General features: G+C 60.7%; 48 protein-coding genes and 1 tRNA gene. 20 read left to right on the top strand and 29 right to left on the bottom strand.

From position 1 onward, the window contains the following. Window positions 1-390: 390 nt before the first annotated feature. The 9 genes from rplT to recJ all read right to left on the bottom strand — a co-directional run bounded on the left by rplT (window position 391) and on the right by recJ (window position 11,330). On the bottom strand, window positions 391-750 hold the full coding sequence (rplT, locus tag AB5750_RS06465; protein ID WP_006234421.1) for a 50S ribosomal protein L20: 360 nt from the start codon (window positions 748-750) through the stop codon (window positions 391-393). 46 nt (window positions 751-796) lie between these two features. Next, window positions 797-988: a 50S ribosomal protein L35 gene (gene rpmI, locus AB5750_RS06460; protein ID WP_006234422.1), complete on the bottom strand. Its 192-nt coding sequence runs from the start codon at window positions 986-988 to the stop codon at window positions 797-799. A gap of 32 nt (window positions 989-1,020) precedes the next feature. Next, complete coding sequence (gene infC, locus AB5750_RS06455; protein WP_006234423.1) at window positions 1,021-1,590, bottom strand: translation initiation factor IF-3; 570 nt, start codon at window positions 1,588-1,590, stop codon at window positions 1,021-1,023. A 431-nt stretch (window positions 1,591-2,021) separates the two neighbouring features. Next, window positions 2,022-2,108, bottom strand: a tRNA-Leu gene (locus AB5750_RS06450). A gap of 39 nt (window positions 2,109-2,147) precedes the next feature. After that, entirely contained in the window at window positions 2,148-3,581 is a 1,434-nt protein-coding gene (locus tag AB5750_RS06445; protein ID WP_368145826.1) for a transglutaminase-like domain-containing protein, read from the bottom strand. 256 nt (window positions 3,582-3,837) lie between these two features. After that, window positions 3,838-4,704: a class II fructose-1,6-bisphosphate aldolase gene (fba, locus tag AB5750_RS06440; RefSeq protein WP_006234429.1), complete on the bottom strand. Its 867-nt coding sequence runs from the start codon at window positions 4,702-4,704 to the stop codon at window positions 3,838-3,840. Between the two features lie 194 nt (window positions 4,705-4,898). Continuing rightward, window positions 4,899-5,582, bottom strand: a complete 684-nt coding sequence (locus AB5750_RS06435) for an MBL fold metallo-hydrolase (RefSeq protein ID WP_368145827.1) — start codon at window positions 5,580-5,582, stop codon at window positions 4,899-4,901. Window positions 5,583-5,666: 84 nt separating this feature from the next. Continuing rightward, a complete protein-coding gene (locus tag AB5750_RS06430; protein ID WP_368145828.1) occupies window positions 5,667-8,027 on the bottom strand; it encodes a RelA/SpoT family protein in 2,361 nt (786 codons plus the stop codon). 15 nt (window positions 8,028-8,042) lie between these two features. Beyond that, window positions 8,043-11,330, bottom strand: coding sequence for a single-stranded-DNA-specific exonuclease RecJ (gene recJ, locus AB5750_RS06425; RefSeq protein ID WP_368145829.1), 3,288 nt, complete (start codon window positions 11,328-11,330; stop codon window positions 8,043-8,045). A 275-nt stretch (window positions 11,331-11,605) separates the two neighbouring features. Between recJ and AB5750_RS06420 the strand changes: the two genes are divergently transcribed. Beyond that, on the top strand, window positions 11,606-12,604 hold the full coding sequence (locus AB5750_RS06420) for a bile acid:sodium symporter family protein (RefSeq protein WP_368145830.1): 999 nt from the start codon (window positions 11,606-11,608) through the stop codon (window positions 12,602-12,604). A 70-nt stretch (window positions 12,605-12,674) separates the two neighbouring features. Here the strand turns inward: AB5750_RS06420 and AB5750_RS06415 are convergent, their stop codons facing one another. Next, window positions 12,675-13,352 carry a copper homeostasis protein CutC gene (locus tag AB5750_RS06415; protein WP_368145831.1) on the bottom strand — a complete coding sequence of 226 codons (678 nt, stop codon included), beginning with the start codon at window positions 13,350-13,352 and terminating at the stop codon, window positions 12,675-12,677. A gap of 284 nt (window positions 13,353-13,636) precedes the next feature. On the opposite strand from AB5750_RS06415, the gene AB5750_RS06410 reads away from it, so the two are divergent. The 3 genes from AB5750_RS06410 to AB5750_RS06400 are packed head-to-tail and all read left to right on the top strand — an operon-like array spanning window position 13,637 to window position 14,854. Beyond that, entirely contained in the window at window positions 13,637-13,957 is a 321-nt protein-coding gene (locus AB5750_RS06410; protein WP_187362357.1) for a PadR family transcriptional regulator, read from the top strand. After that, window positions 13,944-14,576, top strand: coding sequence for a DUF1700 domain-containing protein (locus AB5750_RS06405; RefSeq protein WP_117655177.1), 633 nt, complete (start codon window positions 13,944-13,946; stop codon window positions 14,574-14,576). The genes AB5750_RS06410 and AB5750_RS06405 overlap by 14 nt, the downstream gene beginning before the upstream one ends. A 14-nt stretch (window positions 14,577-14,590) precedes the next feature. Next, the gene (locus tag AB5750_RS06400) at window positions 14,591-14,854 is read left to right on the top strand and encodes a hypothetical protein (protein ID WP_368145832.1); all 264 of its coding nucleotides are present in this window, start codon (window positions 14,591-14,593) and stop codon (window positions 14,852-14,854) included. 376 nt (window positions 14,855-15,230) lie between these two features. On the opposite strand, the gene AB5750_RS06395 is transcribed toward AB5750_RS06400, so the two are convergent. From AB5750_RS06395 to AB5750_RS06370, 6 genes are all read right to left on the bottom strand, one after another. Next, a complete protein-coding gene (locus AB5750_RS06395; protein WP_438266022.1) occupies window positions 15,231-15,944 on the bottom strand; it encodes an ABC transporter ATP-binding protein in 714 nt (237 codons plus the stop codon). After that, on the bottom strand, window positions 15,945-16,805 hold the full coding sequence (locus tag AB5750_RS06390) for an ABC transporter ATP-binding protein (protein ID WP_089573307.1): 861 nt from the start codon (window positions 16,803-16,805) through the stop codon (window positions 15,945-15,947). Continuing rightward, window positions 16,795-17,874 (bottom strand): branched-chain amino acid ABC transporter permease, encoded by a 1,080-nt coding sequence (locus AB5750_RS06385; protein WP_368145833.1) that lies wholly within the window; start codon window positions 17,872-17,874, stop codon window positions 16,795-16,797. Before AB5750_RS06385 ends, AB5750_RS06390 begins: the two co-directional genes overlap by 11 nt. A gap of 9 nt (window positions 17,875-17,883) precedes the next feature. Beyond that, window positions 17,884-18,765 (bottom strand): branched-chain amino acid ABC transporter permease, encoded by an 882-nt coding sequence (locus AB5750_RS06380; protein ID WP_099432746.1) that lies wholly within the window; start codon window positions 18,763-18,765, stop codon window positions 17,884-17,886. Between the two features lie 139 nt (window positions 18,766-18,904). Next, the gene (locus AB5750_RS06375) at window positions 18,905-20,092 is read right to left on the bottom strand and encodes an ABC transporter substrate-binding protein (RefSeq protein WP_368145834.1); all 1,188 of its coding nucleotides are present in this window, start codon (window positions 20,090-20,092) and stop codon (window positions 18,905-18,907) included. A 271-nt stretch (window positions 20,093-20,363) separates the two neighbouring features. Further along, window positions 20,364-21,530, bottom strand: coding sequence for an ABC transporter substrate-binding protein (locus AB5750_RS06370; protein ID WP_368145835.1), 1,167 nt, complete (start codon window positions 21,528-21,530; stop codon window positions 20,364-20,366). A 250-nt stretch (window positions 21,531-21,780) separates the two neighbouring features. Here AB5750_RS06370 and AB5750_RS06365 point away from each other — a divergent pair, with 250 nt between their 5' ends. Together AB5750_RS06365 and AB5750_RS06360 are read left to right on the top strand one after the other, a co-directional pair. Further along, entirely contained in the window at window positions 21,781-23,124 is a 1,344-nt protein-coding gene (locus AB5750_RS06365; protein ID WP_368145836.1) for a homoserine dehydrogenase, read from the top strand. A gap of 216 nt (window positions 23,125-23,340) precedes the next feature. After that, window positions 23,341-24,090, top strand: a complete 750-nt coding sequence (locus AB5750_RS06360; protein WP_368145837.1) for an SDR family NAD(P)-dependent oxidoreductase — start codon at window positions 23,341-23,343, stop codon at window positions 24,088-24,090. Window positions 24,091-24,561: 471 nt separating this feature from the next. Here AB5750_RS06360 and AB5750_RS06355 read toward each other — a convergent pair whose 3' ends face one another. Then, entirely contained in the window at window positions 24,562-26,124 is a 1,563-nt protein-coding gene (locus AB5750_RS06355; protein WP_368145838.1) for a cation:proton antiporter, read from the bottom strand. Window positions 26,125-26,308: 184 nt separating this feature from the next. Between AB5750_RS06355 and AB5750_RS06350 the strand changes: the two genes are divergently transcribed. Both AB5750_RS06350 and AB5750_RS06345 read left to right on the top strand, forming a co-directional pair. Continuing rightward, window positions 26,309-30,055: a phosphoribosylformylglycinamidine synthase gene (locus tag AB5750_RS06350; RefSeq protein WP_368145839.1), complete on the top strand. Its 3,747-nt coding sequence runs from the start codon at window positions 26,309-26,311 to the stop codon at window positions 30,053-30,055. Window positions 30,056-30,154: 99 nt separating this feature from the next. Beyond that, a complete protein-coding gene (locus AB5750_RS06345) occupies window positions 30,155-31,090 on the top strand; it encodes a DMT family transporter (protein ID WP_271747521.1) in 936 nt (311 codons plus the stop codon). Window positions 31,091-31,278: 188 nt separating this feature from the next. On the opposite strand, the gene AB5750_RS06340 is transcribed toward AB5750_RS06345, so the two are convergent. The 5 genes from AB5750_RS06340 to AB5750_RS06320 all read right to left on the bottom strand — a co-directional run bounded on the left by AB5750_RS06340 (window position 31,279) and on the right by AB5750_RS06320 (window position 34,743). Beyond that, window positions 31,279-31,755, bottom strand: coding sequence for a GGDEF domain-containing protein (locus AB5750_RS06340; protein ID WP_368154957.1), 477 nt, complete (start codon window positions 31,753-31,755; stop codon window positions 31,279-31,281). Between the two features lie 9 nt (window positions 31,756-31,764). After that, the gene (locus AB5750_RS06335) at window positions 31,765-32,421 is read right to left on the bottom strand and encodes a hypothetical protein (protein WP_368145840.1); all 657 of its coding nucleotides are present in this window, start codon (window positions 32,419-32,421) and stop codon (window positions 31,765-31,767) included. Window positions 32,422-32,609: 188 nt separating this feature from the next. Next, complete coding sequence (locus tag AB5750_RS06330; protein WP_368145841.1) at window positions 32,610-33,632, bottom strand: 2-keto-3-deoxygluconate permease; 1,023 nt, start codon at window positions 33,630-33,632, stop codon at window positions 32,610-32,612. Between the two features lie 141 nt (window positions 33,633-33,773). Continuing rightward, window positions 33,774-34,097, bottom strand: a complete 324-nt coding sequence (locus AB5750_RS06325) for an AzlD domain-containing protein (protein WP_368145842.1) — start codon at window positions 34,095-34,097, stop codon at window positions 33,774-33,776. Then, window positions 34,087-34,743 carry an AzlC family ABC transporter permease gene (locus tag AB5750_RS06320; RefSeq protein ID WP_368154955.1) on the bottom strand — a complete coding sequence of 219 codons (657 nt, stop codon included), beginning with the start codon at window positions 34,741-34,743 and terminating at the stop codon, window positions 34,087-34,089. The genes AB5750_RS06325 and AB5750_RS06320 overlap by 11 nt, the downstream gene beginning before the upstream one ends. Before the next feature lie 162 nt (window positions 34,744-34,905). Here AB5750_RS06320 and AB5750_RS06315 point away from each other — a divergent pair, with 162 nt between their 5' ends. Then, entirely contained in the window at window positions 34,906-35,718 is an 813-nt protein-coding gene (locus AB5750_RS06315; RefSeq protein WP_368145844.1) for an HD domain-containing protein, read from the top strand. Here AB5750_RS06315 and AB5750_RS06310 read toward each other — a convergent pair. From AB5750_RS06310 to AB5750_RS06300, 3 genes are read right to left on the bottom strand one after another with little or no spacing between them, the layout of a single operon-like run. Further along, the gene (locus tag AB5750_RS06310; protein ID WP_368145845.1) at window positions 35,715-36,920 is read right to left on the bottom strand and encodes an FAD-binding protein; all 1,206 of its coding nucleotides are present in this window, start codon (window positions 36,918-36,920) and stop codon (window positions 35,715-35,717) included. The two genes, AB5750_RS06315 and AB5750_RS06310, sit on opposite strands and share 4 nt — an antisense overlap. After that, window positions 36,921-37,736, bottom strand: a complete 816-nt coding sequence (locus AB5750_RS06305; RefSeq protein WP_368145846.1) for an electron transfer flavoprotein subunit beta/FixA family protein — start codon at window positions 37,734-37,736, stop codon at window positions 36,921-36,923. A gap of 2 nt (window positions 37,737-37,738) precedes the next feature. Further along, on the bottom strand, window positions 37,739-39,340 hold the full coding sequence (locus AB5750_RS06300; protein WP_368145847.1) for an FAD-binding oxidoreductase: 1,602 nt from the start codon (window positions 39,338-39,340) through the stop codon (window positions 37,739-37,741). 345 nt (window positions 39,341-39,685) lie between these two features. Between AB5750_RS06300 and AB5750_RS06295 the strand changes: the two genes are divergently transcribed. The 9 genes from AB5750_RS06295 to AB5750_RS06255 all read left to right on the top strand — a co-directional run bounded on the left by AB5750_RS06295 (window position 39,686) and on the right by AB5750_RS06255 (window position 49,433). Continuing rightward, window positions 39,686-39,982: a hypothetical protein gene (locus AB5750_RS06295; protein ID WP_035137058.1), complete on the top strand. Its 297-nt coding sequence runs from the start codon at window positions 39,686-39,688 to the stop codon at window positions 39,980-39,982. Continuing rightward, window positions 39,979-40,488, top strand: coding sequence for a hypothetical protein (locus AB5750_RS06290; RefSeq protein ID WP_368145848.1), 510 nt, complete (start codon window positions 39,979-39,981; stop codon window positions 40,486-40,488). The genes AB5750_RS06295 and AB5750_RS06290 overlap by 4 nt, the downstream gene beginning before the upstream one ends. Before the next feature lie 89 nt (window positions 40,489-40,577). Then, a complete protein-coding gene (locus AB5750_RS06285; protein WP_035137056.1) occupies window positions 40,578-41,177 on the top strand; it encodes a hypothetical protein in 600 nt (199 codons plus the stop codon). Beyond that, complete coding sequence (locus tag AB5750_RS06280) at window positions 41,161-41,442, top strand: hypothetical protein (protein WP_035137055.1); 282 nt, start codon at window positions 41,161-41,163, stop codon at window positions 41,440-41,442. The genes AB5750_RS06285 and AB5750_RS06280 overlap by 17 nt, the downstream gene beginning before the upstream one ends. An 18-nt stretch (window positions 41,443-41,460) precedes the next feature. Continuing rightward, window positions 41,461-42,891: a hypothetical protein gene (locus AB5750_RS06275; RefSeq protein ID WP_368145849.1), complete on the top strand. Its 1,431-nt coding sequence runs from the start codon at window positions 41,461-41,463 to the stop codon at window positions 42,889-42,891. Window positions 42,892-42,940: 49 nt separating this feature from the next. After that, window positions 42,941-43,726: a DUF554 domain-containing protein gene (locus AB5750_RS06270; RefSeq protein WP_368154953.1), complete on the top strand. Its 786-nt coding sequence runs from the start codon at window positions 42,941-42,943 to the stop codon at window positions 43,724-43,726. A gap of 88 nt (window positions 43,727-43,814) precedes the next feature. Beyond that, window positions 43,815-45,575 (top strand): TerB N-terminal domain-containing protein, encoded by a 1,761-nt coding sequence (locus AB5750_RS06265; protein WP_368145850.1) that lies wholly within the window; start codon window positions 43,815-43,817, stop codon window positions 45,573-45,575. Beyond that, window positions 45,568-46,872: an ATP-binding protein gene (locus tag AB5750_RS06260; RefSeq protein WP_052044044.1), complete on the top strand. Its 1,305-nt coding sequence runs from the start codon at window positions 45,568-45,570 to the stop codon at window positions 46,870-46,872. The genes AB5750_RS06265 and AB5750_RS06260 overlap by 8 nt, the downstream gene beginning before the upstream one ends. A gap of 116 nt (window positions 46,873-46,988) precedes the next feature. Continuing rightward, entirely contained in the window at window positions 46,989-49,433 is a 2,445-nt protein-coding gene (locus tag AB5750_RS06255) for a DEAD/DEAH box helicase (protein WP_368145851.1), read from the top strand. A gap of 27 nt (window positions 49,434-49,460) precedes the next feature. On the opposite strand, the gene AB5750_RS06250 is transcribed toward AB5750_RS06255, so the two are convergent. The 4 genes from AB5750_RS06250 to AB5750_RS06235 all read right to left on the bottom strand — a co-directional run bounded on the left by AB5750_RS06250 (window position 49,461) and on the right by AB5750_RS06235 (window position 53,965). Beyond that, window positions 49,461-50,339 (bottom strand): spermidine synthase, encoded by an 879-nt coding sequence (locus AB5750_RS06250; protein ID WP_368145852.1) that lies wholly within the window; start codon window positions 50,337-50,339, stop codon window positions 49,461-49,463. Continuing rightward, window positions 50,340-52,247, bottom strand: a complete 1,908-nt coding sequence (locus tag AB5750_RS06245; protein ID WP_368145853.1) for an elongator complex protein 3 — start codon at window positions 52,245-52,247, stop codon at window positions 50,340-50,342. Window positions 52,248-52,343: 96 nt separating this feature from the next. Next, on the bottom strand, window positions 52,344-53,246 hold the full coding sequence (locus AB5750_RS06240; RefSeq protein WP_368154951.1) for a DUF4097 family beta strand repeat-containing protein: 903 nt from the start codon (window positions 53,244-53,246) through the stop codon (window positions 52,344-52,346). Next, window positions 53,243-53,965, bottom strand: a complete 723-nt coding sequence (locus AB5750_RS06235) for a helix-turn-helix domain-containing protein (RefSeq protein ID WP_368145855.1) — start codon at window positions 53,963-53,965, stop codon at window positions 53,243-53,245. Before AB5750_RS06235 ends, AB5750_RS06240 begins: the two co-directional genes overlap by 4 nt. A 266-nt stretch (window positions 53,966-54,231) precedes the next feature. Between AB5750_RS06235 and AB5750_RS06230 the strand changes: the two genes are divergently transcribed. Both AB5750_RS06230 and trmB read left to right on the top strand, forming a co-directional pair. Then, window positions 54,232-55,104 (top strand): class I SAM-dependent methyltransferase, encoded by an 873-nt coding sequence (locus tag AB5750_RS06230; RefSeq protein WP_368145856.1) that lies wholly within the window; start codon window positions 54,232-54,234, stop codon window positions 55,102-55,104. A 118-nt stretch (window positions 55,105-55,222) separates the two neighbouring features. Beyond that, the gene (gene trmB / locus AB5750_RS06225) at window positions 55,223-56,104 is read left to right on the top strand and encodes a tRNA (guanine(46)-N(7))-methyltransferase TrmB (protein WP_368145857.1); all 882 of its coding nucleotides are present in this window, start codon (window positions 55,223-55,225) and stop codon (window positions 56,102-56,104) included. The last annotated feature ends 153 nt before the right edge of the window (window positions 56,105-56,257 follow it).

Here is a 56,257-nt window from a genome sequence, read left to right as displayed (position 1 = left end):
AATGGTTCGATGTCTGCCCGGATGCGACACTGAAGTAAGTGTCCATCCTCGCAGTATCCGGTTCTCAAGGTGCACGCTTTGCGGCTCATCCGGTCCGACCGGGCCGCGCGGCAAGGAGATATATTGCCAGACCGCGAAGCCCTGTGGGACGTCAATTCCACTCTTCACAAGTCCTACACAACACATTGCTTTCTATAGGTAATAGAAAGACTGGTGTGGATCTTCCGCACGTATCAGATGATGACCCTTTGGTTCAGGAATATATAGAGATCGGTCACCTGTAAGTGTTTATCTACCCGCGCTTTTAGCAATGTAGACCAGCGCTTTCGATAAAAAAAGAGGGAGCGCCGCGCACAACGCGACACTCCCCTAGCGATTCAAGAGAACCTATTAGGCCTCGAGAGCCTTCTTGGCGATGGTAGCCAGCTCGTTGAAGGACTCGATGTCCTCGTAAGCCATCTGAGCCAGGACCTTGCGGTCGAGCTCGATGCCGGCAACCTTCAGGCCGTGCATGAACTGAGAGTAAGAGATGTCGTTCAGACGAGCAGCAGCGTTGATACGAGTGATCCAGAGAGAACGGATCTCGCGCTTCTTGTTGCGGCGATCACGATACTGATACTGCAGGGAGTGCTGGACCTGCTCTTTAGCATGCTTGTAAGTACGCGAAGCGGCACCGTAGTAACCCTTCGCACGGTGCATAACGGTACGGCGCTTCTTCTTGGCGGCAACAGCGCGCTTAATACGTGCCATGTTCTATCAACTCCTAGACGGTAAAACGAAAAACGGGAACGCGAACTTAGGCGAGACGCGACTTGATGACCTTGCGGTCGGCAGCGGCGATCTCGGTCTCCTGACGGAAGCCACGCTTACGCTTGGTGGACTTCTTGCTCAGGATGTGGCTCTTGAAAGCCTTGGCGCGCATAAGCTTGCCGGTACCAGTCTTGCGGAAACGCTTCTTGGTGCCGCTGTGGGACTTCATCTTAGGCATGAAATACTCCTTAATCGGTTACAGAACACTAGTTACTTGGTATCGCTTGCCGCTTTATCCTCATCGAAGGCGCCCTTAATCGGGGCGAGCAGCATAAGCATGTTACGGCCTTCCATTTTAGGCTTGGACTCGACCGTAGCGTAAGGCTTGAGATCCTCGGCGAGACGCTCGAGAACGTTAAGGCCCTGCTCCGGGTGAGCCATCTCACGGCCGCGGAACATGATGGTGATCTTAACGCGTGCGCCCTTCTTGAGGAAACGCAGAACGTGGCCCTTCTTGGTCTCGTAGTCGCCAACGTCGATCTTGGGTCGGAACTTCATTTCCTTGACCTCGACCTTGGACTGGTTCTTACGAGCAGCCTTGGCCTTCATGGCCTGCTGGTACTTGAACTTACCGTAGTCCATGACCTTGCAGACCGGCGGCTCCGCGTTGGGAGCGATCTCGACCAGGTCGAGACCCTGATCGTCGGCGACGCGCTGGGCATCGCGGATGGCGAACAGGCCGAGCTGAGAGCCATCGACGCCAATCAAACGGCACGAAGATGCAGTAATCTCGTCGTTGATGCGGGTGTCATCAGACTTAGCTATTTTCCCTACCTCCATTCATAAAAAAATAACCCGGCGCTTCTCAGCAACCAGGTCGTACACATAGACATCCTCGATTTGAGGAAGAGAATCTAATTTGTATGACCAGTCAGCTGCTCATTGGCGCCAAAAGGTGGGAACCCTCGGGTTCCTCTTTAGGGCATTGCGGGAACAACGCCTTGCCAATAATAACACGTACAGCGCGTTATCACATTACGTACACGAAAAAGGGGCCTTGACCCCCTTGAACGCTCGCTTGCATGTATGGTGCCCGAGGCGAGACTCGAAGGGCCTTCGCTTCGCGAAGCCCCGGGCTTCGGGCGCGTGGCGCCCTCGCCACGCTCCGCTACAGACAGGCCACAGGCCTGTTTGCTTAACGCTTCGCGCGCTCACGCGAGTTCGGCACGAAAAAGGGGGCCGCAACCCCCTTGAACGCTCACTTGCATGTATGGTGCCCGAGGCGAGACTCGAACTCGCACGTTGTTGCCAACGGTGGATTTTGAGTCCACTGCGTCTGCCAATTCCGCCACTCGGGCACGCAATGCGTGAGTTAGTTTATCACAGCTTTCTGTTGATTAGTCCGAAAATGGAACTTCGAGCATTTCGATGAGTTCGACCGTGCGTAGCATCTCGCGCTGACGGCATCCGCGACCGTCGACCGAAGCCTCACCCATCTGGTTATCGTAAGGGTCCTCGCGCATGCCGTCGAAAGAGGGCTCAAACTCTGCCTGGAATCGATTGTTGGCCACCATACGCCATGGGTCGAGATTGCCAAAGTAGTGACGGCGGCGCCACTCCTCCCCCATCCTGTGAGCAGAAGATCCAAATGACACGTCGGCGTTGAGCCAACCGGTCTGCGGCGTATAGAACTCTGCCCAGTCGTGCGACCCCACCGAATCGGGCGCAACGTACAGGCCGCTCTGCCAACGGGCAGGCACGCCCGCGATACGGCACATGGTGATAAACGTGAGCGCCATAACGCCGCAATCGCCGCGGAGCGAATGCGCGCAGTCATCGGCAATAGATCCCAAAAGCAAGTACGGCGGCTGATAGCGATAGTCGATATGCTGCGTCAGATAATCATAGATAGCACGAGCGCGATCGAGCGGATCCTCGAGTCCGTCAACAACACCGGCCGTCAGCTGCTGCAGATACGGCGTGAATGCAATGTGCGGACGGTCCTCGGAAATATCCTCGGGCAGAGGCGCGTCCATACGCGGATGAACCGGAAGTGTGCCACCGTAGACATCACAATAAGCAGCATCGATGTGATAACGATAAGTCACCGAGAATGAGCGCTCACTCGAAGAAGACCACGAGGCGGTACGCGCCGAAGCGTTCGCGGGAGCAACAGCACCCTCCGGCGTCATGTCGAGAATCTCGACCCGAGACTGCTGACGGCAGGCAGCCGCGACGGGAAGCCAAGCGCAAACGGTCTCTCCCTCCAGAGCGCCGGGGACAGACACGGACGCTTTAAGCGTAATGACGCGAGCCAATCCGTTTTGTGACTCCATCTCCTTGAGCATCTCGTCGCGCAGTGCTATTCCGTCCGTAGAATCGGGACGCATGCCGGGGACCTCTTTGGGATATACGCGAAGCGAATCAAGGAAGTTATCAAGAACAAACAGCTCGCCATCGATAAAGCGCCAGTCAATACGCTTGCGATTAATCAGGTCGTCAAACTGCTCTTCGGTAAACTCTGGCCACTCCTCGCGAATCATCGCAATGGCCCGATCGCGCGACACCGAAAAATGAAGCGGCGTCTCGAGCATGCGATACCGCTCGGCACGGACACAAGCCGCCAGCGAAGGCTCAGGGTTCTGCTCCAAAAGGCGATCGCAAGCAGCAACAGCCTGCGTCAAATATCCAGCATCCTTGAGTCGAAGAATCTCGGGCGGCAGTCCAATATCGAGATGACGAAAGTCATCACAGCAAACATCAACAGAGCAACCAACAGGACCCTCGTCAATAACCTTCCCATCAGCAGGTAAAACATCAACAACAGCCATAACCACTCCCACGTCAAACGACAAGTTGAGTCCATTGTACCGGCATAAAAACAAAGCCCCAACCAAGGAGCCCCTAACACCGATAAACGGTAGTCTAAATTATATGAAATCAGCCCAGTAACCCTGTAGCGAGTTAACGAAGGAGGCCCCGTTCACCCGGAGCTTTTCCCATTGCGCGACTTCTGGCAAAGCCAGGTGAGCGCAAGGGAAAAGCGTAGGGTGAACGGGGCCTCCGACGGGAAAGTTAAACCGCTACTTACGCCTTGTTGACGGAGCCAAACTCCTCCATGAGCTCCTTGGTGCGGGCAACGATGTTGTCGCGACCAGGCTTGAGGAGCTTGCGGGGGTCGAAGCCCTTGCCCTGCTGATCCTTGCCAGCCTCGATGTACTCGCGGACGCCCTTGGCGAAGACGAGCTGCAGGTCGGTGTTGACATTGATCTTGGAGATGCCCAGGGAGATGGCCTTCTTGATCTGATCCTCGGGGATGCCGGTGCCACCGTGCAGAACGAGGGGCAGGTCGCCGGTCTGAGCCTTGATCTCGCCCAGACGCTCGAAGGAAAGGCCAGCCCAGTCGGCGGGATACACGCCGTGGATGTTGCCGATGCCGCAGGCGAGGAAGTCGACGCCCAGGTCAGCAATCTGCTTGCACTCAGCGGGGTCAGCGAGCTCGCCGTTGGAGGTCACGCCGTCCTCGGTGCCGCCGATGCCGCCGACCTCGGCCTCAATGGACATGCCCTTGGAGTGGGCAAGCTCAACGAGCTCCTTGGTGCGGTCGAGGTTAAGCTGGAAGGTCTCCTCGTGAGAGCCGTCATACATGATGGACGTGAAGCCGGCCTCGATGCACTTGAAGCAGTCCTCGTAAGAACCGTGATCGAGGTGAAGGGCGACGGGAACGGTAACACCCGTGGCCTCGACGGCAGCCTTGACCATGTCGGCGCAGACCTTGAAACCGCCCATCCACTTAGCGGCACCAGCGGTGCACTGAAGGATCAGCGGAGACTTGGCCTCCTCGGCGGCCTGGAGAATAGCCAGGGTCCACTCGAGGTTGTTGGTGTTGAAGGCACCGAGAGCGTACTTGCCGGCCTCGGCCTTCTTGAGCATGTCTGCTGCGTTGACGAGCATAAAAGAAACCTCCTGTAAGGTTGCTCCGATAACGCCTGTGATTTTACCACGGCGCACCCGAGCATAAACGTTCGTTTGTTCACGAATATCGTCCAAACAGACTTTTTTGACCGTTTGCCCTACGAAATTGACCCGTTGGGGAAAAATAGCTTGACGTTTGGACGCTTCTCGTGCTTTAGAAGCTGACTATAAAGCTACACCTGCATGAAAGGGTTCTGCATGAGCTCGCGTGCCATGGTGGTCGAATCGCCATGGCCGGTTAGGCAAACGGTATCGGGCGGGAGAAGCCGGGCGAGCTTGGAGAGCGAGCGCAGAATCGCCGCCTCGTCGCCACCGGCAAGATCGGTGCGGCCGTGGCTGCCCGGGAACAGGGTGTCGCCAACAAAGGCGATGCTTCCCTGCTCGGTGGCGGCGAACAAGACGATCCCGCCCGGCGTATGCCCTGGTGTCTCGATCACCTGCAGGCAGATATCGCCCACCTCGATAGCATCGCCCTCGGCGAGCAGGCACGTCGGCTCCCCGGGGTCGGGCGTCTCAATGCCCCACATAGCTCGCTGTTCCTTGATGTTCGTATGCGGCACCGCCGCATCCTTAGCACACAGCTCATACTGGCAGCCCTCGCCAACGGTGGTTCGCACGCCGGCAACACCACCAACATGATCGGCATGGCCATGAGTGCATACGGCGCCAAGCACGCGTACGCCGGGATGTTCGGCTCGAATATGCTCCACCAGGCGCTCGCCTTCCCACGCAGGGTCGATAATCACGCACTCATTGCCCGAAATAAGAGCATAGCTATTGGTCTGAATGGGACCGTTTACGAGCGTCTCGATCTCGACCGACCCCTTGGGAGTTACATCCAAGGACATAGCACTCATGTCCCTCTCCTCTCTATAGAACTCGAGGCATCAAACGATGCCTCGAGTGTAGCGAATATTGATAATGTGGCGCGTTCGTCGCGACTAAACGCGGCGCTTAAGCTGGGCTCCACCCTCGCCGGGCATCAGGCGGCGTGCGTCGTAGACCGAGTCAACGCTGCTGATAGAGGCCAGCAGCGGATCCAGACCACTCGCGTCCGAGATCTCGACCATAAAGCGCAGGGTTGCAATACCCTCGCGGTTGGTCGACGTGGCGGCAGAAAGGATATTGCCGCCCGCATCGCCAATGGCAATAGTGACATCCTTGAGCAGGCCCATGCGGTCCAGGCACTCGACCACGATCTCGACCTGGAAGAGGGTGTCGGCAGCGCCGTCCCACTCCACTTCGATCATGCGCTCGGGATGCTCCATAAGACCCTTGACGTTGGGGCAGTTGGCGCGATGCACCGAAACGCCACGACCGCGCGTGATGAAGCCGACGATATCGTCGCCCGTCACCGGATTGCAGCAATGTGCCAGACGGACCAGCAGGCCGCTGTTGCTCTCGCCCTTGACGATAATGCCGTTACTGGCGCTCTTGCCGCGCTTTTGCGGCTTTCGGTTGGAGCCTCGGGCCGGCTGTTTCACGACCTCGGCGATAGCCTCGGCCTTGGTGAGCTGTTCCTCGGGCTTGGGGTCCAAGATTTGCTCGACCTTGTTACCCACAGCGCGCGGGGCAACCTTGCCGGCGCCCACGGCGGCAAACAGGTCCTCGAGCTGCTTGAAGTTCAGCTGCTCCGCCACGGCGTTGAGCGCACGCGTGGATCGCGGCGTAGAGATGCCATACCCGCGCTTGCGCAAGTCCTTGGCCAGTATATCGCGGCCGGCAGCAGCGTCGTCGTCCTTGGTCGCGGCGGCAAAATAGCGGCGGATCTTTGACTTGGCGGAAGGTGTCTTAACGATCTTGAGCCAATCACGAGACGGCTTGGAACTCTTGTTGGTCAGGATTTCAACGCGGTCGCCCGTCTTGATCTCGTGCGTGAGCGGGGCCACCGCACCGTTGATCTTAGCGCCGACGCAGTGGTTGCCCACCTCGGTGTGAACGGCGTAGGCAAAGTCGAGCGGCGTGGAACCGGCACGAAGCGCCATGACCTCACCCTTGGGCGTAAAGACGAAGATCTCTTGATCGAAGAGGTCGACCTTCAGCGAATGCAGGTATTCCTTGGCGTCGGTGATCTCATCAGACGCAGCCCAATCGAGCGAATGTTTGAGCCAGTTAATCTGGTCGTCCAGCCGCTGGGCATCATTGGTCTTAGACGCAGACGATCCGCCCGACTTCTTATATAGCCAGTGGGCGGCAATGCCGTACTCGGCCTGCTCATGCATCTCATAGGTTCGAATCTGAATCTCGAGCGGGCGGGCCGTGGGACCGATAACCGTCGTATGAAGCGACTGGTAGTTATTGACCTTGGGCATGGCGATATAGTCTTTAAAGCGACCGGGCATGGGGTGCCACAGCGTATGCACCGCGCCGAGCGTGGAGTAGCAATCGCGCACCGAATGCGTGATGACGCGCAGCGCCACCAGGTCGTAGATCTCGGAGAACTCCTTGCCCTTACGCTTCATCTTTTGGTAGATGGACCAATAGTGCTTGGAACGGCCGTTGATCTGGAAGTCTTCCAGGCCAATGCGGTTGAGCTCGTCGGCGAGCGTCTTGATGGTCTCGGCCAGGTAGCGCTCGCGAACCTCGCGCGACTCAGCCACCATGCGCGCGATGCGCTGGTAGGCATCGGGCTCCAGGTAGAAGAAGGACAGGTCCTCGAGCTCCCACTTAATAGAGCTCATGCCCAGACGGTCGGCCAGGGGCGCATACACGTCCATGGTCTCGCGGGCTTTAAACAGACGACGGTCCTCGCGAAGGGCCGCCAGCGTACGCATGTTATGCAGGCGGTCGGCAAGTTTGACGATGATAACGCGAATGTCCTTGGACATGGCAAGGAACATCTTGCGCAGCGTAAGCGCCTGCTTCTCGTCCATGCTATCGACTTCGATGTTGGTGAGCTTGGTCACGCCATCGACGAGCTCGGCCACCGTATCGCCAAACAGGCCGGAAACATCGGCAAGCGAGGTCTCGGTATCCTCGACGGTATCGTGCAGCAGCGCGGCGCACACCACATCGCAGTCCATCTTGAGGTCGGCCAAAATGATGGCCACCTCGACGGGATGGTTGATGTACATCTCGCCCGAGCGCCGCTTTTGGTTGCAGTGCTTCTCGGCGGCAAAGCAGTAGGCCTGCTCCACCTTAGAGAAGTCGTCCTCATTCATATATTTGAGGCACAGGCGCTCCAGCTTGTCGTAGCTGTCCGCCATAATCTCGGGCGGCAGCTCATCGGCATGCTTATAGTGCTCCATCTCCGAGAACGGCTGGAGGGTGGAATCATGGGCGGTACGGGCTGCGGCATCCATCGAGGTCCCCTTCCCCTAGGCCCGCGGTACGATCGGGCGGTTAACTTTGGCTAGCATATCAGAAGCGCACGAATCGAGCGCCCAGCTCCGGAAAGCCGAAAACTCCATGCGCGAGCGCAAGCCCTCCAAATAGCGAATTGACCTGCTCAATTGCACGCGGCCGGGGTTTTCGGCCATCGCGATACGACGAGTGTCGTCAAACCCCGAAACGCGACAAAAACCAAGCTCTTCGAAGATTCCCAGGCCGCTTTCCACCGAGCGCTCGTCGACCGGCGTGCGAGCATCGATGGCAAGGCACATCTGCGCGATGTCGATATCGCTCGCGCTAAAGGAATCGTCCCCGGTTTTGCCGCGGTTGGAGCGCCACATGGTCTGCAGCGCGCGATAGAGCGTGACGAGCTCGTCGCGCTCGGGCGCATAGCAGTCGAGCAGGCGCTCGTTAATGCGGGCGTCGCGCGACGAATAGAGCAGATGGATTACGGCGGGCTGGCCGTCGCGGCCGGCACGTCCGCTCATCTGGTTGAACTCGATGGCGCCAAACGGCATGTGGTAGAGCACGACATGGCGGATATCGGGCAGGTTGACACCCTCGCCAAAGGCGGAGGTCGAAACGATGCAGCTGAGGCTGCCGTCTCGAAACGCTTCTTCTACGCGATGGCGGTCGGTGCGCGTAAGGCCAGCGTTATAGAACGCGATACGGGTCGCACAGTCGGGAACGCGTTTGCGTAGTGTCTTGGCAAGCGCCACGGACTGATCACGCGAATTGACGTAAATGACGGTCTTCTCCCCCGTCGCCACGATCGACACTAAACGGTTCTCGCGGCTCGCAAGGTCGCGGTCGTCCTCGAGCTGCAGGTTCTCGCGCACCGTCTCGTCGACCACCGTGCGAGTGATCGGCAACATGCGGGCAAGCTCGGCCACGACCGGAGCCGTCGCGGTGGCAGTCGCGGCCAGAACGACCGGGTCGCCCAGGGCCTTGAGGATATCGGGCATGTCGAGATAGGCGCTGCGGTCGCCGCCCTTGGCAAGGCCGGCGTGGTGCGCCTCATCGATAACGACAAAGCCGATGCGGCCCGAACGCGCGAAGCGGTCACGGTGGATAGACAGGAACTCGGGCGTCGTGAGCACGATACCGGTGCGGCCCGAAGCCAGGCCGGCGAACACGTCATCGCGCGCCGCCTCCACGGTCTCGCCGGTCAACACGCCGACGCCAATGCCGAGCGCGGCCATCGTCGACGAGAGGTGATAGGCCTGGTCGGCAACGAGCGCGCGCAGCGGATAGACAAAGATGCTCGCACGCCCGCGAAGAACCGCCTCGCGCGCGGCATGCACATGGAAGATGAGCGACTTGCCGCGTCCCGTTCCCATAACGGCCAGAACACTTTGGTGATCGGCCAGGGCATCGAGCGCCTCGACCTGCGCGCGGTGCGGCTGGTTCGAGCCTATAAAGCTATGGATAAGCGAGCGCGTGAGCTCGGTATAGGAAAGCTGGGCGAGCGTCTCGCGCTTGCGCGACTCCAGGCGCAGGCCGGAATCCGCCGGCTGCACGCCACGACGAAGCTCGCATGCCGGATCGTCGACGCTGGGCAGCATGGTATCGCGGACCAGAACATCCTTGATCATGAGCTTGGGCTTCACACGCCCCTGCCAATGCTCGGCAACGGCCTCGAACACCAAGTCGACAGCGCTATCGCAGTTGATGAGCTTATCGATTTGCGGCACGCGGAACATAATGGCCGGCACACTCGCGGCGCCATCGGTCGCCACAAAGCGCATGTGCTCGCCGGTTTTGCCCACCACGGCGCGATCGCACATCGTCACGCCCTCGACGGCCAGCAGCGGCACCTTGTTGCCCTGGCCAAACGGCTCAAGACGGGAAATCTGCTCTATAGTCTCGATATTCAGCTCGGAAAGGTCGACCGTGGCGGCAACCTCGTCGATGTCTTCAAAGTCCTCGGCGGGAATCTCCGATAGCACGGCGGAAAGGCGACGACGGAATTCATCGAGCTTGGATGCCTCGATGGTCACTCCCACCGCACCGGCATGTCCGCCGCGACGAATCAGCAGGTCGGAACAGCGCTCGACGGCGTCAAACAGGTTAACTTTGCCCACCGAGCGACCAGAGCCGCGCGCGATACCGTCCTCGATCGAGAACAGCAGCGCCGGCACGTGGTAGCGGTTGGTCAGACGGCTTGCCACGATGCCCTTGACGCCCTCGTGCCAGCCTTCGCCGCCCACGACGATCGCGCGTCCGCCGTCATAGGTCTCCTCGACCTTTGCCATGGCGTCGCGTGTGAGCTCCGCCTCGATCTCGCGGCGCTGACGGTTGATTTCCTCGAGCTCGGCTGCCAGTGCACTTGCCTCGATAGGATCGCGGGCAAGCAGCAGGTCGAGCGCCAGCTTGGGATCAGCCATGCGGCCGGCAGCATTCAGACGAGGGATGAGCGAAAACGACAGGCCGTCGGCCGTAATGGTAGAAAGGTCGGCCTTGGCAAGTGCGGCAAGCGCGATATAGCCGGGACGGGCCGTCACGCGCATCTGCTGGATGCCCTCGGCGACCAGTGCGCGATTCTCGGGCGTGAGCGGCATCATGTCGGACACGGTGCCCAGCGCCGCGACCTCGATCAACGAACGCCAATACGACGGCTTGCCCAAACGCTCGCCCAGGACCTGCACCAGCTTGAGCGCCACGCCGGCACCGGCAAGCTCGCGCGAGGGACCCTCGTCCTCGAGCTTGGGGTCGGTCAGGGGCACGCCCTGCGGCACCTGGTCGGACGGCTCGTGATGGTCCGTGACCACCAAATCGATCCCCAGGCTCTCCAGATAGGAGACCTCCTCCTTGGCGGCAATGCCGTTATCGACGGTCACGATCAGGTTGGGTTGGGCGAGCTCGTTGACGCGGTCGAGCGCCGCACGCGACAGGCCGTAGCCCTCGTCAAAGCGATGCGGAATAAACGGCGTGACGTTGGCGCCAAACGAACGTAGCGCCTCGGTCAACAGACAAGTCGACGTAATACCGTCAACGTCAAAATCGCCAAAGACCGCGATGTGCTCGTGGTTGCGAATAGCGCGCTCGACGCGGTCGGCAACGACCGCCATGCCCGGAATAATGAGTGGGTCGGCCCAGTCGCGATCGAGCGAAGGCGTCAAAAACAGCTGGCCTTCCTCGATGGATGCAATGCCGTGCGCAACCATAATGCGCGCCACCAGCCCGGGTATGCCCAGGCCAGCCGAAAGCTCCTTTTCGAGCTCGGGGTTTTGCCGAGCGACCGCCCAGCGATGCGTCGTCTTAAGCGATGACATAGGCGCCCACCCCCGATAGGGGCAGGTCGCCGCGATACCTCTCACGGTTCATAGCGATGAGTCCTCTGTGTATGCCCGCTTCGGCAGGCAGATCTGTTGAACGGATTAATTATACCGTGCGGCACGGACGTACAACGTCCAGCACGCCGCGGTTTCGATAAACGAGGGCGGTAATAGCCTCGAAATATTCGAGCGTTTCTGACGCACGGACGCATGCGAGCGTCTAGCATATCCATTCAAAACGAATTCACGAACAAAGGGAGTCACAAGAGCATATGAAGCAATGGGTTGGACTGGGCAAGTTTCTCGCGGGGCACATGCAGGTCATCGTTCCGATTTGCGTGGCGCTCGGCGTGCTCTTTCCCCAACAGATTGGCGTGCTCAAGCCCATCGTTCCCGCCCTGTTTGCCTTTATGACATTCCAAGGCGCGCTCAGCAACACTTTCCATCAGGTTACTGAGGTGTTCCGCCGTCCGCTGCATCTGATTGCGGCATTGCTCGTCTCGGCGGCACTCATCCCCCTTGCAGCCTATGCCGCAGGATCGTTGTTCTTTGGCTCCAACCCAAACCTTGTCTGCGGCATCGTGCTCGAGTACAGCGTACCCGTGGCAGTCACCGCCTTTATGTGGATTAGCATGTTCGGCGGCAACGGCCCGCTCGCGCTCACCATCATCCTGACGTCCTCGGTCATCTCGCCCGTCACGATTCCGCTTACGCTCAAGCTCTTGCTGGGCGCCACCGTCTCGATCGACGTGCCGAGCATGATGCAGAACATGGCCTTTATGATCGCCATCCCCGCTGTGCTCGGTATTGTCATCAATGAACTCACGCGCGGCTGGGGCCACGAGAAACTCTCTCCCGCGCTCTCGCCCGCCTGCAAGTTCATGATGATGGGCGTCATCGCGTCCAACTCCACCGCTATGAGCGAGTACGTGCTACACATGAATGTTGAGCGCTTGGAAGTCGCGCTCTTTATCCTTGTGTTCGCCATCAGCGGCTTTATCACCGGCGTCCTGATCGCCCGTGCCCTGCACCTGCCGTATAGCGAGACGACCACCATGTGCTTTACCTGCGGCATGCGCAACATCTCTTCGGGTGCCGTCATCGCCACGCAGTATTTTCCCGGCGAAGTGGTATTCCCCGTCATGTGCGGCACGCTGTTTCAGCAGGTGTTGGCCTCAATTATCGGACACCTCTTTGAGCACCTGACCGGCGAGGAGCGCACAGCGCAGCGCAAGCGAGTCGAGGCCGGCCGCGACGCCATGGCACGCTAGTTCGTCCGCTTTGTTCGATCGCTCATTTTCTTACTCAGACGCCTTCGGATAAAGACACGGTCGATGTGGGCTACGCCTCTAGCGGCACGATCTTGGTGCCATGCAGCTCGGAGACGCCAAGTGCTGCCGCCACGGCATCGCGTTTGGCCGTGGTAATGCCGCCGCCAGGAAGGATGGTCAGGCGCCCGGCCGCATACTCGACAAGGCACGACAGGTGCTCCAGGTTGTCCTCGATCGGCGTTCCGGCAGCACCACCATGCGTCAGGATGCGCGTGATGCCGCAGTCGGCGAGTGTGTCAATGGCATCGAGCTGAGCCTCGAGCGAGAGCTGGTCAAAGGCCATGTGGAAGGTGATATCGATGACCCCGCGCTTGCACTCCTCGGTCGCGCAGCCCGTAGCCATCACGAGGGCGCCGAGGGTGAGCTCGTCGAGCGCCCAGCCGCCGGCACAGGGCTTGCAGCAGCCAAAGACCAGGCCGTCAACGCCGGCGCTCACGGCAAGGCCCAAGTCCATCTCCATCATGCGCAGCTCGTCCTGGTTGTAATGAAAGTCGCCACCACGCGGACGAATCATGCACATCGCTCGCGCGTCATGCTCGTGAGCGTAGCTGACCGTAGTGCTGATAACGCCGGCCGAGGGCGTAGTGCCACCAACGGCAAGGTTGTCGCACAACTCGATGCGCTTAGCACCGGCATCGATAGCCGCCGGCACACGCTCAAAGTTCTCGGCACAAAATTCGTATAGCATAGATAGCCCCCGGGAGACATTTCGATTTCCACACGGCATTGTCACACGTTAAATAGCAACCCGCACGATGGAACAAAACCTTGACAAGGAGTGTCCCAAAGTGCCGGCACATAAGGAACGTCCCCAGGTGCCACCTTGAGCGATGGGTACTCATTTAAGTACGTCCCCAATGAGTACCCGCAGGGGACAGACAGACCGGACTCCCTATACGACAACTGTTGACATCATATACTATGTGTCATATAGTAGGTGTTACACAGTATACTACGAAAGGAGGTGTGCGGATGGAGGCACAGATGAAGCGCGGCTTCCTCGAGGCCTGCGTGCTCGCGGCCGTCTCGGGCGAGGAATCCTACGGCTATCAGATCGTGAAGGACGTGCCCGCGAGTATGGGGCTCACGGAATCCACGCTCTATCCGTTGCTCAAGCGCCTGGAGAAGGCGGGCTGCATCACCGCGCGCTCCGCCGAGCACAACGGGCGGCTGCGGAGGTACTACCGCATCACGGACGCCGGGCGCGAGCGTATCGCCGAGTTCCTCGCCGAATGGCCATCCGTGCAGGAGATCTACCGTTACGTGGAGGGGGCGCACCATGACGCGCGATGAGTTCTTGAACCGGCTGGGCGAGCTTCTGGCCTGCCTGCCGGCAGATCAGGTAAAGGAAACGCAGGAGTTCTACGCGGAGGCCATCGCCGACCGTATGGAGGACGGCATGACGGAGGCCGAGGCTGTGGCCGCCATGGGCACGCCCGGTGAGGTCGCCGAGGCAACGCTCGACGAACTGCCCGCCGTGCCGCGCGCGATCGCGAGGACCAAGCGCAAGAGCACGGCACTTCTATGGGCGCTCGCCATCGTGGGCTCTCCGGTATGGATTCCGCTGCTGCTCGCGTTCGTCGCCGTTGCCGCTGCAGTCTACATCTGTATTTGGGTTCTTGCGCTCTGCGTGTGGATCGTGGCCGCGGCATTCGGGGGCGCGGGCCTGGTAGGGCTCCTGTTCGCCGTGGACGGCATCATTATCGGGCATGTTCCGTACGTTTTGGCCTCGATGGGAATGGGATTCGCTTCCATCGGTGTGGCGCTCCTCACGGGAGCCGGCGCCTGGACGGCGTCCAAGCAGATTGCGCGCCTCTCTGCCCTTTGGGCGAAGAAAGCCGTTTCGCCCTTCTGGAAAGATCGAGGCAATAAGAGCCGCATGGGCGCCGAAGCGGCGCCGCTCACGGCATAGGAAGGAGTGCAAACATGTCCAGCGTAAAAAGGATTTACCTTGCCGTAGCGGGTGGGCTTGTTGCCACGGGGCTCGTCCTGGCTGCTATCGGATTTGTAGCCTCCGGCTTTAACCTCGCTGTGTTCAACACACAGATCGACCTGCGCGATGACACCATCATTCTGGGTGGTGTTGAAATAGACGACCCGGCAGGGCTTCCACTCATCGAGCAGCTTGCCGAGGTTGGCGAGATCCATATTGGATCTGCAACGACTGGTTCGTCTTCTCCTCGCAAATGATCGAGCTCGTAGCAGCCATCCCCCTTCGGGCACACCACGACGGGCGTGAGCACGCCGCGCTCGGGGCCTTTTGACCTAGTCATTGGGGACGTTCTTAGACGACTAGTCATTCAAGAACGTCCCCAACGACTATAAGGAGTGTCCCCAGATGCCGGCAGAAAAGGAACGTCCCCAAGTGTCACCCCCCATGTGCCAGCGACAACGGCAACGCCGATGTTTTGGCAATGTCAGCAAGCGGGCCGCATTTGAGACAAGGTGACGTGAAACGAAAGGGCGCAGACCTTCTGGTCGCGCCCTTGAAGTTGAACGTCAGATTGTCCAAATGCGGCCCGCGCAGCGTCGACTGGTCCGCCGTTCGGTAGAACGGCGGAACCGCCTAGCCGCCCAAGTAAGCTTTACGCACGTTGTCGTCGTGCAGCAGCTCTTGGCCGGTGCCGGTCATGGTGATCTTGCCGGTCTCGAGCACGTAGCCGCGCGTGGCGATTGAAAGCGCCATCTGGGCGTTCTGCTCGACCAGAAGCACCGTGGTGCCGGCCTTGTGCAGGTCCTCGACAATCTGGAAGATCTGCTCAATCAGAATCGGCGCCAGACCCATGGAAGGCTCATCGAGCATGAGCAGCTTGGGGTTGCTCATAAGGGCGCGCCCCATAACGAGCATCTGCTGCTCGCCGCCCGAAAGGGTGCCGGCGACCTGGCGACGGCGCTCTTTAAGGCGCGGGAACTGCTCGTAGACGCGCTCAAGGCCCGGAGCCACCGTGGACTTGTGCTGCGTGTAGGCGCCCATCTCCAGGTTCTCCTCGACCGTCATCTGCAAAAAGGCGCGACGGCCCTCGGGCACCTGGGCCAGGCCCTTGCCCACCAGTTTATCGGCAGGCGTATGGGTAATGTCCTCGCCCATAAACTTGATGGAGCCGGTCTTGGAACGCAGCAGGCCCGAGACGGTTTTAAGCGTCGTGGACTTACCGGCGCCGTTCGCGCCGATCAGGGCCACGATCTCGCCCTCGTTGACGTTAAAGGAGATGTCCTTGATGGCGTGGATAGCGCCGTACCAGACGTTGATGTTGTAGACGGAAAGCATCGGCTCTGCCATTTAGTTCTCCCCCTTATCCTGCTTGCCCAGATATGCCTCAATTACGGCATCGTTGTTCTGGATCTCCTCGGCCGTGCCCTTGGCGATGACCTTACCAAAGTTGAGCACGCAGATGCCCTCGCAGATGTTCATGACGAGCGACATGTCGTGCTCGATAAGCATGATGGCGATGCCAAAGGTGTCGCGGATCTTGACGATGTTCTCCATGAGCTCCGCGGTCTCGGACGGGTTCATGCCGGCGGCAGGCTCGTCGAGCAGCAGCAGTTTGGGGTTGGTGGCAAGCGCGCGGACGATCTCCAGACGACGCTGGGCGCCGTAAGGCAGCGAGCCGGCCTGCTCGTTTGCCAGGTGCTCCATATCAAAGATGGACAGCAGCTCCATGGCGCGCTCGTGGGCGGCCTTCTCGTGCTTCCAGTACGTCGGCAGACGCAGCACGCCCTCAAAACCAGAGTAGCGCTCCTGGTTGTGCAGGCCGACCTTAACGTTGTCCTCCACCGTCATGGTGTTGAACAGGCGAATGTTCTGGAACGTACGGGCGATACCCATACGGTTGACCTGATAGACCGACTTGCCCGAGGTGTCCTCGCCGTCGAGCAGGATAGTACCGTGCGTGGGCTGGTACACCTTGGTGAGCAGGTTGAAGACCGTGGTCTTACCGGCACCGTTGGGACCGATCAGACCGGCGATCTCGGTCTTACCGATGGTCAGACTAAAGTCGTCGACTGCCTTAAGGCCGCCAAATTCAATGCCCAAGTGGATGCACTCGAGCGCCGGGCGCTGGCCCAGGTCGCGGTCGGGAACGATGGCGCCAGAAGGATACGGGACCATCTTGCCCTTGTTGAACTCAAACTTACTGGGCATCGGCTGCCACCTCCTTCTTGGAAGCAAAGCGGTCCTTGACGCGACCGAAGAACGCCTTGAGCTGCGGGTTGTTGGTAAAGATCATGACCAGGATCAGCACGATGGCGTAGATGAGCATGCGGTAGTCCGAGAACTGACGGAGCAGCTCGGGAAGCACCGTGAGCAACGCCGCCGCGATAACGGAGCCGCGCATATTGCCCAGACCGCCCAAGACCACGAACACCAGGATGAGGATGGACGTATTGAAGTCGAACTTGGTGGCGGAGAGCTGCGAGAAGTTACCGCCGAAGAGGGCTCCGGCAGCACCGGCGAGGGCAGCGGAAACCACGAAGGCAATCATGCGGTACTCGGTGACGGAGATGCCTACGGACTCGGCTGCAATCTTGTTATCGCGCACGGCCATGATGGCACGGCCGGTACGGCTGCGAACCAGGTTGAGCACAATCACGAGTGCGACCATGACCAGGATGGCACCGGCGAGGAAGGTCGAGTACGTCGACACGCCCGAGGCGCCCTGGGCGCCCTTGATGATGGCGGTGCCGTCCTCGAGCAGGTGCAGGTCGTCGATCGCAGAGTTGCCCGTGATGTTAAAGATCACGTGCAGGCCGCGCGAGTCGACACCCACGATAAGGCAAGTGACGATCTCTTTGATGATCTCGCCAAAGGCCAGCGTCACGATAGCCAGGTAATCGCCGCTCAGGCGCAGGACCGGGATGCCGATCAAGAAGCCCAAGATGGCAGCGGCGATAGCGCCGACCACGATGCTGATGATCAGGCGCACCGGATCGGAGGGAACGGCGCTCTCGAGGGCGACCGCGGTGACGATGCCCGTATAGGCGCCGACGCTCATAAAGCCCGCATGGCCCAGCGACAGGTCGCCCGCGATGCCGACGACGAGGTTGAGGGAAATGGCCATGACGATGTAGGCCGTAATGGGAACCAACTGACCGGCAATCATGCGCGGGATCATATGGTTGGACTGCATAAAGAACACGATGGCGAAGGCCACGATGCACATGGCGTACGTAACAAAGTCGTGACGCGTCTGCTTATCTTTAAGAAACTTCATAACGCTCACCTACACCTTCTCGGGGACGTACTTGCCCAAGAGGCCGGCAGGCTTGACGAGCAGGACGATGATCAAAACACCAAAGACGATGGAGTTGGCAAGGCTCGTGGAAATGTAGGCCTGCGCCATCGCCTCGATGATGCCAATGAGAATGCCGCCGACAAAGGCGCCGGGGATGGAGCCGATGCCACCGAAGACGGCGGCGTCGAAGGCCTTGATGCCAGGCATGGCGCCTGTCGTAGGCTGCAGCACCGGCGAGTAGGAGCACAGCAGCACGCCGGCGATGGCGGCAAGGGCAGAGCCGATGGCAAACGTCATCGAGATGGTGCGGTTGACATTGATGCCCATGAGCTGAGCGGCGGCCTTGTCCTCGGACACGGCGCGCATGGCTTTGCCCATCTTGGTCTTACCTGTAAAGAACATCAGGCCGGCCATGATAACCAGGCAGGCGACGATGGTGACGAGCGAGACGGCGCTTACGTTGAACTTGGCCAAGAACTCCGGCACCTGGAAGGTGACGAGCGAAGTGAAGTTCTTGGGCGTGGCGCCCCACAGAAGCTGCGCGGCGTTCTGCAGGAAGTAAGACACGCCGATAGCCGTGATCAGAACGGCCAGCGGGCCCGCCTGACGCAGCGGCTTGTATGCCAGACCCTCGATGAGAACACCGAGAACGGTACAGACCACACAAGAGAGAACTACAGATGCCCAGCCCGGGAGGCCGAGATACGACGTGGCGCAGAACGAGACATAGGCACCGACCATGATGACGTCGCCGTGAGCGAAGTTGAGCATCTTGGCGATACCGTAGACCATGGTGTAGCCCAACGCGATGATGGCGTAGACGCTGCCCATGGACAGGCCGTTGACCAGGTATTGGATAAAGACCGTCATGTTCCACATCCCCCTTTCGAATAGGTTTCCAGTTGATGTATGAAACAGGGACGTTACATCGTCCCTAGATACCAAGCAAGCAGGGAAGGCCAAAACCTCCCCTGCTTGGGATCAAAACCGCTCTATGTAAGGCGGCCAATTAGGCCTGTACGTACTTGCCGTCGGTGATGACGTACGCCGTGGGCTCCTTCTGGACCTGGCCCTTATCGTTCCAGGTGAGCTTGCCGGTCAGACCGTCAACGGTAATCTTGAGCATAGCCTCGGGAAGCTTCTCGGCAACCTCGGTCGGGTCGGCGTCAGCACCCAGGCCGGCTTCCTTGAGGGCCTCGACCACCGCATGCACGCCGTCGTAGGCGTCGGCGGCAAACTGGTCCGGAGTCTCGCCATACTTATCCTTGTAGGCGTTGACGAAGTCGGCATTCTTCTCGTCATCGGCGGAGAATGGGGTCATGAGCAGCAGACCCTCGGCCAGAGAGGTGTCGAAACCTTCCACGCCCAGGATACCGTCCATACCGTCGCAGCCCATCATCTTGACGTCGTAGCCCATGTCCTTGGCGTTCTTGAGCAGGACGGATGCGGGCGTGTAGTAGATCGGTGCAAAAATCATGGTGGCGCCGGCCTGCTTTGCCTTGGTCAGCTGGTTGGTAAAACTCGTAGCAGAGTCGTCCTTGAAGGTCTCCTCGTCGACAATCTCAAGCTTAGACTTAGCGGCCTGGGCCTTAAAAGAATCTGCGATGCCCGAAGAATAGGCGTCGCCGGAGTTATAGAACAGCACGAACTTCTCGTTCGCATACTTCTGCGCCAGGAACTTGGCAGCGTTGACACCCTGGTTGGGGTCGGTGAAGCAAACCTGGAAGACGCAATCCTTGCCCTTGGTAACGTCCTCGGAGGACGCGGACGGGGTGATCATGAACGTCTCGGGGTCGTTACCACACTCTGCGGCAACGGCAACCGACGCACCCGTGGTGGTCGGGCCGACGAGGGCCTGCATGCCCCAGTCGAGCAGGGTGTTGAAGGCGTTGACGGCCTTCTCGCCGTCAGCCTGGTCGTCCTCGGCCTTGCTGACAAGCGGCAGCTCCTTGGTCGAGAAATCCTTGCAGCCAAGCTCGACAGCCTGGGTAACGGACTTGCCGTAGGACGCATTGGCGCCGGTCAGCGGGCCGATGGTGCCGATCTTAAACGAAGCGTCGCCCGAAGCGGAACCACTGTCGCCGCCGTTGGAGGAGCAGCCAGCTAGAATGGACATCGCCCCCAGACCTGCTGCGCTCGCGATAACGCTCCTGCGATTCATAACAGGGTTCAATGACTTACCGGCGAGGCTCGACATGCGGCTCTCCTCTCAAATCTCGTCGGGTTTCGGTTACCCGACAGGCCATCCTTCGCCGTGTTCGGCGTTCGCAAAATAGTAGACGCTTTAGTTAAGGAAAGTGGCGATTATTTCAACTTTTCTTTGGATTTGTTCATTTATCCATAATTCTGCGTATTTCTATTACTTTATGCAGTATTGCCACTTTATTATGTAAAAGTAATGTTTCCATTCTGTTACAGGCGTCCCTGCCCTGAATAAAACAGCCTCACCGGTCGTGCTTTATGCGCACTTAGGCGGCGATGTACTTGCCGTCCTGAATCACATAGGCCGTAGCGGGCTTCTCGACTTGGCCTTCGTCGTTCCACGTGAGCTCGCCCGTCAGGCCCTCGATCTTGATCTTGCGCATGGCCTTGGCAAGGTCGCCGGCAATGTCGGCACCGTCGGCCGTAAGGTCGATGCCCGCTTTATCGATAGCCTCGACGATTGCGTGGACGCAATCGTAGGCGTCGGCGGCAAACTGGTTAGGCGTCTCGTCGTAGGCATCCTTATAGGCCTTGACGAAGTCGGCGTTCTTCTCGTCGTCAGCCGAAAACGGGGTCATGAGCAGTACGCCCTCGGCAAGAGAGGTATCGAAACCTTCCACAGAGAGCAGGCCGTCCATGCCGTCGGTACCCATGAGGGTCATGTCGTAGCCCATGTCCTTGGCGTTCTTGAGCAAAACGGACGCCGGCGTGTAGTAGATCGGCGCAAAGATGAGCGTGGCGCCGGCCTCCTTGGCCTTGGTGAGCTGGTTGGTAAAGCTCGTGGAAGAGTCGTCCTTAAAGGTCTCGGTATCGACGATGTCGAGCTTGGACGCCTTGGCCTGCTCGGCAAAAGCGTCGGCAACGCCCGAGCTATACGTATCGCCGGAGTTGTAGAACAGGGCGATCTTGGCATCCGCGTACTTCTCGGCCAAGAACTTCGCGGCGCTGGCGCCCATGGTGGGATCGGTGAAGCAAACCTGGAAAACCGTGGTCTTATCCTTGGTAACGTCGAGCGACGAGGCCGAAGGCGTGACCATGAGCATATCGTCGGCGATCTCGCCCGAGACAGCGACGGCGGCACCGGTGGTGACGGGGCCGACGAGCGCCTGCATGCCCCAGTCGCACAAGGTATTGAAGGCGTTGATGGCCTTCTCGCCGTCAGCGACGTCATCCTCAGACTTAAGCGAGAGTTTGAGGTCCTTGGTCGAAAAATCCTTGGCGGCGAGCTTGGCACCCTTCTCGGCCGAAACGCCATAGGTTGCCGCGGCGCCGGTCAGAGGGCCGATGACACCGATCTTGAAGGTCTTGCCGTCATCGGCGGAGCCGCCGTCCGAGCCACCCGACGAGCAACCAGCGAGTGCCGCGGTGCTACCGAACGCCGCGGCGCCAGCCAAGAAACTCCTGCGGTTAAGTACGTTGTTGATGCTAAACATGGTGTCCCCCTTTTCGCTGGCCGCGGTGCGGCCGTCTTGCGGTACAGGGCAAACCTTATGGTGCAAACGTTGACAGTTTGTTACGGAAGTTCGTTTGTAGCGAGCATGTTTCCAATGTTTCCGCAGCGTTTCGGGGGTGCCGTTTTGTGCGACTCCTGTTGCCTGGCGAGCACGCGCCCTCGGTTCACGCTAGAATGCACTCAACCTTTAAGCGGTTAATCCATCCATAAGATGCACGAAGGAGCTATCTATGAGCGAACCCCTGCGCACCGTGAACGTCGGCCTCATCGGTCTGGGAACCGTCGGCGGCGGCGTGGCCCGCCTGATCAAGAGCCACCACGATGAGTACCTGGCAGCCTACGGCATCGACCTTAAGCTGACCCGCGCCTGCGCGCTTGCTTGGGAGCAGGCCGAGGCAGCCGGTATTGAGCGCGAGGCCTTTACGAGTGACTGGCATGACGTCGTCACCGACCCCGCCGTCGATATCGTCGTCGAGCTGATCGGCGGCGAGCATCCCGCAACCGAGATCTTCACCACTGCCTTTGAGCACGGCAAGCACGTCGTCTCTGCCAACAAGGCCCTGCTGGGCCGTCATGTCGAGACGCTCGCCGAGAAGGCGCGCGCGTGCGGCGTGCAGATTAAGTGCGAGGCCAGCTGTGGCGGTGGCATCCCCATCGTGAGCACGCTCGAGCACGACCTGGTGGGCAACAAGATCCTGACCATCGCCGGCATTCTCAACGGTACCACCAACTATATCCTGTCGCGCATGGACGCCGAGGGCGCCGATTACGCCGATGTGCTTGCCGACGCGCAGGCCAAGGGCTATGCCGAGGCCGACCCGTCCGCCGACGTCGACGGCTTCGACGCCGCCAGCAAGACGGCAATCCTCGCTTCCATCGGCTTTGGCACCCGCGTGACCACCGACGATGTCTACCAACAGGGTATCCGTACCATCGGCGCCGAGGACATCGCCCAGGCCCGCGAGCTCGGCTACACCATCAAGCTGCTGGGCATCGCACGCAACACCGACGCCGGCGTCGACGTCCGCGTGCATCCCACGCTCATCCCGGCAGACCATATGCTCGCCAAGGTCAACGGCGCCATGAACGCCGTCTACGTGGTGGGTGACGCCGTGGGCGAAACCATGTTCTACGGTGCCGGCGCAGGCTCCTTCCCCACCGCGAGCGCCGTCGTGGGCGATATCCTGTCGCTCTCCGAGCAGATCAGCCGCGGCGTGGCTCCGCTGCCCGAGATTGAGCCCTATGGTCACAATCTCGCCTTTAAGCCTATGGACGAGCTCCAGACCAAGTACTATGTGCGCCTGAAGGTCGCCGACCGCGTGGGCGCCCTGTCCGAGACGGTCGACATCTTTGCCAAGCACAACATCTCGATCTCGCTCATCAACCAGGTCGAGGACGGTAAGTCGGGCGTCAGCGATGCCTGCTCGGTCATCTTCCTGACGCACCGCGCGCTCGAGAAGGACGTCCAGGCTGCCACCGCCGAGCTTGCCAGCGTCGACTGCGTAGCCGAGGTCGCCAACGTCCTGCGCATCGAGGACGTTGAGGCTTGGACCGAAGGCGTCATGGCGAACTAGTTCGGTTTACACCCCACAACGCATTTGCTCGAAGGGCTCCCGTCCGATGTGGGATGGGAGCCTTTTTGTCTCCTGCCCTAAGCACAACGACAGGGCACATTTGCGCGAGCCGCTCATCGGTAACGCGGGCTACCGTTCACCGATATGCAAACACGGCCGATTCCAGTTACGGCTACGCTGTGCTGCGAATGTCCGCCCGCGATGAGAGGAAATACCATGTTGCTCGAGGGCAAGAAAGCAATCATCACCGGAGGCACGCGCGGTATCGGCTATGCCATCGCCTGCCGTTTTATCGAGGAAGGCGCCGCCGTCACCGTCTTTGGCTCGCGTCAGGAGACCGCCGATGCGGCCGTTGAGAAGCTGACAGCCGCCTATCCCGCGGCAAAGATCTGGGGCCGTTCGTGCAACCTCACCTCACTCGAGGCCGTAACCGAGGCCTTTACGCAGGCCGCAGCCGACATGGGCGGTCTCGACACGGTCGTCAACAATGCCGGTATCTCCCAGCGCTCGCCCCTTTTGGACTACACGGCCGAGGAGTTCGCAAAGGTCATGGACCTCAACGTCGTCGCTGTCTTTAATGGCCACCAGGCTGCCGCCAAGATCATGACCGAGGCCGGCCACGGCGGCACCATCACTACCACAAGCTCGATGGTCGCCAAGTACGGCCAGCCCTCCGGCGTCGGTTACCCCACGTCCAAGTTTGCCGTCAACGGAATGGTCCAGTCGCTCTCGCGCGAGCTCGCCCCCATGGGTATTCGCGTCAACGCCGTCGCCCCAGGCGTAACCAAGACCGATATGGTCGCCAACCTGCCCGAAGAGGTCATCAAGCCCATCATCGCCACCATCCCGCTCGGCCGCATGGGCGAGCCCGAGGATGTCGCCAACGCCTTTGTCTTCTTGGCAAGCGACATGTCCTCCTATGTCACGGGCGCCATCCTCCCCGTCGACGGAGCCGCCCGCTCCTAAGGGGCCACAAGCCTCAGCTCCCAGCCTCAACATAGTCCAACAAAGAAGGCGCGCCGTCTGCATCAACTGCAGGCAGCGCGCCTTCTTCTGTTTGAAGTGGAAGCCGTGTCCCAGAATTCCGGCTCAGACCGGGACGCAGCTTCCCTCAGGGCCATGTTTCGGAAAATGTGCCCCGTTTTGAACGCCGATTCTGGGACACCGTTTCCGCAACGGGTCTCTCGCGGAAACTGTATCCCACTCTGAGCGCCCATTCCGGGACACAGTTTCCCCAAGGCCTTTGTTTCGGAAAGCGCATCCCATTACGCGTCTTCAAACTGGGACGCGCTTTCCGGCAGGGGTCCAAAGCGGAAACTGCATCCCGCTCTGAGCGTCCATTCTGGGATGTGGCTTCCCGATGGGGGCCGATGCGGAAACCGCATCCCGTTCCGAGCCTTCAAAGCGGGACGCGCCTTCCCCTAGGGAAGCATCTCGTTATTTGCCGTCGTCGTCCTGGGCTTCATCGCGCGCGTAGAGCTCCAGCATGCGGCGGCGGTATTCGTGCACGGCGAGCTTGGCGCGCTCCAGGCGGCGGCGCTCACGCGGAGTCAGCTTGGACGGGTCGATCTCGTCGCCATAGGTCTTCTCGGCCAGCAAATGAGCGGCGTCCACGATACGGGCATCGATGTGCCCGCTTGCCGCCTCGGTCGAGAGGCGGTCGGCAATGGAATCAAGGGTAGGTATGCCGTCGAGCGAACGCCCATGTCCATGCGAGGTCAGCAGCTCGTGCTCGCGTGCGAGCAGGCTCGCCAAATCGTGATGGGCGCGCAAGATGTCAAGCGCATCGGAAGGATGCTCGGCAACCTCTGCCACGGCGGCGGCCGGCGCGGCATCGACCACGCGGTAGAACAGCTGCGCGAGCAACGGCATCAAAAACACCGTGATGGCACCGGCAGCGACCATGACCGACGCGACGTCTTGCGACAGGGCGCCGGCGTTAACAGCCACACTCGTCACGGCGACGATAATCGGCAGGGCCGTGGTGCAGTAGAGCGCCACGGTAATGCGGCCATAGGCCGAGACGTCGCGCGTCGCAGGGCAAATGCTCATGGATATGAGAATAGGCACGGCGCGAATAACCAGCAATGCCACGATAAAGCCCACAAGCAGCCCCGGGCGCGATACCACAGCGGTCAGGTCAATCTTGGCACCCGAAACGGTAAAGAACACCGGGATCAAAAAGCCATAGGCAAGGCCGTCGAGCTTGAGTTCGAGCGTATGGTTGCCCTCGGGGATGATGTAGCGCAGGACAAAGCCCGCGGCAAAGGCGCCCAGCACGATATCGAGACTAAAAATGGCGGAAAACGCCACGAGCGTGACCAGGATGAGCACCGTGAGGCGCACGAACGTTTGGGAGGTCGTGTCGGCGCGCTCCTGAATAAAGGCAAAGAAACGGCTACCGATACGCTTGGAGCGGCTGGGGACCACGGCAAGCAGCACACACACCACGGCGAACAGTCCCAAGATCAGCAGCGTCTCGATGCCCGTACGGGCAGACAGCAGCACCGACATGGCGAGCACGGGGCCGAGCTCGCCCCACGTACCGTAGGCAAGAATGGAATCTCCCACGCGCGTACCCGCAAGCGACCGCTCGCGCAAGATAGGCATGAGCGCCCCAAGGGCCGTGGAGGTGAGCGCGAGCGTCACCGCGATACCGTCAAAATGGCTGACCGAAAACCATGGGGTAAAGCGCACGGCAAGCCAGGCGATACCAAACGTGATGACCCACGTCGCCATACCGTAGCGGCCCTCGACGCCCGTGATGTTCTTGGGGTCGATCTCAAAGCCGGCGAGCAGAAACAAAAAGGCCAGGCCCAGCTCGGACACGAGCGAGACCTCGGCATCCACATGGATGATGCCGAGCATGTGAGGTCCCAGCACGGCGCCGAGCACGAGCAAAAAGACCGTCTCGGGAACGGGTTTTCCGGGAATCGCCGAGGCGATGAAGGGGCTTGCAAAGGCCACGAGCGCGATGATGGCGAGTGAAACGAATGCCATGTGATGCCTTTCTCTTGTTTGCGCTTCACTGTAGCACCCTCGCCGTCCTCAACGCGCCGCGAGCTGTCGTATCATAGTGAGGTTTACAAACATGTGGCTCAAGGCGACCGCAGGGCAGACCCCGCAAACCGACCGCTGCCGCATACCGTACCGTACGCCCAACCGATCAGGAAGGCAGGAACCAATGGTCTCTCGTATCTACGTGGAGAAGAAACCCGGGTTCGACGTCGAGGCTCAGCAGCTCAAGGGCGAGCTGACCGAGATTCTCGGCATCAAGGGCATCGAGGCCCTGAGGATCATCAACCGCTACGACGTCGAGGACATCGACGAGGAGCTTTTCCGCTCCTGCGTGCCGACCGTCTTTAGCGAGCCCCAGGTCGATGTGACCTACGACGAGCTCCCCGCAAGCGATGGCGCCGTCTTTGCCGTCGAATTCCTGCCTGGCCAGTTTGACCAGCGCGCCGACTCCGCCAGCGAGTGCGTGCAGCTCATCAGCCAGGGCGAGCGCCCCGCCGTGCGCTCCGCCAAGGTCTATATGATCTCGGGCACTCTGGACGAAGCCGCCATCGAGGCCATCAAGCACTACGTGGTGAACCCCGTCGAGGCGCGCATCGCCTCGCTCGACTTGCCCGAGACGCTGTACATGGAGACCCCCGAGCCCCAGCCCGTCGAGGTGCTCGACGGCTTCCGCGAGCTCGACGAGGCCGGCCTTGCCGCCTTTATCGCCGATCGCGGCCTTGCCATGGACGAGGCGGACATCGCCTTCTGCCAGCAGTACTTCCGCGATGAGGACCGCGACCCCACCATCACCGAGATCCGCGTGATCGACACCTACTGGTCCGATCACTGCCGCCACACCACCTTCGGCACCGTCCTGGACGACGTGACGATCGACGACGCCGTGGTGCAGCAAGCCTTCGACCGCTACATGGAGATGCGCCACGAACTCGGCCGCGACGCCAAGCCCGTCTGCCTCATGGACATGGGCACCATCGGCGCCAAGTATCTTAAGAAGACCGGCATCATGACCGATGTCGATGAGTCCGAGGAGATCAACGCCTGCACCGTCAAGGTGAAGGTCGATGTCGACGGCGAGGACCAGGACTGGCTGTTCCTGTTTAAGAACGAGACCCACAACCACCCGACCGAGATCGAGCCCTTCGGCGGTGCCGCCACCTGCGTGGGCGGCGCTATCCGCGACCCGCTCTCGGGCCGCAGCTATGTGTACCAGGCCATGCGCGTCACCGGCGCCGGTGACCCCACCGTCCCGGTTTCCGAGACGCTCGAGGGCAAGCTGCCGCAGCGCAAGCTCGTGACCACTGCCGCCGCCGGCTACTCCAGCTACGGCAACCAGATCGGCCTTGCCACCGGTCAGGTCAACGAACTCTATCACCCCGGTTACGTGGCCAAGCGCATGGAGGTCGGCGCCGTCGTGGGCGCTACCCCGGCAGACCACGTTCGTCGCGAGTGCCCCGCCCCCACCGACAAGATCATCCTGCTGGGCGGCCGCACCGGCCGCGATGGCATCGGTGGCGCCACCGGCTCCTCCAAGACCCAGAACACCGAGTCCATCGAGACCTCGGGTGCCGAGGTCCAGAAGGGCAACGCCCCTGTCGAGCGCAAGCTGCAGCGTCTGTTCCGCCGCGGCGACGCCTGCCGTCTGATCAAGCGCTGCAACGACTTTGGCGCCGGCGGCGTCTCGGTCGCCGTGGGCGAGCTTGCCGACGGCCTGTATGTCGACCTGGACACCGTGACCAAGAAGTACGACGGCCTGGACGGCACCGAGCTCGCTATCTCTGAGTCCCAGGAGCGCATGGCCTGCGCCGTCGCCGACGGTGACGTCGAGGAGTTCATGGGCTACGCCGCCGAGGAGAACCTGGAGGCGACCGTTATCGCCGAGGTTACCGCTGAGCCGCGCATGCGCATGGCCTGGAACGGCGTCGCCATCGTCGACCTGTCCCGCGAGTTCCTCAACTCCAACGGCGCACCCAAGCACCAGGTCGCCCACGTGTGCGCCCGCAGCGTGTGGCAGCCCAGCTGGGCCGGCACCACGCTCGCCGAGCGCATGACCTCGCTCGTCACCGACCTCAACGTCGCTTCCAACAAGGGCCTTTCCGAGCGCTTCGACTCCACCATCGGCGCCGCGACCGTGCTCATGCCCTTTGGCGGCAAGACGCAGCTCACCCCCAGCTCGGCCATGGTCGCCAAGTTCCCCGTGGACGGCGAGACCACCACGGCGAGTGCCATGGCATGGGGCTTCAACCCCTATCTGATGGAGGCCGACCAGTTTGCGGGCGCCTACCTGTCCGTGGTCGAGTCCATTGCCAAGCTCGTTGCCGCCGGCTTTGAGCACAAGCGCGCCTATCTCTCCTTCCAGGAGTACTTCGAGCGTCTGCGCACCGAGGCCGAGCGCTGGGGCAAGCCCACGGCAGCCGTCTTGGGCGCCCTCATGGCCCAAGTCGACCTGGGTGCCGGCGCCATCGGTGGCAAGGATTCCATGAGCGGCTCGTTTGAGGACGAGACCGGCGAGCTCAACGTTCCGCCAACCCTGATCAGCTTCGCTGTCGCCGTGGGCAAGGCCGCCCGCGCCGTCTCGCCCGAGTTCAAGGGCCTCACGCACCGCGTCGTCCGCATCGCCCCCGCCACCTATGGCGAGGACTACCGCCCCGACGCTCAGCAGCTGCTCGCGGCGTTTGACGCCGTCGAGGCGCTCACTGCTACCGGCAACGCCCTGGCCATCTCCACGCCCGGCTACGGCTGCGGCGCCGAGAGCCTCTTCAAGATGTGTGTCGGCAACCAGATCGGTATCGAGCTTGCCGAGGACGTGGACGTGGAGAGCCTCTTCACCCCGCTCTACGGCAGCTTTATCGTCGAGCTCGCCGAGGACGCCGAGCTGCCCGAGGTCGCCGACGGCGTTGTCGTCGAGCCCCTGGGTACCACCGTCGAGGGCTATGTCATCGACACCGGCTCCGAGGTCATCGAGCTCGCCAAGCTCCAGGAGGCCTGGGAGAGCGGCATCGAGGGCGTCTTCGCCTACCGCAGCGCCGGCGAGACCCCCGAGGTCGAGACCATCGACTTCCACGCCAAGGATATCCACGTGTACGGCGGCGCCAAGATCGCCCGCCCGCGCGTGATCATCCCCGTGTTCCCCGGTAACAACTGCGAGTACGACAGCGCCCGCGCCTTCCGTGCCGCCGGTGCCGAGGCCGACACCTTCGTGATCAACAACCTCACGCCCGAGGCCGTCGCCGAGAGCACCCACGAGCTCGCCCGCCGTATTCGCCAGAGCCAGATTGTCATGATCCCCGGCGGCTTCTCGGGCGGCGACGAGCCCGACGGCTCCGCCAAGTTCATCACGGCGTTCTTCCGCGCTCCCGAGGTCACTGAGGCAGTCCGCGACCTGCTCAAGGCCCGCGATGGCCTGATGCTGGGCATCTGCAACGGCTTCCAGGCCCTGATCAAGCTCGGTCTGGTGCCCTACGGCGACATCGTCGACGCCACGCCCGATGCGCCCACGTTGACGTTCAACACCATCGGTCGCCACCAGAGCCGTCTGGTGCGTACCCGCATCTCGTCCAACCTGTCCCCGTGGCTGTCGCAGTGCAGCCTGGACGACCCCTACACCGTCGCCATCAGCCACGGCGAGGGCCGCTTTGTCGCCAACGACGAAGTGCTCGCCCAGCTGATCGCCAACGGCCAGGTCGCCACGCAGTACGTGGGCGAGGACGGCAAGCCCAGCATGGATCTCTCCGTCAACCCCAACGGCTCCGCACTCGCCATCGAGGGCATCACGAGCCCCGACGGCCGCGTCCTGGGCAAGATGGGCCATGCCGAGCGTCGCGGCGACAACCTGTACCGCAACGTGCCCGAGCATGTCCCCGGCGATAAGTTCATGCCGATCTTTGAGAGCGGCGTGGCCTACTTCGCTTAAACCTTTCCCATCAGGTACAATCCCTTCGGGTAACAACACCCGCCACCGACACATCCGGTGGCGGGTTCTTTTTTACTTCGCGCATGTAGGAAGGACATCATGGAAAGCCGCAAACCGTATCTCGCCACCCTGCCCGGACTCATCCTGGGCTGTCTTGTTTGCTGTGCACTCTGGGGATCGGCCTTTCCCTGCATCAAGATCGGCTACGCACTCTTTAGCATCCCAGCGCACGATAGCGCTTCGCAGCTGCTCTTTGCAGGTTTACGCTTTACGCTTGCCGGCGCCCTGGTTATCGTTGGGATGAGCGCGGCCCAACGCCGCCCCCTCATACCGCAAGCGCGCGACATCAAGCCCATCTTTGTCTTGTCGCTCTTCCAGACTATCGGGCAGTACTTCTTTTTCTATCTGGGCCTCTCGCGCGCCAGCGCCATGTCGAGCTCCATCATCGAGGCCAGCGCCAACTTCCTCGCAATCCTCTTTGCCGCCCTGGCATTTCACACCGAGAAGCTCAATACGGCCAAGGTGCTTGGCTGTGCGCTGGGCTTTGCCGGCGTCGCGCTCGTCAACCTTTCGGGCGCGGACGGCACCTTTGGCTTTACGCTCGACGGCGAGGGCTTTATCTTGGCTTCCACTGTTGCAGGCGCCCTATCGACCTGCCTGATCGGCATCTTCTCGCGCGAGCACGACGGCGTCTTGCTTGCCGGGTGGCAGTTTTTAGTCGGTGGCGTGGTCCTTACCGCCATCGGGTTTTTGATGGGCGGCACGTTGTCCCCCACCGAAATCGCCCCCGCCATCGCGCTCATCATTTATATGGCACTCATTTCCGCCGTCGCGTACTCGCTGTGGTCGCGCCTGCTTGCCGTCAACCCCGTCAGCCGCGTCTCGGTCTTTGGGTTTATGAACCCCGTCTTTGGTGTGGTGCTGAGCGCGCTGCTGCTCGGCGAGGGCGCTGGCACGAGCCCCGTTACCGTCATCGTTGCCCTGCTGTTGGTCTGCGGCGGCATCATCATCGTCAACAAACCCAAAAAAGCCTAGCGAGTTCACCTTTTTAGAGAGGATGTTCGCAAACTTTAGCTTAATGGAGCACACTGGTTCTCGTTGATTTCGTACCGAGTCGCGGCGGCAGACGCCCGTCTTGCCGCACCGCGCCTGGGCATTATGGGCGGTGGCCCCCACAAACGCAAAAAGGGGCGCACGACCACCACGGTCGTGCGCCCCTTTTCCTAGCGTATCTGGACGCCGGCCTTCTTTTTCTCGGCCTTGACGCGGTAGAGCTCCGCGTCGGCAGCGCGAAGCAAGTCTTGCCAGGTATCGACGCCGTCACCGACCCGTGCGTAGCCGATGGACATCCGCAACAGATACGGCACCTCGGCGCGCGCGAGCTCGTCGTTGATTGTCGCGCACAGATGCATGATATCCTGTTCCGCCGCTGCCTTTTGGAGCACCACGAACTCATCGCCACCATAACGCGCGATAAAGCCACCAGACGCCGAGCAGACCTCTTTGAGCGCAGCGGATATTACCTGAAGAGCATGGTCGCCCTCCACATGTCCATAGCGATCGTTAATCTGCTTAAAGCCGTCAGCGTCCATCATAAGCAGATATACATCTTCGGCCTGATCCACATTTGAAAAGAGCGACAGCATATAGGTCTCAAAACGGTTGCGGTTGTTGAGTCCAGTCAACGGGTCAGTCGAGATCAGTTGCTCCTAGCAGATGATATAGAGCAGCAACATGCTAATCATTATGCCGACACAAAGGCCAGGCACCGAGTATACGATCTGAAAGGTACCGCCCACCAGAGCGGGAACCGCAAAAAAGGCGAGGGTGCGATAAATGGCCTTCTTTTGCAGGCTTTCGACTTTTCGAGCCTGAATAAAGGCATGCAAGGACGTATATATGACGTAGCAGTAGCTAACGATAGGCTGAATCATATAAAGCGCTCCGCGACGATATACGCCCCGCGCATCGATATAGAACATAGCGTGCGTCCAGTAGCTGGTAAATGCCAGAACGACCACCAATGCGGTTGGCAACGTTAAAAGTACCACCCTATAGGGCGTGGTCAGGAGCCGTGAGCCCTGCATCGTCTCGGAATAGAAAAACCAAATGAGGCACGCGATGGCGAACAGCGAAAACGAAACCGCGTTGGAAATCCAGTTGGCCGTGATGCCTACAGGAGTGCTCACGCCGTCCGAGAGCGTCCAGATCATATCGAAGAAAATGTAGGCAGCAGACGTGTAGCCCAGCATGCTAAACAAAAGCTGCTGGGTGCTCGAGAACAGGGAGCGACGGCTTCGTACGGCAAGTCCGATAAGAATAATCATGCACAGCAGGAATATCTCGATCTTGAGTGCCTTTACCACTAGACGCCCTCCCTTCAATATCCAAGTGGCCAGAATCGCCCAATTCGAATCTGGGCAACAAACACCCCCTACTCCGCAGGGGTAAGGGGAATAATAGCAGAGCGCCCGAACGTCACTGCAAGACAGCTCTCGTTCGGGCGCTCAAACGGCGCGAGTTGCACGCCGGAATCATTGATGGGTATCGATTGCTACTCGCCATCGATGTCGGTCGCGACAGCCTCTTCGATGGCCTCGACACCGGCAGGCGACAGGTCTTCCTTGCTCTGGCAGAACTTCTTATCGACCCAGCCGGTCAGAATCGGGGCCATGATTGCCGTGATGATGACGGCAGTGGCGATCTGCGCATACGCGGTGGGCGCAAGCTCGGCATAGCGCGGAGCGACCTCGGCGAGGGCGACCGGCGTGGTCATGGCCGTGCCGGCAATGGTGGAACATGCCACAGCCGCCTTACCATTGCCGCCACACAGGCGCTCGAAGGCAAAGGTAATGGGACCGACGATAAAGAGCGTGATGAGGCCCAGCAGGATGCCCGAAATGCCACCGGCGATGAAGCTCGAAAGGCTCATGGACGCACCGAGCTGAAAACCAATTACAGCGATCGCGGGATTGGCGCCGGGAACCAGCAGGTTCTTGATAAACGGGAACAAGTTGCCCAGGACCATGCCGATAACAAGCGGCAGGATGGATCCGATGATGGTGCCGACGGGGATGTTGGCGAGACCCGAAACACCAAGGATGATCATCGTGACGGCGGGGCCGGCCGTAAAGAACAGGATACCGACAGCGCCCTGCTCGGACTCATCGCCGAACTCGCCCATGATGCCCGTATAGAGCGCCATGTTGCAAAACGTAATGCCGCCGATGATGGAAACCGAGCTCAGGCCTAAAAAGTTATCGTTAAAGAAGTACGCGACGCCCAGACCCAGCGCGGCTGCCACTACAAGCTTAGGAATCAGCACGACGATGCCGGTCTTGATGGCGCCCGGCGTGGACTTAAAGCTGATGCCGGCGCCCACGAACAGCAAGATCGCGGCAACGATGGTGTTGGAGCCGCCGCGGCAGGCAGCCGTAAAGAAGCCGCCGACCTCAAAGACCTGCGGCCAGAAGGTATTGAGCAAAAGGCCGACGATCATCGGATAGATCATGATGTCGCCCGGGATGCGCGGTACCTTGAATTTCTTTTGCTCGCTGGCGGTCGCTTCCTGTGCCATGAAACCCCCATTTCCGCTGACGCAGAACAAAAGCCCACGTCACGCTTTGCTACAGTAAAGTTTGACCATGGTACCAGAAGAAGCAGACCGCCTCGGTGAGAAATTCGATTCGTTAGGCCGGGACGATAACGCGTCCTGCTCCTATACGAGGCTCAAAACGATATAGAACACGATGCCCGAAACGCAGCACCACAACATCGACTTTATCTTGATTGCCACCGCCACGACGCCGGTGGCCGCAATCCAGGGAACCAAGGCAGGCCAGAGTCCCGCGTCGAACGCGCCGGGGTTCACCAAGTCGTTGGCGATCAGCGCGGCAAAGGCAGCGGGCGGGATATAGCCCAGGGCCTCGGTAATGCGGGGCGACAGGGTCCGCCCGCGCAAGGCGAACGCCGGCGCGATGCGAAAGAACGCGATAGCAGCCCACGACGACAGCCACAGAACCAAGAACTCGTTAGCGGGCATCGCGGGCACCTCTTCCGTCAAATACAGCATCGCACGCCAGCGCAATGGCAATGCCGATCACGACGCTTGCCGGCACGGCAATATTCGCGAGGCCCAAGAACTTGCATACGGCGACGGACACCGCGCCCGAAACCGCCGCGACAACGTTACCGCGCGACAGCCGCTGCGAAAAGAGCAGGCAGATAAAGAGCGAGGTGCAGACAAAGGCTGCAATGGCGGTGGGAACATCGACAACGGCGCCGACGATGGCGCCCATCGTACACGAAACGCCCCATGTTGCGATGAGGATCACGTTGAGCACAAAGGACTCGCGCGGGCCCCAATCCTCCCCTTCAACCAACTTGGCAAGCGAGATGCCATATGCCTCCTCGGTAAGTGTCGCGGCAACAGCCAGCGTCTGACGCTTCGAGGCACCCCTCAGATGCGGTGCGATCGATGCCGAGTAAAGCGCAAAACGCGAGGAGATGGCGGCAACGCTCGCGACGATCGATGCTGCAGGCACACCCGCCAGCCACAGGTTGCAGATCATAAACTGGCCGCTGCCCGTCACAAACGTACTGCTTAGAGCAAAGACCATCCAGGGCTCCATTCCCGTCTGCCCCATGATCATTCCGCACGGCGCGCCTATTGCAACATAGGTAAGCATCACTGGCCAGACGGTTCTAACGATTTTGAGCACCATACGTTTCTCATCCTGACAAGGTCTCCGAGCCGCATGTAGCGACACGGCAGAATCATCATCCGGCAGCAACCGAGTTCACCTACAATTGCCACCGGATCGAAAGACACAACTTTTTAGGAAGTCATTATGACAGCTATCGATCGAGACCGGGCGCGCGCGGCCTTCAAAAGCTACACCGATGCCTACGACGTCACCAACCCACGCATCGCGCTCAAAATCGAGCATACATACCACGTGGCCGAGGCATGCGATGCCGTAGCGCGCGAGCAGGGCTGGTCGTCAGAAGATATTGACCTGGCATGGCTTTGCGGCCTGCTACACGATATGGGCCGCTTTGAGCAGCTGCGACGCTGGGACACCTTTAAGGACGCCGAGAGCATGAGCCATGCGGCGCTGGGCATCGAGGTCCTCTTTGGCGAGAATCCCGCCGATGCACCCGCCGTAACGAGCATCCGCGACTTTATCGATGACCCGGCAGAAGATGGGCTCATCCGAGCGAGCATTGCCTATCACAGCGATTTCCGCCTACCCGCGCAGCTCGACGTGCGCACGCGGAGCTTCTGCGATATCGTGCGCGATGGTGACAAGATCGACATTATGCGCACCATCGCCGACAGCACCGTCGACACTATCCTCAAGGTGGACGAGAAGACGTTTCTCGGCAGCCGTTTCTCGTCGCCGACACTTGCCGCCTTTGACGAGCACCGCTGCGTCGCACGCGATGAGCGCGATGAGCCCGCCGACTTCTTGGTGGGGCTTATCTGCTTTATGTTTGAGCTCGTCTATCCAGCAAGCCGCGCGCTGGCGCGCGAACAGGGCGATATCCACCGCCTGCTCGACGCGCCCTTTGGCATTACGCGGCCCTTTACCGACCCCGCCACGCAGGCAACTTGGAGCCGCCTAAAGGACGAGATGCGCGACTGGCTGGCGCGCGCCTAGCGCTCAAGCTGGGCCAGCAGCTCCTCGACGACCTCGACGGCATCGCCGACAACCTTGTACTGGGCAGCACCAAAAATGGGGGCATCCGGGTCCTCGTTGATGGCGATGATGCACTCCGCCCCACCGATGCCGGCAAGATGTTGGATGGCGCCCGAAACACCGATACTCACGAGAAGCCTGGGCGAAACCGATACGCCCGTCTGGCCAATCTGATGGCGATACTCCAGCCAACCCGCCTCCACGACGGGACGCGTGCAACCAAGCTCGGCACCCAGGGCATCGGCGAGCCTTCGCATCAGCGGCAGGTTTTTCTTGGAACCAATGCCGCGACCCACCACGACAAGGCGCTCGGCATCGGCAATCGAAGCCTGCTGCCCCCACTCCTCGGCGGGAATCGAGATCTCGACACGGGCCTTAACGTCTTCCGCAAGCATCACCTGGGTGATCGCGCCGGAACGGCCGTAGTCGAAGTCGGGCGCCTTAAAGATGCCGGGACGAACCGTTGCCATCTGCGGACGGTGGTTGGGGCAAATGATGGTGGCCATCAAGTTGCCGCCAAACGCCGGGCGCGTCTGCTGCAGTAGGCCCGACTCCGCATCCATCGAAAGCACGGTGCAGTCGGCCGTAAGACCCGTCTGCAAACGCACGGCAACGCCGGGTGCCAGTTCGCGACCAAAAGCGGTCGCACCATATAGGATGGCCTCGGGTTTGCGTTCGACTACCAAATCGCAGATCAAGCGGGCGTAGACCTCCGCATCGTTTTGGCGCAGACGCTCGTCGCGACAGGCCAGGACTTCGTCGGCGCCCGCGCAAACCAGATGCTCCAGGTCCCCAAGCGAGCCCTCGGGGCTTATGCCGACCAGTGCCACCAGACGGCAGCCGCGAGCATCGGCAAGCTCGCGCCCCTTGCCCATGAGCTCGTAGGCCACGGGAGCCACGGCATCGTGCTCGTCAGTCTGCACGAAGACCCAAATGTCTCGATATGCATCAAGGTCCACCGTACCAGCGGCCTCGTCACGCTCGATCGAGATAGCGTTGACGGGGCAGGCGTCGACGCACCCACCGCATAGGATGCAGCCGTCGGTTACGCGGGCGCATCGGCTGGGTCGCTCGCCTTCCACTACGATGCCGCCCGAGGCACAGGCGCGAACGCAGCGACCGCAGCCGATACAGGCTTCGCTATCGATAATCAGTCCGCCCATCTATGCCATCCCCTCGATAATCTTGGCAAGCTTTGCCGCCTGCTCGGACGCCGTCCCCTCAACGGTCTCGCACGTTTGGTCACGGTCGGGCACAAACGAGCGCACGACCTGTGTCGGCGACCCGGCAAGGCCGCAACGCGCAGGGTCGGCGTTCACGTCGGCGGCACTGACCACGCACACGTCCGCCTCCTCCGCCGCGCGAATACCGGCAATACTCGGCATACGCAACTGGCCAATCTCCTTGGCAGTCGTCATCGCGCACGGCATCTCAAGGTACACCGTCTCCTCGCCGGCATCGCATCCGTGAACGAGCGCCAGCGAGTCACACGTCGTAAAGCCCGCGCTTTGCACGCAGCTCACGTCGGTCACGCAGGGAATCTCAAAGGCACCGGCAAGCTCGGGACCAATCTGGGCCGTATCGCCATCCACCGCCATCTTGCCGCAGATGAGCAGGTCGAAGTCCTCGTCGAGCGCCTCGATGCCGCACTTGAGGGCGTAGGTGGTCGTCAGGGTATCGGCACCTGCAAAGGCGCGATCGGTCAGCAGCAGCGCGTCGTCGGCACCGCGGGCGATGCAGTCGCGCAGCAGCGACTCGGTCGCGGGGATGCCCATCGACACCACCGTTACGCGCACGTCCATGCCAAAGCCGATAAAGTCGTCTTTCAGCGCCAGCGCGCATTCCAAAGCGCTCGCATCAAAGGGATTAATGACCGCCTGCTTGCCATCGCGCACGATGGTATTGGTCTTGGGGTCCATCTTGACCTCGGTGCTGCCCGGCACGGCCTTGACGCACACCACCATATGGAAATCGCTCATCTTCACGCGCCCCCTTTCTGGACAAGCTCATCCAAGAGCTTCTCCGAAAACAGGTTGCCGCGACCCAGCTGCCCGTCGGGATCGAGCTGGAGCTTGAGCCGCGCCGACTCGACCATGGCCTCGTGACCGTACATCGTCTCTAAGAAGCCCGCCTTGATCTTGCCGACGCCGTGCTCGGCAGAAACGGCACCGCCCATAGCCGTTACCTCCGCAGCCCACTGGGCAAACAGCTCGCCACCGCGACGGTAGTCCTGCGCATCGCGCGGCAGGATGTTCACATGCAGATGGTTGTTACCGATGTGCCCCCAGGCAGCAGATTCAAGCCCGCTTTCGGCCAGTGTGCGGCGATAGAGGACCACGACATCGGCAAGGCGTGCATTGGGCACCGACATGTCCGAACCCAGTTTGGTGATGGTGGGATCCGTGCGGCGACGCTCGTCGATAAGCATATTGACGCTCTCGGGGACCGCATGGCGGAAGAACCGCTGGCACTCGCGATCAACCTCGGTGCGCGCGACCCATGTCGCATCGTCGCGGCCACCCGCAAACTCGAGCACCCATCCCAGGTGGTACAGTTCCTCGGTCGCCTGGGCCTCGTCATCGCAGTCGAGCTCCACGTACACACAGACCTTGGCCTCTTTGTCGAGCGCAGGCAGCGAGGCAAACGCCGTCGACTGCTCGCGCTGGCGACGTAGAATATCCAGGGCGCCAGCATCGAAGTACTCGATGGCAGCCGCATGGGACAGGACGGGACGCACAGAATCGGTGAAGGACACGGCCTTGTCTTCGCTGTCGAAGAAGCAGCTCACGCCCCAAACGACCGCGGGTGCCACCTGCAGGGCAATCTCGAGTTCGGTGATGACACCGATTGTGCCACACGCACCGATAAACAGATCGATGGCATCCATATCGTCAGCAACGAAATAGCCCGAAGCATTTTTTGTCTTGGGCATGGTATAGCCGGGAAGATCGAGCTCGAGTGTACGGCCCGCTGCCGTCACGAGCGACAGGTGGCGGCCCTGGGCAAAAGCCTCGCCGCGCCGAAGCTCAAGCAAATCGCCATCAGCCAGCACGACGTGGAGTCCCGTGATATGTGGGCGCATGGGGCCGTAGGCGTAGCTGCGGGCACCGGAGGCGTTACATGCCGCCATGCCGCCCAGACAGGCAGACGCCTCGGTGGAATCGGTGGGAAAAAACTGCTCGGGAGCCTCTTGGAACTCCTCGTAGGCCTCAAGCGATGCCTGGTCCCAACCAGCGGTCGGCAGCACCTTCTTGCTCAGCTGCTTGCGCAGCTCCGAGAGCACAACGCCCGGCTCCACGCGCAGCAGAAATTGGCCTTGTTCATCGCGGCGAAGGCCCAAATAGCGATTCATACGGGAAGTATTGAGGATATGCCCGCCGTGGGGCACGGCGCCGGCGGCAAGGCCGGTTCGGGCGCCCTGAACCGTTACCGGAACACGCTCGGCATGGAGCTTTTCCAAAATGGCACGGACCTCGTTTTCCGTTGTCGGAAACGAGATGCTCGAGGCCTCGCCCGATGCGCGAGATTCATCGCGGCCATACTCTTCGAACTCGTCGGTGAAGGGTTTGATGGTTGCAGACACGCGAACTCCCCCTTTAGCTAACTACAGTGTTTGCAGGGAGATGTTACCGCATCGTTTCGTCGACGTGTTCGAGACCGTCTCCATAATTGGCGTTTTTTACGTTCGTGCAATTCGGCGAGCGGCTTGATTTCCTCGGCAGACGATGCTTTTGACACATATGGCCCCGCCGTCGCCGACCGCGCGATTGTCGCTCGAAAAAAGTTGGAGTATTTTTTGCCGCCTTTTACCTGCGGAGACGCCAATCCGTCAAGCATTTGGTCAGAAATTGGTCAAGTAGCGGCTGATAAGGTCGGCGTCGACAGCCAAAACCGATAGAAGTTTTGGCCCAGAAGCAGGGAGGTTCCCATGGCATATTACTGGCCCCAGTACGGCATCGCCATCGAAGTCGACGACGATCCCCATCTCCTGCCTTTCGACGAAGAGGCATTCCCCGATACGACGGTCTACCACGTTACCACCGATGTGATCTGCGACCCCGAGTCGTTCTCGGCGCTCGCCCACCACATCGCGCATATCCACGACATCGAGCTCCCTCCCGACTTCGACGAGCTCGTCTACTCGCGCCGTCTGATGCTTCACATGCTCTTTGGAGCGGACCCGTCCACCTTTGCGCGCGTCTATACCGCCAAGGATGCCGCATGAGCGCGAAGAAGCCACCCCACTTTGCAGGCCTGGGTCGTCGCAAGAAGCTCATCGTTGCCTGCTTGGCCATCGTCTGTGCCCTTGTCGCCGTAGGACTATACGTTTGGCAGTCGCAGCCCGTACCCGAGGCGGGCGCTTCGGTTACGACGGCCGAGGGCAAAACGCACCAGGAAATCCAAGATGAGCTCGACGCCATCGTCCGCGACAACATGATGACGATTTCGGTCGCGCCGGTCGCTCAGCTGCAGGAGGACGGCAAACTGCGCGTCAACGTGCAAAACGTCCAAGACAATAAATTTCCCCAGCGATTCCGCGTCATCCAAAACGACGAGACCATGTACGAATCCGGTGTGGTCGAGACCGGCAAGACAATCGAGACGTGCCCCGCCGGCGACATCAAAGAAGGCGAGGCGTACATCGAGATCCAGGCACTCGATGCAAAGACCCTCGACAGCCACGGCAATCCGACACGTGTCAAGGTACGGGTTGAGCAAACCGAGAACTAGCCTTCCGGCCGACACGGCACCGCATGCAATTCACCAGCATTCGTCCAATCATCGCGGGGACGGCCCGCGGCGAATAGAAAGGAACGACCATGGACATCACCAGGAACATGAACGGAGTCAGAGCGCTCGTCGTGGGCACAGGGCTCGCGCTCGCGCTCGCAATGGGCGCCGCCCCGACGCCAGCTATGGCAGCCGGGCGCGTTGGAACCACGAAGGTAATGGTCAGGACCGAGATCGACAACGTTGAGTTCAAAGTTCCGACGGTTATTCCCTTCGTCGCCAAGGCCGACGGCACGCTTCAGGGCCCCTCAGAAGACGCGACCACCATCGACAATCATTCGGCCTACGGCATCCATGTCACCAACATGAAGATCGACGCCATGAACACCTGGACCATTGCCGCCGACGCCAAGGCCGGAACCGCGCAGAACTCCATCGACTTTAAGGTCGGCCCCGACGGCGCGCTCCAGAACGCCAGCGCCGCCGCGCAAGGGACGGGCCTCGATCTTTCCAAGAATGCAGCCTTCGACATGGGCTACCAGGGCATTGCCGGCGGCACGGACAAAATCAAGCTCAAGACAAGCGGAAACGTCGCCCGCGTCACGCGCGACATCTTCCGCGTAACCGGCGAAGGCGATCAGGTTGCGACGATCACCTGGACGGTCGAGCCCGGTGCGCACACGGCATAAGGCCGTCGCCCTGGCCGCCGCCGTCAGCATCCTAGCGTTTGGGCCAGCCATGGCCTTTGCCCAGCAAGAACAGGCGCAGGCCGCCACGCAAGTGACGGTCGACCTCTCGGAGCTCGACCGCGGCGACCGCGAGGAACCGTTGGCGCAGACAGGCGACAGACGATGGCTCTTGGCAGCAGGCGCCACAGCAGCAGGCGCGGGAACCGCCGGCCTCGGTCTGCACATCAAACGCAGCCAGAAACAAAACACGGACAGGCCGCACTAAATTAGCTAAGGAGACCCCATGGCATCGAAGAAACTTTTGCCCGTCGTCGCACTCTGCGGCGCGCTCGCAACCGGAACGCCTGTCGCCGCTTGGGCGACTCCCGTCATGGCAGACTCCTTACCAGTAGCCCTAAGTTCCGCACCAAATCCGTCGAGCGCCATTGCGTGCGAGCGTTTTTCGATCGCACAGGCCGTGATCTCAACCTCGGGATGCCTTCGTCGTAATACGGACGGCTCGATAGTCGTGGATATCAAGCGTTCGAACAAGGCAAACGGCTCCCAGGCGGGGTGCGCCGTCTGCACGTGGCGCTCGGTTGTGCTCGATGCAGATGGCGATCCATGCAATTTAGAGCTGCGCATCGACATCGCTTCGGTCGATGACTCGGCGAACGGAGCGAAGGTCGCCTTCGACGGTGCGTTTTTCGAGAAAGGAGGCGGTATATGTCTGGGCTGCGCCGCCGCGAATGCAGACGATGCGCAGCCCACCCTCTCATTCACGGCATCGTTGCGGCTGACCAAAGCCGGTACCGATGTTATCGCGGCGGGAGAAGCGTCCCTGCTGTTCTACGCCGTCAGCACCAAAGACACAGACGCTCATTTCGAGAAGCCAGCCGGATCACTCAGCCTTACACGAGGGATAGAGGCAGGCCCTATTGAAATCGATGCCCACGCGCAAAGCAGGCAACGCATTCTTGCCGACCCGGCGCTTCTCGAAATGGAGTGGAACGGATCCGGAGCCATCGGAATTCTCCCCTCCGCGTTTGACGCCAAGACGCTCCCCCCAAACGACGAACCCATCAACGCAACCATACAAGAAGAGAGCGCGGACAAAGAAGCAGGTGCGGGCGACACGCCGTCGCCGACAAACAGCGTCCCAGCTTCTCTCGAAGCGCCGAATGAGCCCGCTGCCGATCCAAACGATCCCGAGCTCGCGGACAGTCTGGGGCTTGCTGATCCTCAAGAGATCGATGAAGGTAACTGCTGCGTGCTTGCCGCGCTCGACCACACAGAGGTCATCGACGCTGCGAACATCGAAGTTGCCGCCGCCAATCAGCCCGTCCGCAAGTCGGCTATCATCGCATTTCCTGAATCCATCGAAGTCGTCTTTTTGCCATCGGGCGAGGTCGTGGCCCCAACACTGCTCACCTTGTTGGGCGCCAAGAATACTCGAAACGAAATTAAAAAGGTCACAGTTGTCGACCCTGCAACCACCGCCAAGCTGCGTCTATACGCCGTTGCTCCAGACGGAGGCAAGACCTTGGAATTCGATGGCGACACACTCCTGGCCTGGCGACGTCTGGACATTATGCAAGACGTCTCGTATCAGATCGAACTCGAAGGGTTTGATCGTGCCCGCGATGCCAATATCATCGCCGCGGCTATTGAATCCCCACAGCGGCTTATGACACTGCGCTTTGAATACTATCCCTATGTCCCGACAACCACCTGAGGCTTAAATGCCGCGCATCATTCCTAATACCACTTATATAACGTATTAGATGAGTCGCGATGTACCTCGCATTTCGTTCTGCTACGATTGCCACGTTGGCATCAATACAGGAGGGCTCATGCCGGGCTTGGGAACAATCATCAACGTTGTGCTTTTAGTTGCGGGCGGTCTTTTGGGATTAGCGGGCGGCCGCTTCATTACACCGCGCATCCAAGACACGCTCATGAAAGCATCGGGGCTGTGCGTCCTGTTTATCGGCCTTGGCGGCACCATGCAAAAGATGCTCCTTATCGATGGGAAGGCGCTAGCGACCACCGGCACCACCATGCTCATCGTCTCGTTCGCCCTCGGTTCGCTCATCGGCGAGGCCATCAACTTGGAGGCCGCCATCGAGAACCTTGGCGAATGGCTCAAGCGCAAAACCGGCAGCGAGGGCGATAACGAGTTCACCAACGCTTTTGTCTCGACTTCACTCACCGTGTGTATCGGCGCCATGGCCATTGTGGGATCGATCCAGGACGGTCTGCTCGGTGACTGGTCAACGCTTGCCCTGAAAGGCGCATTGGACTGCATCATCGTCTGCACCATGACGGCGTCGCTTGGCCGCGGCTGCATTTTCTCCGCCCTGCCCGTCGCCGTGTTCCAGGGGACGATCACGCTGTTTGCCGGCGCACTCTCCCCCATCATGACTACGGCAGCCCTCGACAGCCTTTCGCTCGTAGGCTCCATGCTCATCTTCTGCGTCGGCGTCAACCTCATCCGTCCTCAGACCTTCCGCACGGCCAATATGCTCCCCTCCGTCGTCATCGCCGTCATCTACGCCCTCCTGTTCTAAATCTATCTACGCAGCAGTATCTCGAACACCTGTTTGATGCTGTGCTATGATATGAGGTCACCGAAGCTGCGTTAGGAGAGGAGAAGCGGTGGCCGACCAGGACATCAAGATGCTCATCGAGCGCATTATGGCCGAGGCCCGGACCCATCAGTCCGCCCGCTTCTCAAACGAAATCTACGCAGACGAGCCGATTCTCAAAACCGGCCGACAGATGCAGAATTTCCTCCCCGACCAATACCGCAAGATGCGCGAGATATCGCGCTGGCAGGATGACCCCAAGGGCGGCGCGGGCCGCTGGCTATCGGAGGCCGAGCTTTTCTACCGCCAAGGCTTGCTGATGGCCGACTTTGAGGACGACTGTCCCTACAACGGCACCTTTAAGTCGTACTTTCCCACCTACAATGCCATGAGCGACCGGCAGTTGCGCGGCTACTTTACCTGGCGTGCCCAAGTGCGCCGCGGAACCGTCGAGGAAACGTCTACATCCTTTGCCTTTCTGTATCTCTATGAGCTGATTTGCGGCATTGGCATAGATGATCCGCTCGAAGGTTTTAACAAGATCAAGGCCTTTTGGGATGTCTATCGCGCCTTCGAGCCCGGCATCGACCGGTTTGCGCGCGTGTGGCTGCAGGATTACGCCGTTTTCCACGGACTCGACCCCAAGCTACTTCGCGACTCTAAAACCGTCATGTTCGATAACGCCCTTATCGAGCTACGCCGCGCAGCGCGAGACCTTGTACCAGCACCGGCACCGTCCGGCCAGACCCCTAAGCGTCGCAAAACCTCCGAGCCCACGCTCCCCCTTCCGCCCGATGAGGTGCGCGAGGAGCGACTCATGGCCGCCATCAACGCCCTCTCCACGTACAACCTAAGTAACTCGCGGCTCGACCGCAGCCACCACCGCGATCTGCGCCACGTGGCGTGCGCCGTGTATGTCCGTATGGCGCGCTACTATGACACGCATCGAAAGACCGACATCGTGGCGAGCTTATTTGGGGAGGAGACGGCCATGCCCTACACCATGTTTGCCTCGGCCGTATTCTTTGCGCCCGAGCGCCACGAGGACTGCGAATATCGCCTGGACCCCATTCACATCTACCGCTGCCAAAACGGCTTTTGGGAATGCATGCGAATTCACGGCAGCAGGCAAAAAAGCAGCAAGCTTGGTGAGATGATGCGCGCCTGCGACCAACGCCTACGCCTGGCCCTAGACCCCACCCACCCCCTGAAGGAGGAGAAGGTCCCCAAATATCTGGCCAAGATCATCGATGACGAGATCATGGCATGGCTTTCGTGGGACGCCGCACACCAGCCCATCAAGATCGATATCGATTTGAGCCAGCTGGGGCACATTCGGAGCGCCGCCGCGCAAACGCGCGAAGCGCTTTTGATCGATGAGGAACGCGAGGACGACGCATCCGCAGAAGCCGAGGCAGCGGACTCAGGGCAACCGGAAGCCGAGCCCGTAACCGACGCGATTGTCGAGGCGGTCGTGGCACCCATTCGGCAGGACTTGACCGACGAGCCGACCATATCCACCGAACAGTTTGGTGTCGTGGCACCGCTTCTCGCGCCGACGCCCGCGTTCGCAGCTGCTGCGCCCGCTGACGCCACAAACGAACTCGCGCCCGCCGCAGATGCCTTCCTTCGCGCACTGCTCGAGCAAAACGCAGCGCAAGCGACATCGGCAGTGGCGCACTCGGGACAGAGCGAGGACATGCTCGTCGATACCATCAACGAGGCGCTCTTTGACCTGGTGGGTGACACCGTAATTGAATTTGGCGCGGCAGGACCGCAAATTATCGAGGACTACGAAGCAGACGTGAGAGGATACCTAGACTATGAGTGATACCGCATCCGCAGCACCCCGCGTGCCCAAGCGCGTCGCCGCCGTCATTCTCAACTCGCTCAAGGGCGGCGTGGTCCCGCGCATCGGCCTTCCCTACATCACCGTAGGGCGCGAGGTCGAAATCCGCGCCCTGCTCACCGACCTGAGTCTCATCGCCGACGGCGGCGCGAGCTTCCGCTTTCTGGTCGGTCGCTACGGAGCCGGCAAGAGCTTTTTGCTCCAGACCATCCGCACGCACGCCATGGGCGAGGGATTCGTCGTCGCCGATGCCGACCTGTCACCCGAGCGCCGCCTACAGGGCGGCCAGGGGCAGGGCCTTGCCACCTACCGCGAGCTCATCCGCAACATATCGACTAAAACGCGCCCCGAGGGCGGTGCGCTCAACCTAATCCTCGATCGCTGGGTCGCCTCGTGTGCCGATGCCGATGAGTCTGCCGTCAATGCCCAACTGGCCCCGCTCGAGGAAATGGTCCACGGCTTCGACTTCGCCCGTATGCTCCGCCGCTACCGCGCGGCCGTATCCGAGGGCGACGAAGAAGCTATGAGCCGCGTGACCAAATGGATTCGCGGCGAGTACCGCACCAAGAGTGAGGCACGCGCCGAGCTGGGCTCCTCGACCATCATCAGCGATGACGACTGGTACGACTACGTTAAGCTCATTGCGCGCTTTTTGGTCTGCGGCGGCTACAAGGGCATGCTGGTGCTCATCGACGAGCTCGTGAATCTGTATAAGATTCCCAACGCCATCACGCGCCAATACAACTACGAGAAGATCCTAACCATGTACAACGACACGCTCCAGGGCAAGGCGCAGTACCTGGGCATGATCATGGGCGGCACGCCAACCTCCATCGAAGACCGGCGCCGCGGTGTGTTCTCCTACGAGGCCCTGCGCAGCCGACTCGCTCAGGGCCGCTTTGCGCGCGAGGACCTTAAGGACATGCTCGCGCCCATCATCCGTCTGCAGCCACTCACCTACGAGGAGCTGCTGGTGCTCATCGAAAAACTCATGCAGATCCATGCCGGCTACTTTGGCTGGACGCCCACGCTTACCGAGAACGACTTGGTGGACTTCCTCAAGATTGAGTTTGGCCGCGTGGGAGCCGACACGCATCTGACGCCGCGTGAGGTCATTCGTGACTTTATCGAGCTGCTCGACATCCTATGCCAAAACCCCGACGCCAACGTGGCCGAGCTACTGCAAAGCGTCGGCGGCGACGCGCTGGCGCCGGCAACAGCAACAGGCGACACCGGCACCGCAAGTGGCGACCGCAATTTCGCCGAATTCACCATCTAACCTGCCAAAAAGGGACAGGTTTATTTTGGCAGGCTTTATCTGGGCAAACGTCGAGGCAGTAATGCAGCAAGCCACTGCCCACCGCGTTGAGAGATTCGTTTTTGAAAGGAGGCCCCGTGAACGCCTTTGACCGCTACGCCCCGTTTATCCAAGACTTCATCTACTCCCACGATTGGGAGAGTCTACGCTCCATCCAGGTTGCAGCAGCTGATGCCATCTTTAACACTCAGGACAATGTGCTCCTGACGGCATCCACGGCTTCCGGCAAAACCGAGGCAGCCTTCTTTCCCATCCTGACCGAGTTTTGGGAGAACCCGCCCGCGAGCGTTGGCGCCCTCTACATCGGCCCCCTCAAGGCACTCATCAATGATCAGTTCGTCCGCCTCAACGACCTGTGCGAAGAGGCCGATATCCCCGTCTGGCACTGGCATGGCGATGTTTCGCAGTCGCACAAGGCTAAGCTCATCAAAAAACCGAGCGGTATCTTGCAGATTACGCCCGAGTCGCTCGAGGCGCTCCTGATCCATAAGCACATGGCAATCCCTCGTATGTTCTGCGACCTGCGCTATGTGGTTATCGACGAGGTTCATTCGCTCATGCGCGGCGACCGCGGCGGTCAGACGCTCTGCCTTATCGAGCGCCTCTCGCGCATGGCGGGCGTGCAGCCCCGCCGCATCGGCCTTTCTGCCACCATCGGCGACCCCGAGCGCACGGGCGCCTTTCTCTCACAGGGAACAGGACGCGATTGCATCATCCCCCGCTTTGAGGAACCGCGCCGCGTGTGGCGCATCTCCATGGAGCACTTCTACAACTCGGGTCCCCAGGCACAGCAGCGGGGATTCGAGAGCACGGGTCCACAAGAAGCCGAGATGCTTGCTTGCGAGCGTATTGAGCCGGCGGCGCCCGCGGCGCTGCCGGCTGGCGCCCAAGACGTGCGCCACAGCGGACAGCTTACACAGGAGGAACGCCGTCAACGTCGTGAGCGGGCACGGGGCAAGGCCGCTCCCAAAGACCGTCGCACTTCTTCGGCCCCCGAGGGCGAAGTCGATATCCCCCGGGCCGATGAGCAGGCGCTCCTCAACCCCACCGACACCGCGCCCGAAAACGCCGATCCCGGCATGGGCTATATCTTTGAACACACCCGCGGGCGCAAGTGCCTGGTCTTTGCCAACTCGCGCGAGGAGGCAGAGGCCGTGTGCTCCATGCTGCGCAGCTACTGCGAGAGCCGGCACGAGCCCGACCGTTTTCTCATCCACCATGGCAATCTTTCGGCATCGCTGCGCGAAACGGCCGAGGAACTCATGCGCGATGAGGAGCAGGCACAGACAACCGTCACCACCTCCACGCTGGAACTCGGTATCGATATCGGCCGTCTGGAGCGTGCGTTTCAGATCGACGCGCCGTTTACCGTCAGCTCCTTTTTGCAGCGAATGGGCCGCACGGGGCGCCGCGATCTTCCGCCCGAGATGTGGTTTGTCATGCGCGAGGAGGAACCCGAGCCGCGCACGATGATGCCCGAGACCATTCCGTGGAAGCTCCTGCAGGGCATCGCGCTCGTACAACTCTATCGCGAGGAAAAGTGGGTCGAGCCGCCCGAGCTCGATCGACTCCCCTACAGCCTGCTCTACCACCAGACTATGACGACGCTTGCCAGCACCGGCGAACTCACGCCGGCAGAGCTTGCCCAGCGCGTGCTCACACTCAGCTATTTCCATCGCATCTCGGCCGATGACTATCGCGTGTTGCTGCGTCACCTCATTAAGATCGACCATATCCAAGTCACCGAGGGCGGCGGGCTCATCGTGGGTCTCGCGGGCGAGCGCATCATCAACAACTTTAAGTTCTACGCCGTGTTCCAGGAAAACGAGGAGTTCACCGTTCGCAGCGAATCGGCCGAGCTGGGCACGATTGTCAACCCGCCCCCGCCCGGTGAGCGCATCGCCATCGCCGGACACTGCTGGATTGTCGAGGAAGTGGACTGGAAGCGCCACACTGTCTTTGCCACGCAGGTCAAGGGCCGGGTGCCGGCCTACTTTGGCGACTGCCCCGGCGACATTAACACGCATGTGCTCGAGCGCATGCGCAAGGCGCTCAACGAGCACGCGACATATCCGTACCTTATGGGTAACGCACGGGCCCGCTTGGCGCAGGCTCGTCATACGGCCGAGATTTCGGGGGCGGGAACCAAGCCGCTCATTAACCTGGGCGGCGATACCTGGGTGCTCTTCCCCTGGTTGGGCAGCTTCGCCTTCCTAGCACTCGAGCGCATGCTTAAAATCAAATGCGCCGCTGAGCTGGGCCTTCGCGGACTCGACCCGTCACGCCCGTACTTTATGCAGTTTAAGATGAAGGCCGACGAGGAGACGTTCTTTGAGGTGCTCGCCGCCGAGACCGAGAAGGACTTCGATCCCATCGAGCTCGTCTATCCTGGCGAGGTGCCTTACTTTGACCGCTACGACGAATTCGTTCCCGAGGAGCTCGTGCGCAAGGGGTTTGCCGAAGGCGTGCTCGACATAGAGGGCATGAAGCAGCGCGTTCACGACTGGCGCGACCACGCCTAAGACCAGTCTTTTTTGGGACGGGGAGACTTACTTGTCGTGAAGGACGGTGCCGAGGAAGTCGGTGTCGAAGGGCACGGCTTCGGCAAAGGCGTAGTCGCCGTCGCTGGCGATGAGCAGGTAGTTCTCCTCGCCGCCGAACTCCGTATCACCACATGGGACCACCCAAGCGCGGTCGAACACCTCAAGCGCCGTGGCGGCGCAATCGCGCAGGAACGACACATCGCTCCCCTCGTTCGCGCTCACAATATTAGCCACGTAGATACCGCCCGGATTCAAGCTACCCCGCACCAGACGCAGCGCCTCAGCAGTTGCCAGCTCGCGTACGGGCTCGGCACCGCCAAAGCAATCGCTCACGATCACGTCGTAGCGACGATGCCCCACGCTCGTCACACCCAGATACGAGCGAGCCTCAGCAGTAATCACCCGCAAGCGGTCGCCCACCGTGCGCTCCAGCTCGTCCAGATAGAACCAACGGCGCGCCAGGCGCGTAATCTCTCCGTCATACTCGATGACGTCCATGCGCAAGCCCTCGTGCGACATCAGGGCGAATTTAGGATAGGCAAACCCGCCGCCGCCCAGCATAAGCATACGGTCGATGCCGTGACCATAAGCGTCGCGCATCGCATCCTCGGACTCAAACACGTCGTCAAACGCACGATAGTACGCAAAGACGGGCTCGGCCCAACGCTCACCGACATAGCTCGCGCTTTGGTAGACGCCGCCTTGCACCAACACGCGAATCTCATCGCCGCCCTCATCGTGCACGCGTTTCACACGCGCCAACCCATTGCGGGTTCGCGCAACCTGCAGACAGGCAGCGCGAACAGCGACGGCGGCCGCACCAAGCGCCGCGGCTCCCAGAGCAACGCCGGCAACGACGCCGGCAGAAACACTTGGCTTGTTCATCTAGAGCTCCTTTTGCAGATAGAGTCCATGGTCGTAAAAACCCAAATGGCGATAGTACTCGCGTGTGCCAATCGCGCTGATCACGTTGATGCGCGCATAGCCCGCGTCCCGAGCAATATGGCACGCACGCTCCACGAGCAAACGCCCCAACCCGTGATGCTGCGCCGCCTGGCCCTGGTCACCCACGCGTGCCGCCATGCCATACACGTGCACCTCGCGAATCATCGCCTCGTCCGGCGTCGTCGGCAACTCGTCCGCATGCGCGGCAACAAATGAATGGTCGGGCAGCGACAGGCGCAAAAAGCCCGCGATCTTGCCCTGCGGCGTCACCCACTGCAAAAAGCGCTCGTAAGTCACCGGCGTCTCGTACGCCACTTCCTCATCAAGAGATAGCTCATCCAAGTCGGCACCCGCCGTACTGATCTCGCGATAGCGAATCTCACGCACCGTCGCACCGTCGCCCCGAGCAGCCAGGCGGTTCTCAACGAGCTGACGCAGGTTAGGTTTCTTGTTGCCCACCATAATGTCGTCAGAACTAAAGTCGCGGATCATGCGACTGATGCGGCAGAACGCCGGCGTCACCACGATGTCATCGGCCAACACATCGAGCAGCTCTTCCTCGGAATAGGGGCGCCACTCGCCGCGCTCATAGCAGCCCACCAGACGCGAGCCCTCGATGAGCGCACACGGGTAGATCTTGACTTCGTCGGGCATAAAGGCCCCCTCGGTCATAAAGCACTCGTAGTCGCGCTTGTCCCCCTCGGGCGTGGCACCCAGCAAGTTGAGCATAAAATGCGCGTGGATCTTAAAGCCAAACAGGCGCGCAAGCGAAAACGCCCGCTCGATCTGTGCCACTGAAATGCGACGCTCGTTGATATCGAGCAGGTGCTGGTCGAGGCTCTGGATACCCATCTGAATCTTGGTGCAGCCCAGGCGGCGAATGAGCGCGAGGGTCTGCGGTGTTACGGCATCGGGGCGCGTCTCGATAACGAGCCCCACCACGCGATGCTTCGCCGTCTCGTTGATGCGCTGCTGACGCTCGAGCTCCTCCATCGTTGCCGTTTGCCACTCGGCAACCTCGCCCCACGGCGTACCGGGGCCGTACAGACGACGCACCGCGCGGTTATAGCCACCCACGGCAGCATCCACACGCCCCTGCTCGTCGGCAACACCGCTCGCAAGCTCGGCCTCGTCGGTCGCAATACCGGCAGCCCGATAGCGCTCGCGGCGCTCCGCCACCACCGGCGGCAGCGCATCGGCGGGAGCGTCATCGAGCAGGCGCCCCGCCTCGGCACGGCTGATGCCCGGACGCGCCAACATGGGGTTTGCCGCCACGCCGGCGACGGCATCGTCATTGAGCGCACGGAAAAGCTCCGACATAAACCACGTTTGATACCCTTGCGGATAGTCGCTCCAGGTACCGCCGAGCACAATGAGCTCGATCTTATCGGTCGCATGCCCCATTTGCGAAAGCGCCGTCAAACGGGCACTCACCTGCAGATACGGGTCGAAGCAGTTTTGCTCCGCACGGGCGCACGCCGGCTCGGCATGCAGATAGCTTTTAGGCATGCGCAGATCGTTGGGGCAAAACAGGCAATCGCCCGAGCACGGCCACGGCTTGGTGATAACGGTAATGGTCGCCACGCCCGAAGCCGTGCGACGAGGCTTCATGCGAAGCACCTGCAGCAGCTGACGCTCCAGCTCGGAATTGACATTCCATGCCGCCCAACGCGCCGGTTCCTCACGCTTCACCCGCTGGTAAAACGGCAGCAGGCGACGCTTGGCCAAATCGCGCTTATCGGCGCCCTCGCGGCGCGCCTCAGCATGTATCAGTTTGACGAGCGCTTTGTCGTCCACGGTCTCACCGCGACGCAGAGCGTCGAGTATGTTCAAGATAATCTGTTCCATGTCCCCATTGTAAAGGCAAAGGCGCCGGAGCCGATCTCGGCTTCGGCGCCTTCATCAAACAGCGCGTCTATATCTTCGCCTAGGCTTTCGTCTGCCTCAATACTCCGAATCAAACGACATGTCGCCCGAACCGACCTCAAAACGATACGTGGCAGACTTGTCACCGTTATCGAATTCAAGATTCAAAATGGTCTCGCCGTCGTAGCCAAGCGGAAGGAAATCGCTCTCGAAGTCGCCGCTGCCCAAGGTGAGGCTCGCCTTAAAGCCCGTCGAGTTCGGAACCGTCATCTCCACATCGCCCGAGCCCACACTCACGTCCATCGACTTCGTGGGGGCCGGGTAAAGCTCGAACGTCACATCGCCCGAACCGACCTCGGCATTCAGGGTATCGGTCACGGTGCCCGTAAACTCAACGTCTCCCGAGTCCAGAGTCAGGTTGAGGTCATGACACGCAATGCCCGCGACCGTCAGATCACCCGATCCTACATTCGCTGTAATGCCCACCATGTTATCGGCAACTTTGCGCGGCAGTTCGACGATAACCGTGCGGTCAATGGCTCGCTCGTCATCGCAATCGAACTGGCGAAGCTTGAGCGTAGAACCCTTAACCTCGGCCAGATTCTGGGTTGCCGCATCGAAAGCAGCTACTCCTTTTGCGACGCGGCCACTCTCGATGACACGTACCGGCCCGTCGGAAACGCATTTGATCTCAACCGCACCCGACGTCACATCCAAGTCAAGGGATGTGAACGCGTCGGCATCAAACGTTTCCTTCGAAAGCTGTTGAGGCCGAGCGGAATAGTTACCGCTATTCAAGGAATCGTCCTCGTCAAACGCATCGCCCATACCAGACAAGCCGGATACAACATCGTCGAAATCCCACGGTCCATCAAAATGAATCAAAGTCCACGAAGTGCCGAAGACAAGTCCGATGATAAGCACAAACGCTCCGATGCCGACGCCCAAGCGCCTCTTAGACTCATGCGAGAGCTTCATCATTCACCACCTTCTTTGGCACTCGGCTCAGCGGTGGCCCCGGCAGCCATGTCAGCGTCAACCGCAGTGGAAACGTCCTCCCCCTTAGTCCTAGCGACCGCCGGCGCCGGACCAACCTGGATATCCCCGCGCGCCCAATCGCCATCGAGCGCACGCGCCACCCAGTGATAGATGGGGATCGTAAAGAAGATCAGCGCGGCAAAGGGGCCGGCACCAAACAGGAACATCAGCAAAAAGAACAGCAGCCAGCACACAGCCCAATACGGGAACGACTGAAACGGACCCTTCACCGGAGTCACGCTGGTCGCACCGGCACCCGTCACCTGAGCCGTCGCCGCATTAGCTGCCTGCGCGCTCCAACTTGCCGCTTGCGCCGCCTTGGCAGCCGCATCACTCGCCTGCGTTGCCGCCTCGGTAGCTCGTGCCGCCGCCTCATGGGTGCGGGCACGCTCCGCTGCCTCGGCCTCGCGCTGACGGGCGCGGTCCTCGTTCTCAAACTCGATATCGTCCTCGATCTCATCGCTCGGATTGAGGAGCTCGTCCAAACTCACGCCATAGAGTTTTGCGAGCGAGATCAGGTTCTCGGTATCGGGCGAGCTCTCCGCACGCTCCCATTTACTGACCGCCTGGCGCGACAGCCCCAGCTTTCGCGCCAGCCCTTCTTGGCTAAAACCCTTGCTGCGACGAAGGTCGGCGAGCCGCTGCGCAGTTTCTACATTCATGGTTCCTCCTATGTGATGCCAGCCGTGCCGCCGGACCGTTTTTGTTCTTAAGGCGCCTTGCACAGTTAAAATCTATCCGCCACCGCCAAAAGCATGCCACCTATTCTAGTGAGATTTTTGACAACCGGCGGTTGCGGGTGCATATGAGCTGCGGAAATGTGTCCAAACAAAGCAATGACCCGTAGCTTGGTTGTCCCCGTTGCGGCGTTAACGGTAGTATGGTCGTACTGTTTATTCCGCACCGCCAACGGAGGGAGTCCCGCGCCGTGAACCGCGATTTCGCCTCATCGCTCATCCAGCTCAACAACACGTTCTATCGCGAACACTCCGCCTCCTTCTCCGATACGCGCCAGGCCCCGTGGCCCGGCTGGGTGCGCACTATGGATATCGCGCTCGGGCAGCTCGACGTCGCCACGATCGAGCATCCCGTCCGCGTCTTCGATCTTGCCTGCGGCAATATGCGATTCGAGAACTTTGCCGCCGGCGGCGCACTCGCCGCCAAGGGCGTCGACGGCGCAAACCCCTCGGCAGATGCCAGCTGCCCGTTTGAGTTCTATGGTGTCGACTCGTGCCAAGACCTGGCCATCGATGCACATGGCCACGCGCTGCGCATTCCCAACCTGCACTTCCAGGAACTCGACGTGCTCGACGCCCTGATGAAGCTCAACCCCGCCGAAACACCCGACGTGCTTTTCGACGCCCCGCTCGCCGACATCTCGGTCTGCTTTGGCTTTATGCACCACGTGCCGTCGTGCGAGTACCGCGTACGCGTGCTCGACGCCCTGGTGCGCCAGACGCGCCCAGGCGGCATCATCGCCATCAGCTTTTGGGAGTTTATGAACGACGAGCGCATGGCGCGCAAGGCCGTTCGCGCCGAGGCCCGCGCCGAGCTCACCCCGCCGTTTGAGGGTTACGATTCCGCGCAGTTTGAAGCCGGCGACCACCTCATTGGCTGGCAAAACGACCGCCACGCCTACCGCTATTGCCATCACTTTGACGATCAGCAGATCACCGACCTGGTGCGCGGCGTCCGTACGTTCTACAAGAGCGGCGAGGTCCCCATGCGCGAGCTTGAGCGCTTCCATGCCGACGGTCGCAGCGGCGAGCTCAACCGCTATGTGATTCTCAAGCGTCTGTAGGCACCGACAACTCGTCGTCGAGCCGCATCGCATCTTTCGGGCAAGCTATGCCCACCCTTTTTCAACCCATTGACGGAACGCGCAGCCATGCGTTCCATACTTATGACCAAGGAGCCTCATGGGAGCCGTCCACGTTCGCACGCCTAAGAACTTTGTGCTCGAGGAGCGCCTGGAGCGCTACGCCGATGCGATTGAGACAAACCCCGAGGCCTATGCCGGAGATTGGCGCGAGGCCTGTGCGCCCGCAGGCAGCAAGCCCTTCGAACACCTTCACCTGGATCTTGGCTGTGGCAAGGGAACGTACCTTGTAGAACGCGCGGGCCACGAGCCAAACACCCTCTTTATCGGCATGGACCAGGAGCCCATCTGCATTGCCTATGCCGCGCAGAAAATCTGCGAGCAGGAGCTATCCAACGCACTCGTCCTGCCCCGAGGCGCCGCATCGCTGCCACAGCTATTTGCCGCAGGCGAGCTCGATGCCATCACCATCAACTTTCCCACGCCGCAGCCCAAGGCCAAGTACGCCAAAAAACGACTCGTCCATGTCGACCATTTGATGCTCTACCGCCCGCTCTTTGCAGCCAACGCCACCGTCACGCTGCGCACCGACAGCAAACCATTGCGCGATTACGCCCTGGGACAGTTTGCCGCGGCCGGCTACGACACGCTTTGGGTAAGTGACGACGTACGCCGCGACCATCCCGAGCATCCCGAGACCGAGTACGAGCGCCGCACGCGCGAGATGGGTGCCGCCGTCTATGGCATTTGCGCCACTCCCGACACGCTGCCCAGCGATGAACAGCTCCAAGCGGGCCGCGTGCAGGAGCAAAGCCTTGCCTGCTACCTGCCCGAAAACCTCGATGAGCTCACCTACGTGCCCCTCGGCATGGAAGAGGCCGTCGAGAACTTTAAAAACCGCGCCCGCAAGGGCAAGAAGCGCTTACCGCAGGAGTCCCAGGGGCCTCTGATGGTCGCAGCTTCGGCAAACAAGCGCAAATAGGCGCCAGCAAACGTCCCTCAAATCTAAGTGAGTAGACTTTTTTGCAATAGCCAAGCACAACCCGCATAACCAATACTAAAACCGACGCTCCTATAAGTTGTCAATAGGCAGTTTGCGGGAGCGCTCCCTTCAATTCGCACAGGAGCTCGTAAT

This window comes from Collinsella aerofaciens, from assembly GCF_040926185.1.
Lineage (GTDB): Bacteria > Actinomycetota > Coriobacteriia > Coriobacteriales > Coriobacteriaceae > Collinsella > Collinsella aerofaciens_BC.
Note: the sequence above shows the minus strand (reverse complement) of the source record. Positions and strands in the feature narration are given on the sequence as shown.

Bases quoted from the DNA above. Each gene is read 5' to 3' on its own strand.
- AB5750_RS06385 (WP_368145833.1), bottom strand. From the start codon at position 17,874: ATGAAGTTTCTTAAAGATAAGCAGACGCGTCACGACTTTGTTACGTAC.
- AB5750_RS06410 (WP_187362357.1), top strand. From the start codon at position 13,637: ATGGAGGCACAGATGAAGCGCGGCTTCCTCGAGGCCTGCGTGCTCGCG.
- AB5750_RS06330 (WP_368145841.1), bottom strand. From the start codon at position 33,632: ATGGCACAGGAAGCGACCGCCAGCGAGCAAAAGAAATTCAAGGTACCG.
- fba (WP_006234429.1), bottom strand. From the start codon at position 4,704: ATGCTCGTCAACGCAGCAGACATGCTCAAGAAGGCCGAGGCCGGCAAG.
- AB5750_RS06435 (WP_368145827.1), bottom strand. From the start codon at position 5,582: ATGAGTGCTATGTCCTTGGATGTAACTCCCAAGGGGTCGGTCGAGATC.
- AB5750_RS06390 (WP_089573307.1), bottom strand. From the start codon at position 16,805: ATGCCCAGTAAGTTTGAGTTCAACAAGGGCAAGATGGTCCCGTATCCT.
- AB5750_RS06295 (WP_035137058.1), top strand. From the start codon at position 39,686: ATGGCATATTACTGGCCCCAGTACGGCATCGCCATCGAAGTCGACGAC.
- AB5750_RS06445 (WP_368145826.1), bottom strand. From the start codon at position 3,581: ATGGCTGTTGTTGATGTTTTACCTGCTGATGGGAAGGTTATTGACGAG.
- AB5750_RS06395 (WP_438266022.1), bottom strand. From the start codon at position 15,944: ATGGCAGAGCCGATGCTTTCCGTCTACAACATCAACGTCTGGTACGGC.
- trmB (WP_368145857.1), top strand. From the start codon at position 55,223: ATGGGAGCCGTCCACGTTCGCACGCCTAAGAACTTTGTGCTCGAGGAG.
- AB5750_RS06345 (WP_271747521.1), top strand. From the start codon at position 30,155: ATGGAAAGCCGCAAACCGTATCTCGCCACCCTGCCCGGACTCATCCTG.
- AB5750_RS06370 (WP_368145835.1), bottom strand. From the start codon at position 21,530: ATGTTTAGCATCAACAACGTACTTAACCGCAGGAGTTTCTTGGCTGGC.
- AB5750_RS06275 (WP_368145849.1), top strand. From the start codon at position 41,461: ATGGCATCGAAGAAACTTTTGCCCGTCGTCGCACTCTGCGGCGCGCTC.
- rplT (WP_006234421.1), bottom strand. From the start codon at position 750: ATGGCACGTATTAAGCGCGCTGTTGCCGCCAAGAAGAAGCGCCGTACC.
- AB5750_RS06260 (WP_052044044.1), top strand. From the start codon at position 45,568: ATGAGTGATACCGCATCCGCAGCACCCCGCGTGCCCAAGCGCGTCGCC.
- AB5750_RS06380 (WP_099432746.1), bottom strand. From the start codon at position 18,765: ATGACGGTCTTTATCCAATACCTGGTCAACGGCCTGTCCATGGGCAGC.
- rpmI (WP_006234422.1), bottom strand. From the start codon at position 988: ATGCCTAAGATGAAGTCCCACAGCGGCACCAAGAAGCGTTTCCGCAAG.
- infC (WP_006234423.1), bottom strand. From the start codon at position 1,590: ATGGAGGTAGGGAAAATAGCTAAGTCTGATGACACCCGCATCAACGAC.
- AB5750_RS06350 (WP_368145839.1), top strand. From the start codon at position 26,309: ATGGTCTCTCGTATCTACGTGGAGAAGAAACCCGGGTTCGACGTCGAG.
- AB5750_RS06355 (WP_368145838.1), bottom strand. From the start codon at position 26,124: ATGGCATTCGTTTCACTCGCCATCATCGCGCTCGTGGCCTTTGCAAGC.
- AB5750_RS06310 (WP_368145845.1), bottom strand. From the start codon at position 36,920: ATGGGCGGACTGATTATCGATAGCGAAGCCTGTATCGGCTGCGGTCGC.
- AB5750_RS06285 (WP_035137056.1), top strand. From the start codon at position 40,578: ATGGACATCACCAGGAACATGAACGGAGTCAGAGCGCTCGTCGTGGGC.
- AB5750_RS06325 (WP_368145842.1), bottom strand. From the start codon at position 34,097: ATGCCCGCTAACGAGTTCTTGGTTCTGTGGCTGTCGTCGTGGGCTGCT.
- AB5750_RS06400 (WP_368145832.1), top strand. From the start codon at position 14,591: ATGTCCAGCGTAAAAAGGATTTACCTTGCCGTAGCGGGTGGGCTTGTT.
- AB5750_RS06360 (WP_368145837.1), top strand. From the start codon at position 23,341: ATGTTGCTCGAGGGCAAGAAAGCAATCATCACCGGAGGCACGCGCGGT.
- AB5750_RS06415 (WP_368145831.1), bottom strand. From the start codon at position 13,352: ATGCTATACGAATTTTGTGCCGAGAACTTTGAGCGTGTGCCGGCGGCT.
- AB5750_RS06270 (WP_368154953.1), top strand. From the start codon at position 42,941: ATGAGTCGCGATGTACCTCGCATTTCGTTCTGCTACGATTGCCACGTT.
- AB5750_RS06420 (WP_368145830.1), top strand. From the start codon at position 11,606: ATGAAGCAATGGGTTGGACTGGGCAAGTTTCTCGCGGGGCACATGCAG.
- AB5750_RS06290 (WP_368145848.1), top strand. From the start codon at position 39,979: ATGAGCGCGAAGAAGCCACCCCACTTTGCAGGCCTGGGTCGTCGCAAG.
- AB5750_RS06375 (WP_368145834.1), bottom strand. From the start codon at position 20,092: ATGTCGAGCCTCGCCGGTAAGTCATTGAACCCTGTTATGAATCGCAGG.
- AB5750_RS06250 (WP_368145852.1), bottom strand. From the start codon at position 50,339: ATGAACAAGCCAAGTGTTTCTGCCGGCGTCGTTGCCGGCGTTGCTCTG.
- AB5750_RS06245 (WP_368145853.1), bottom strand. From the start codon at position 52,247: ATGGAACAGATTATCTTGAACATACTCGACGCTCTGCGTCGCGGTGAG.
- AB5750_RS06430 (WP_368145828.1), bottom strand. From the start codon at position 8,027: ATGGATGCCGCAGCCCGTACCGCCCATGATTCCACCCTCCAGCCGTTC.
- AB5750_RS06320 (WP_368154955.1), bottom strand. From the start codon at position 34,743: ATGCTTACCTATGTTGCAATAGGCGCGCCGTGCGGAATGATCATGGGG.
- AB5750_RS06235 (WP_368145855.1), bottom strand. From the start codon at position 53,965: ATGAATGTAGAAACTGCGCAGCGGCTCGCCGACCTTCGTCGCAGCAAG.
- AB5750_RS06365 (WP_368145836.1), top strand. From the start codon at position 21,781: ATGAGCGAACCCCTGCGCACCGTGAACGTCGGCCTCATCGGTCTGGGA.
- AB5750_RS06405 (WP_117655177.1), top strand. From the start codon at position 13,944: ATGACGCGCGATGAGTTCTTGAACCGGCTGGGCGAGCTTCTGGCCTGC.
- AB5750_RS06305 (WP_368145846.1), bottom strand. From the start codon at position 37,736: ATGAGCGATTTCCATATGGTGGTGTGCGTCAAGGCCGTGCCGGGCAGC.
- AB5750_RS06240 (WP_368154951.1), bottom strand. From the start codon at position 53,246: ATGATGAAGCTCTCGCATGAGTCTAAGAGGCGCTTGGGCGTCGGCATC.
- AB5750_RS06315 (WP_368145844.1), top strand. From the start codon at position 34,906: ATGACAGCTATCGATCGAGACCGGGCGCGCGCGGCCTTCAAAAGCTAC.
- recJ (WP_368145829.1), bottom strand. From the start codon at position 11,330: ATGTCATCGCTTAAGACGACGCATCGCTGGGCGGTCGCTCGGCAAAAC.